At 62.9% G+C, this 42,398-nt stretch carries 34 protein-coding genes; 13 read left to right on the plus strand and 21 right to left on the minus strand.

Annotated elements, in window-relative coordinates; all coding sequences use genetic code 11:
• Positions 1-2: 2 nt before the first annotated feature.
• The 6 genes from LQ215_RS20810 to LQ215_RS20835 all read right to left on the minus strand — a co-directional run bounded on the left by LQ215_RS20810 (position 3) and on the right by LQ215_RS20835 (position 9,074).
• Positions 3-2,423 (minus strand): efflux RND transporter permease subunit, encoded by a 2,421-nt coding sequence (locus LQ215_RS20810; RefSeq protein WP_230152377.1) that lies wholly within the window; start codon positions 2,421-2,423, stop codon positions 3-5.
• Positions 2,424-2,475: 52 nt separating this feature from the next.
• Positions 2,476-3,579 carry a WD40/YVTN/BNR-like repeat-containing protein gene (locus LQ215_RS20815; RefSeq protein ID WP_230152378.1) on the minus strand — a complete coding sequence of 368 codons (1,104 nt, stop codon included), beginning with the start codon at positions 3,577-3,579 and terminating at the stop codon, positions 2,476-2,478.
• Between the two features lie 69 nt (positions 3,580-3,648).
• Entirely contained in the window at positions 3,649-5,010 is a 1,362-nt protein-coding gene (locus LQ215_RS20820) for a DUF1329 domain-containing protein (protein WP_230152379.1), read from the minus strand.
• 15 nt (positions 5,011-5,025) lie between these two features.
• Positions 5,026-6,675, minus strand: a complete 1,650-nt coding sequence (locus LQ215_RS20825; protein ID WP_230152380.1) for a DUF1302 domain-containing protein — start codon at positions 6,673-6,675, stop codon at positions 5,026-5,028.
• Between the two features lie 89 nt (positions 6,676-6,764).
• The gene (locus LQ215_RS20830) at positions 6,765-7,532 is read right to left on the minus strand and encodes a coniferyl-alcohol dehydrogenase (protein ID WP_230152381.1); all 768 of its coding nucleotides are present in this window, start codon (positions 7,530-7,532) and stop codon (positions 6,765-6,767) included.
• Between the two features lie 69 nt (positions 7,533-7,601).
• Positions 7,602-9,074: a benzaldehyde dehydrogenase gene (locus tag LQ215_RS20835; protein WP_230152382.1), complete on the minus strand. Its 1,473-nt coding sequence runs from the start codon at positions 9,072-9,074 to the stop codon at positions 7,602-7,604.
• Between the two features lie 284 nt (positions 9,075-9,358).
• Here LQ215_RS20835 and LQ215_RS20840 point away from each other — a divergent pair, with 284 nt between their 5' ends.
• Positions 9,359-11,134: a sigma-54-dependent Fis family transcriptional regulator gene (locus LQ215_RS20840; protein ID WP_230152383.1), complete on the plus strand. Its 1,776-nt coding sequence runs from the start codon at positions 9,359-9,361 to the stop codon at positions 11,132-11,134.
• A gap of 149 nt (positions 11,135-11,283) precedes the next feature.
• Here LQ215_RS20840 and LQ215_RS20845 read toward each other — a convergent pair whose 3' ends face one another.
• Positions 11,284-12,186, minus strand: coding sequence for a helix-turn-helix domain-containing protein (locus tag LQ215_RS20845; protein ID WP_230152384.1), 903 nt, complete (start codon positions 12,184-12,186; stop codon positions 11,284-11,286).
• Positions 12,187-12,459: 273 nt separating this feature from the next.
• Here LQ215_RS20845 and LQ215_RS20850 point away from each other — a divergent pair, with 273 nt between their 5' ends.
• The 3 genes from LQ215_RS20850 to LQ215_RS20860 all read left to right on the plus strand — a co-directional run bounded on the left by LQ215_RS20850 (position 12,460) and on the right by LQ215_RS20860 (position 15,761).
• Positions 12,460-13,770: an ABC transporter substrate-binding protein gene (locus tag LQ215_RS20850; protein WP_230152385.1), complete on the plus strand. Its 1,311-nt coding sequence runs from the start codon at positions 12,460-12,462 to the stop codon at positions 13,768-13,770.
• A 171-nt stretch (positions 13,771-13,941) separates the two neighbouring features.
• Positions 13,942-14,715 (plus strand): L-iditol 2-dehydrogenase, encoded by a 774-nt coding sequence (locus LQ215_RS20855; RefSeq protein WP_230152386.1) that lies wholly within the window; start codon positions 13,942-13,944, stop codon positions 14,713-14,715.
• Between the two features lie 194 nt (positions 14,716-14,909).
• Positions 14,910-15,761: a CAP domain-containing protein gene (locus tag LQ215_RS20860; protein ID WP_230152387.1), complete on the plus strand. Its 852-nt coding sequence runs from the start codon at positions 14,910-14,912 to the stop codon at positions 15,759-15,761.
• 117 nt (positions 15,762-15,878) lie between these two features.
• Here the strand turns inward: LQ215_RS20860 and LQ215_RS20865 are convergent, their stop codons facing one another.
• Positions 15,879-16,775, minus strand: coding sequence for a LysR family transcriptional regulator (locus tag LQ215_RS20865; protein ID WP_230152388.1), 897 nt, complete (start codon positions 16,773-16,775; stop codon positions 15,879-15,881).
• Between the two features lie 101 nt (positions 16,776-16,876).
• Between LQ215_RS20865 and LQ215_RS20870 the strand changes: the two genes are divergently transcribed.
• From LQ215_RS20870 to LQ215_RS20880, 3 genes are read left to right on the plus strand one after another with little or no spacing between them, the layout of a single operon-like run.
• Entirely contained in the window at positions 16,877-18,226 is a 1,350-nt protein-coding gene (locus LQ215_RS20870) for an acyclic terpene utilization AtuA family protein (protein ID WP_230152389.1), read from the plus strand.
• Positions 18,226-18,549 carry an AtuA-related protein gene (locus tag LQ215_RS20875; protein ID WP_230152390.1) on the plus strand — a complete coding sequence of 108 codons (324 nt, stop codon included), beginning with the start codon at positions 18,226-18,228 and terminating at the stop codon, positions 18,547-18,549. The genes LQ215_RS20870 and LQ215_RS20875 overlap by 1 nt, the downstream gene beginning before the upstream one ends.
• A gap of 52 nt (positions 18,550-18,601) precedes the next feature.
• A complete protein-coding gene (locus LQ215_RS20880) occupies positions 18,602-19,909 on the plus strand; it encodes a CitMHS family transporter (protein WP_230152391.1) in 1,308 nt (435 codons plus the stop codon).
• 923 nt (positions 19,910-20,832) lie between these two features.
• Here LQ215_RS20880 and LQ215_RS29535 read toward each other — a convergent pair.
• The 11 genes from LQ215_RS29535 to pedF form a co-directional block, all read right to left on the minus strand.
• The gene (locus LQ215_RS29535) at positions 20,833-20,967 is read right to left on the minus strand and encodes a hypothetical protein (protein WP_041475858.1); all 135 of its coding nucleotides are present in this window, start codon (positions 20,965-20,967) and stop codon (positions 20,833-20,835) included.
• Between the two features lie 337 nt (positions 20,968-21,304).
• Entirely contained in the window at positions 21,305-22,948 is a 1,644-nt protein-coding gene (gene mqo, locus LQ215_RS20885) for a malate dehydrogenase (quinone) (RefSeq protein WP_230152392.1), read from the minus strand.
• A 474-nt stretch (positions 22,949-23,422) separates the two neighbouring features.
• Positions 23,423-24,793 (minus strand): hybrid sensor histidine kinase/response regulator, encoded by a 1,371-nt coding sequence (locus tag LQ215_RS20890; RefSeq protein ID WP_230152393.1) that lies wholly within the window; start codon positions 24,791-24,793, stop codon positions 23,423-23,425.
• Positions 24,777-25,934: an alcohol dehydrogenase-like regulatory protein ErcA gene (gene ercA, locus LQ215_RS20895; protein ID WP_230152408.1), complete on the minus strand. Its 1,158-nt coding sequence runs from the start codon at positions 25,932-25,934 to the stop codon at positions 24,777-24,779. The genes LQ215_RS20890 and ercA overlap by 17 nt, the downstream gene beginning before the upstream one ends.
• A 132-nt stretch (positions 25,935-26,066) precedes the next feature.
• A complete protein-coding gene (gene pqqA, locus LQ215_RS20900) occupies positions 26,067-26,138 on the minus strand; it encodes a pyrroloquinoline quinone precursor peptide PqqA (RefSeq protein WP_003243383.1) in 72 nt (23 codons plus the stop codon).
• 269 nt (positions 26,139-26,407) lie between these two features.
• Complete coding sequence (exaC, locus tag LQ215_RS20905; protein ID WP_230152394.1) at positions 26,408-27,928, minus strand: acetaldehyde dehydrogenase ExaC; 1,521 nt, start codon at positions 27,926-27,928, stop codon at positions 26,408-26,410.
• Positions 27,929-28,197: 269 nt separating this feature from the next.
• Positions 28,198-29,973: a PQQ-dependent methanol/ethanol family dehydrogenase gene (locus tag LQ215_RS20910; protein WP_230152395.1), complete on the minus strand. Its 1,776-nt coding sequence runs from the start codon at positions 29,971-29,973 to the stop codon at positions 28,198-28,200.
• A gap of 210 nt (positions 29,974-30,183) precedes the next feature.
• Positions 30,184-31,122, minus strand: a complete 939-nt coding sequence (locus tag LQ215_RS20915; protein ID WP_230152396.1) for a quinoprotein relay system zinc metallohydrolase 1 — start codon at positions 31,120-31,122, stop codon at positions 30,184-30,186.
• Positions 31,123-31,140: 18 nt separating this feature from the next.
• Positions 31,141-31,896 (minus strand): quinoprotein dehydrogenase-associated SoxYZ-like carrier, encoded by a 756-nt coding sequence (locus tag LQ215_RS20920; RefSeq protein ID WP_230152397.1) that lies wholly within the window; start codon positions 31,894-31,896, stop codon positions 31,141-31,143.
• Between the two features lie 9 nt (positions 31,897-31,905).
• A complete protein-coding gene (locus tag LQ215_RS20925; RefSeq protein ID WP_230152398.1) occupies positions 31,906-32,781 on the minus strand; it encodes a substrate-binding periplasmic protein in 876 nt (291 codons plus the stop codon).
• Between the two features lie 5 nt (positions 32,782-32,786).
• The gene (gene pedF / locus LQ215_RS20930; RefSeq protein ID WP_230152399.1) at positions 32,787-33,248 is read right to left on the minus strand and encodes a cytochrome c-550 PedF; all 462 of its coding nucleotides are present in this window, start codon (positions 33,246-33,248) and stop codon (positions 32,787-32,789) included.
• 254 nt (positions 33,249-33,502) lie between these two features.
• Here pedF and exaA point away from each other — a divergent pair, with 254 nt between their 5' ends.
• Together exaA and LQ215_RS20940 are read left to right on the plus strand one after the other, a co-directional pair.
• Entirely contained in the window at positions 33,503-35,359 is a 1,857-nt protein-coding gene (exaA, locus tag LQ215_RS20935; protein ID WP_230152400.1) for a quinoprotein ethanol dehydrogenase, read from the plus strand.
• Between the two features lie 131 nt (positions 35,360-35,490).
• Positions 35,491-36,135: a pentapeptide repeat-containing protein gene (locus tag LQ215_RS20940; protein ID WP_230152401.1), complete on the plus strand. Its 645-nt coding sequence runs from the start codon at positions 35,491-35,493 to the stop codon at positions 36,133-36,135.
• Positions 36,136-36,317: 182 nt separating this feature from the next.
• Here the strand turns inward: LQ215_RS20940 and LQ215_RS20945 are convergent, their stop codons facing one another.
• Positions 36,318-36,956: a response regulator gene (locus tag LQ215_RS20945; protein WP_230152402.1), complete on the minus strand. Its 639-nt coding sequence runs from the start codon at positions 36,954-36,956 to the stop codon at positions 36,318-36,320.
• Positions 36,956-38,209: a HAMP domain-containing sensor histidine kinase gene (locus tag LQ215_RS20950; RefSeq protein ID WP_230152403.1), complete on the minus strand. Its 1,254-nt coding sequence runs from the start codon at positions 38,207-38,209 to the stop codon at positions 36,956-36,958. The genes LQ215_RS20945 and LQ215_RS20950 overlap by 1 nt, the downstream gene beginning before the upstream one ends.
• Positions 38,210-38,592: 383 nt before the next feature.
• Here LQ215_RS20950 and LQ215_RS20955 point away from each other — a divergent pair, with 383 nt between their 5' ends.
• The 4 genes from LQ215_RS20955 to LQ215_RS20970 are packed head-to-tail and all read left to right on the plus strand — an operon-like array spanning position 38,593 to position 42,307.
• Complete coding sequence (locus LQ215_RS20955) at positions 38,593-39,759, plus strand: ABC transporter substrate-binding protein (RefSeq protein ID WP_230152404.1); 1,167 nt, start codon at positions 38,593-38,595, stop codon at positions 39,757-39,759.
• 27 nt (positions 39,760-39,786) lie between these two features.
• Entirely contained in the window at positions 39,787-40,791 is a 1,005-nt protein-coding gene (locus LQ215_RS20960) for a YVTN family beta-propeller repeat protein (protein WP_230152405.1), read from the plus strand.
• The gene (locus LQ215_RS20965) at positions 40,788-41,519 is read left to right on the plus strand and encodes an ABC transporter ATP-binding protein (RefSeq protein ID WP_230152406.1); all 732 of its coding nucleotides are present in this window, start codon (positions 40,788-40,790) and stop codon (positions 41,517-41,519) included. Before LQ215_RS20960 ends, LQ215_RS20965 begins: the two co-directional genes overlap by 4 nt.
• Complete coding sequence (locus LQ215_RS20970) at positions 41,516-42,307, plus strand: ABC transporter permease (RefSeq protein WP_230152407.1); 792 nt, start codon at positions 41,516-41,518, stop codon at positions 42,305-42,307. The genes LQ215_RS20965 and LQ215_RS20970 overlap by 4 nt, the downstream gene beginning before the upstream one ends.
• Positions 42,308-42,398: the final 91 nt, after the last annotated feature.

The following is a 42,398-nucleotide window of genomic DNA, read 5'->3' on the forward strand; positions in this document are numbered from 1 at the left end:
CCTCACCCCCTAACCCACCGCTCCCGCCGACTCAACTCAGGCTTTTTTACAAACACCCTCTGCGGCAACAGCAACCAAGCCAACGCCGGCAGCAAGATCAAGGCTCCCAGCATGTTCACCAAAAACATGAAGGCCAGCAAAACCCCCATGTCAGCCTGAAACTTGATCGGCGAAAACGCCCAGGTCGACACCGCCACCGCCAATGTCATGCCCGTCAGCAACACCACTTTGCCGGTGAACAGCAGCGCCTGGTAATACGCCTGGGCCAGGGTGTCGCCGGCGCGCATCCGCGCCAGGATCACACTCAACACATAGAGCGCATAATCGACGCCAATACCCACACCCAATGCAATGACCGGCAGTGTCGCGACTTTCACCCCCATGCCCAACCCCACCATCAGCGCCTCGCACAGGATCGAGGTGAGCATCAGCGGCAGCATCGCGCACAGGGTTGCGCGCCAGCTGCGGAAGGTCACCAGACACAGCAGACTGACTGCGCCATAGACCCAGAACAGCATCTCGCGCATGGATTTTTTCACCACGATATTGGTCGCCGCTTCGATCCCCGCACTGCCGGCCGCGAGCATGAACTTGACCTCTGGCATCGGGTGCCCGGCGATAAATTGCTCACTGGCCTCCACCACCCGGCTCAGGGTGTCAGCCTTGTGATCGGCCAGGTAGACGTACAGCGACAGCATCGAGCAGCCCTGATTGAACAGCTCTCGCGGGGCGCGGGTTTGCACGGCACCCAGTGCACCGTCATTGGGGATCAGTTCATACCATTTGAAGTTGCCTTCGTTATAACCGGCCGTGGCGATCTTGCTCAGCGCGGCCATCGAGGTGGTCGATTCCACGCCGGGCAATTGCTCCAGTTGCCAGGCCAGCGCGTCTACCGCGGACAGGCTGGCGTAACGGGTGCATTGATCCTCCGGGGTCTTGATCATGACCACGAAAATATCCGAGCTGGCCGCATAGTTCTGGGTCATGAACAGCGCATCGCGGTTGTAGCGCGAGTCGGCACGCAACTCTGGAGCGCCAGGGTCCAGGTCGCCGATTTTCAGGTGCAGGCTCACGGCAAAACCAAACGCGGCCAACAGCAAACCCGTCAACATGGCGCCCATGGCCCAGCGCCGTTGGGTGAACAGATCAAGCACACGCCACAGCGGATGCTTGATCTGCGCCTGTTGCTCGGTGGTTTCCGCACTCAGGCTGCGTTGCGCCGCCGCCGGACTGACGCCGATATAGCTGAGCAGGATCGGCAGCAGGATCAGGTTGGTGAAAATCAGCACCGCAACCCCAAGACTGGCGGTGATTGCCAGGTCCTGGATTACCCGAATGTTGATCAACAGCAACACGGCGAAGCCCACCGCATCACAGAGCAAAGCGGTGATGCCGGCGGCAAACAGTCGGCGGAAGGTATAGCGCGCGGCAACCACCCGGTGCGTACCTCGGCCGATGTCCTGCATGATGCCGTTCATCTTCTGCGCGCCATGGCTCATGCCAATGGCGAACACCAGGAACGGCACCAAGGCCGAGTAAGGGTCCAGTTCATAACCGAGCAGGGCCAGCAGGCCCAGTTGCCAAAGCACCGCCGCCAGTGAACAGGTCACCACCACCAGAGTGCTGCGCGCGCAACGGGTGTAGCCAAACAGCACCAATACCGTCACCAGTACCGCCACCACGAAGAACAGCAGTACCTGGGTCATGCCCTCGATCAGGTCGCCGACGATCTTGGTAAAGCCGGTGATGTGAATTCGCAGGTCATCGGTCTGGTACTTGTCGCGCAGCGCCTCCAGTTGCCGGGAAAACTCGCCATAGTCGAGCGCCTTGCCCGTCTGCGGATTGATTTCCAGCAGCGGCACGAAGATCACACTGGACTTGAAGTTGCCGGCGACGAGTTGCCCGACTTCCCCGGAGCGGGCCACATTGGTCCGCACCTGCTCAATGCTGGTGGCCGAGCCATCGTAGTCGTCGGGGATCACCGTGCCGCCGTCGAGCCCGTCTTCGGTCACGGCGGTCCAGCGCGTGGTCGGGGTCCATAATGACTTCATGTAGGGTCGGTCGACACCCGGCAGCAGATACAGCTCATCGTTGAGCCTGGCCAGGGTGTCGAGGTAGTCCTTGGTGAAAATGCTCCCCTGCTTGACCTCTACGGCGACGCGCAACGAGTTGCCCAGGCCGCTCAACTCACTGCGGTTCTCGAGGAAATTGGCGACGTAGGGATGCCCGGTGGGAATGGTCTTCTCATAGCTGGCATTGATACCGATGCGCGTGGCTTGCCAACTCAGCACCAAGGTCACCAGCAGGCACAGCAGGATCACCAGCGGTCGGTGGTTGAAGATCGCTCGCTCAGCGAAGTTGCCCGACGCCCGGTCGAAGTCTTCCTGGCGGCCGATCACGGTTTGGATTCTGTCGTCTTTCAAGTTTGACTCCTGTTGCACGAGCCGTGGCCCGATAGCGCTACACCGTGAAGTTTCAAGGTTGACCTGCGGCCCGCGGATCCTGGTCAGCGGCCACGCCGCTCAAGCCGACGCTGGCCAGGCTGCCGTCGACCGCCTGTTGCACGGCAGCGAGCGTTCCGCCGCTGCGGCTCTGACGCTTGTCAAAGCTGCGACCCTGGTCATGACTGAAAAGAAGCTCACCGCTCTGGCTGGCCAATAACAGGCCGCCGTCGCGCAGTTCGAGGGCGCTTGCCAGTGTCGATTCGATACCGGTGTCAAGGCGTCGCCAACTGTTGCCACGATCCCCGGACCACCAGGCGTTGCCGCGCAAGCCATAGACCACCAAGGCGCCATCGCGGGTGCCGAGCAGACCGAAGAAGCTGCCCTCATACGGTGACTTCAAGGCCTGGAATGACTGTCCGGCATCGGTCGAGCGCAACAGCAAACCGCGCTCCCCCACCAGCCACAGATCGTTGCCCAAGGCGCGGATGCCATACAGGTTCAAGCCCTGCGGATTGTCCAGATGCTGCATCCACGGCTGCCAGCTTCGCCCGCCGTCATCGGTGCGGTAGATCTGGTTGTAGGCGCCCACGACGTAGCCGTGCAGGCGGTCACTGAAGTACAGGTCGAGGAACGGTTTATCCGGTCCGTCATCGAGCATGTGCCGTGCCTGCACCAAGTGGCTGTCGCCGCCGGGTTGATTGGCATCGCGCTCAGCGACCTGCACTGCCAGGGCGATGGCGCGCTCACCGTCGAGTTGCTTTTGCCAGGTTTCCCCGCCGTCCTGGGTATGCAGCACCACGCCCAAATGACCGACCGCCCAGCCCTGCTCGGCATCGACGAATTGCACCGCCGTCAGGCTGACGCTGACCGGCACCTTGGCCTGGCGCCAACTCACGCCAGCGTCATCCGAAAGCAGCACGATCCCGCGCTCGCCCACCGCCACCAGACGCTCGCCGGCCCGGGCCAGCCCGAGCAACACCGAGCGCTGGGCCTTGGCGGTCGGCAATGCCGGCTGTTGCAGCACTGCCAATGTCGTGGCCTGTGCGACCCAGGGCACGCTTGCCAACAGACACCCCAGCAAGGCGCAAACACCCCATCGCGGACTGCGGCGCGCAAAGTTCTTTTCAACGTTCATATCGTTATTCCGCCTGGAAAATCGTAAGCGACCGCGGCGAACCTCCTCCTCGCCACGGCCGCCACAGGTTCAACGCATGTTTTCGTTGGCCATGGCATCCGGCGTGAAATAGGACGCCGAAGGTTTCGCAACTTTCTGGTACTGGACCGCCAGGTCGTTGCTCGATGAGTTGAGGAAGTAGGCCCCGGTGTCGAGGTTGTAGCTGCCCCACATGACCTGCGCGGTGAGGACCGGAAGATCCGGCGCCAAAAGCGTCAGCGAATACATTTGCCGGCCGAGTTTGCCCTGGGCGTCATAACCGTCGGCCATCAGGATCTGCCAGGAGTCTTCGTCGACGTAGTAAGTCCGGCGCGGCACGACATGGCGCTTGCCGGATTTGAGCGTGGCCTCGACCACCCAGACCCGATGTTTCTCCCAACGCACCAGGTCAGGGTTGAGGAAGTTCGCCTTGACCAGGTCGTCGCTCTTGGCCAGGGCGGCGCGGTTATTGTTGTAGGCGACGATCAGCTCTTTCTTGCCCATCAGCTTGAGGTCGTAGCGATCGGTCGGCCCAAACAGCATGAACGCTTCGTCGAACAGGCCGACGCCGGAGGTCACGAAGTCTGGCGTGTCATAGGCAATGTTCGGCGCCCGGCGAACCCGACGCTGGCCGACCAGATATTGCCAGGCCGCACGATTGGCCGGGTCCAGGTCCCAATGGGTCATCAGGCCTTCGCCAGCCTTGGACGACGGCAACTCAGTGAACAGCTTGCCCAACAGGTACTTGCCCGAATAGGTTTCCAGGCTGCCGCCTTCGACGTAGTAGGGAAACTGGTAGGTGTACTGGGCCCGGGTCGCCTGGACTTTCTTGCCACCGGCCGTCATCAGCCAGGTATCGAAAGGCGAGCTGATGGTGTCGCCGCCCTGCCAGGACAGCCGATAATTCCACAGCACTTGCGCGCCGTTTTCCGGGATCGGGAACGGGATACCGCCGTAGGCGTTGGAAACCTTCTCGCTGTCCACATCCAGTGTGGCGCGGGTGGCGTTCTTGCTGGTGTTGTCATACACCCATTGCGGCGCGGCGGCCGAACGGTGGGTCGGGTACACGTCCAGGCGATAGTCCGGGTATTTCTTGAGCAGCAGCTTGGTGCCCTCGGCCAATTCGTTGGCGTACTGCTCCATGTTCGCGGCTTTGATCGAATACAGCGGCTTCTCGCCGGCGAATGGATCGGGACGCTTGTCACCCGGTTTGTAGCCAGGGGTGACCTGGGTATAACCGCCCTGCCACGCCGGGATGCTGCCATCGGCGTTGCCGGCACGTTCGCCACCCAAGGGGGTCAGATCGGTTTTCAAGCGCGCGGCCTGCTCAGGCGACACCGCCGCCTGCGCCAGCCCCATGCCGGCCAGGGCCAGGGTCAGGACGCAGGTGTTCAGGAATGTTGTGTTCTGCATGGCGAATCCACCTTATTAGAATGAGGTTTTCACGTAGAGCGAGACGAAGTCGCGGTCGGCCAACGACTGTCCGTAACTGAAATTGCCGTCCTCGCGCAGCCCGGCTTTCGGTGCGCCGAAGAAGTTCACGTAGTTGAGGCCGACATCCCAACGTTGCAGGTAGGTGGCTTTGAGCCGGACGCTCCAGTCGCCGGAATGGGTATTGCCGAAACCGGATTTATTGACCGCCGATGAGCGCCCATCGAGCACCACACCCATGCCGATCGGCACGGTGAGGTCGATTCCGTCGACAATCTGGAAGTACGCCGGCTCGATCAGCACCCGCAGCGCCGTGGCATCGCGGGTGGTGTTGGAATCCAGCGCGGCAGCGTTCTTGGTCACGCTCAGGGTGCGGTTCCAGGCCAGTTCGGCCAGGGCCGAGCCGCCGTCCCAGAACGCGGTGGGTGACAACAGGTAGATCGCCGACAGGTTGGCGTGGGCGGTCTTGCCCCTGGCGAACAACTCATTGTCGCCACCATCGGCCGCCATGCCGGGGGTCACCACTTGCAGGTTGCTCACCAGCGGCGCGTTCCAGCGCACCGAGGTTTCACCGGCGAAGTTGAACGGGCCGTAGGCGGTGGAGAAGCTGACGCCGGCGGTCTTGATGTCTTCGGCGTAGACCTGCCGATAGGAACCCAGGATAGGCAACCCGGTGGCCGCTGCCGCCGGACCGTCCAGGTAGGCGTACAACCCGATCGGCGCCTTATCGTGATACTGGGCTGCGTAGAACCCCAATTCCAGCTCAGTGCCGCTCGGCTTGTAGCGGATCTGCATGCCGCCCTGCCCCGAATTGCGCGGTTTCAAATCGCCGCCATTGACCGTGTCGTTGCCAAACACTTCACGCAGGGGGCCACTGCCGTAGCCGATGGCATCGACATCGCTCAGGTAGCTGCCAGCGCCAGGCAGGTTGGAGCGTTCCCACTCAAACTGATAGTAAGCGCCCACCGACAGCTGCGGGTTGATCTGCAATTGCCCGGAGATCTGATTGACCGGGCGCAGGATCTCCTTGAACTGAGTCCCCGGCACGCTGAGCAACTTGACGACATCGGTCGGGCCCTGGGCATTGGCAATGCCGTTGCCACCGTAGAACAGGCTTTCCCCATAGATCAGGCTGTGTCGGCCCAGGCGCGCCACGCCCTGGGAGTCTTCACCCAGATCCCCGCGCAAGAACACGAAGGCATCGAGAATTTCCGCGTCGCGCCCATGGAGCTTGCGGGTTTCACTGAGGAAATGCGGTTGCTCGCTGCTGTCGGTGTCCTGGTTGTAGATATCGTCGTACCAGGCTGCACCGCTCACGCGCAGCCCATAGTTTTGCCGGCTCAAGTCCATTTCGGAAAACAGGTCCAGGCGATTGGAGACCAGGCCGCTGCTGAAATTCTTATCGCCCTGGCTCTGGATCGAGGGGTACAGGCCGTTGGCGGTTGGCGCGTTGACCAAGCGGCTGTCCTGTCCCTGCAAGCGCCAGGCTTGGCTGTATTTGAGGGTGTTGTCCCAGCGCAGCTTCCAGTCGGAGTCACCCAGGTCCATTTGCATGGCCTGGACCCGTTCGACCATCACACCTGTGCTGCATAACGCCAGGAACAGGGCGCAATGCTTGAAACCAAGGCAATCTTTGAGGTTATCCATGGACGTTTCTCATTATTGTTATTTTTTGGCATGGCTTTGCAGCCAACACGCTCGGGTAGCGGCTTGCGCCGCGTTCTACGGATGCGCATTCAGATGTAGGTAGAGGCCAATCCCCCGTCGACGGGCAGGTTGACGCCGTTGATCCAGCGCGACTCGTCGGCACACAGGAAAGCGATCACCGCCGCCACCTCATCGGCGTAAGCGGGACGTTTCATGCGATGGGCATCGGCCTGGGTCCGGGCCTCGCCGAGCATGCTCACGAAGTCGTCGAGGATGGGCGTGAACACCGGGCCAGGCGCGACACTGTTCATGCGCACCGAATGCTCAAGGAACCAGGGTTGGGCCTGCAGATAGGTCCAGACGATCAAGGCTTCCTTGAAGTACTGGTAGCAGGTCTGGTCCGGCACCGGGTGGTTGGCCAGCCAGGCTTGCGCGGCGGCAAAATCTTCGATGCGCGCCAGCGCCTTGTGCTGCTCCAGGCGTAACGGCCATTCGGCGCCGAGGATCGAGGCGATATTGACGATGCTGCCGCCCGCGTTGATGCGCGGCAGCAGCGCACGGCTGAAGTGGCGCAATCCAAGGTAGTTGACCCGGGCCAGCAGTTGCGGGTTTGCAGTGCCCGGCACCCCGGCGATGTTGCACAGGCTGTCGAACCGTGCGGGGAGCTGCGGCAGCAGCCGTTCGATGTTTTCGGCGCTGCTCAAGTCGCCCTGCACGAAACCGTCCAGGGTCATGTGCGGCGCCTTGAGGTCCACGCCAATCACCTGGGCGCCATGGGCGCGCAGCAGGCTCGCCGTGGCGGCACCAATGCCCGACGAGACACCGGTTACCAGCACGATCTTGTTGTCGAGTTTCATGTTGAGTCCTCTTATTATTTTTGTGCACTCGCAGGGCCCTCAGCTCATCGGCCCCTGTAAACCTGCCGGTCAGAAGGGATAGACCGGCGCCTTGTCCTTGACCGTGACCCACTGCCATTGGGTGTATTCATCCCAGTCCGCCGGGCCACCGACGCTGCCGCCATTGCCCGAGGCGCCGCGCCCGCCGAACGGGTTGATGCATTCATCGGCGACGGTCTGGTCATTGATGTGCAACATGCCGCACTGCAACCGCTCACCAATGGCCATGGCCCGGCCTACCGACGGCGAAATGATCGCTGCCGCCAAACCGTACTCGGTGCGGTTGGCCAGCTCGACGGCTTGATCATCGGTGGCGAAGCTGACCACCGTTGCCACGGGACCGAAGATCTCCTCGTCGAAGGCCCGCATGCCCGGTTTCACGCCGCTGAGCACGGTGGCCTGGTAGAACAGCCGATCGTGCTCGCCACCTGCCTCCAGCCGGGCGCCGGCGCGCACGGAGTCGCTGACAATGTCGTGCACCCGTTTCAGCTGCCGCTGGTTGATCAGCGGCCCCAACGCGGCTTCGCCCTGGGCAGCGTTGCCCACGGTCAAGGCCTGGGCCTTTTCCACCAGTTTGCGGGTCAGTTCTTCGGCGATGGATTCATGGGCGAGGATCAACCCGGTGGCCATGCAAATCTGCCCTTGATGCAGCCAGGCGCCCCAAGCCGCGTTGCGAGCGGCGAGGTCGAGGTCGGCGTCTTCAAGAATGATCAGCGGGTTCTTGCCGCCCAACTCCAGCGCGACCTTCTTCAGGTTGCGCCCGGCCACTTCCGCAACCTTGCGCCCGGCGCCGGTGGAACCGGTAAAGGCGATCATGCGCACGTTAGGGTCGCGGCACAGCGCCTCACCGGCATCCGCCGCACCGGGCAACACTTGCAGCAAGCCCTTGGGCAGCCCCGCTTCCTCGAACAACCGGGCGATAAGAAAACCGCCGCTCACCGGGGTCTGTGGATCCGGCTTGAGCACCACGGCGTTGCCCGCCGCCAGGGCTGGCGCAACAGAGCGCATGGACAGCACCAGGGGAAAGTTGAAGGGCGAAATCACCCCGACCACGCCATGGGGCTGGCGCCGCGCATAAGACAGACGCCCCGCCTCGCTGGGCAGGACCACCCCATGGGCCTGGGACAGCAGGCCGGCGGCCTGATGCAACAGCACGATGGCTTCGCGCACTTCGTGTTGGCCCTTGAACAACGCGGCGCCGGTCTCCCGGGCCACGTACAGCGCCAGCTCGTCGAAAGACTGCTCGGCGACGTCGGCAGCCTTGCGCAAGATCGCCGCCCGTTGCCGTGGGCCCAGTGCCGCCCATCCCGGCTGCGCCAGGGCGGCGTCGCGGCTGGCCTTGGCGATGTCGGCGGAGTCGGCCGTGGCACAGCGCATCAGCCGCTCACCGGTGGCCGGCTCGATGATCGATTGCAGCGGGCCCGACGCAGGCACCCAGTCACCGTTGAAGACACATTCCGACTCGATCACCTGGGACAACAGGTGGCTTTTGGATGCAGACATTTAACACTCCCGGCTCTTTGTTGTTGTCATCGTTTGCCGCACCTGGAAGGTATCGACGCAAACGCCGTGCAAGTGCTTGAGCAAGCGCTGTGCCGGTTTGGTCTGAGGACCTTGATAAACCTGGCGCAGGGCTCTGGATCAATGCTCTACGCCGAGTACAAGGTTCATGGGGCCTTCGCCGATGTGGCCGCTGGCCAGCCGCCACTTGTTCATTTGATAAAGTTATGCTTAATAACTATCTTGCCAGATGATCATTTCGATCACCCGCCATCAGGGGCATAACAATGAATAATCCCCACTGTCAGTTGCCGGATCACCGGATCGCCACCGAGCACTTCCGTCCACGGGGTGACAGCAACGAGCTGAGCGACAACAGCTCGCCCACGACGGCAGAGCTCACCGCGTGTCTGTTTTTTTCCCCCGACGATGGCCGTATCTGGCTCAACGACCAGCGCATGTTGCTGCTGCACAGTTCATCCTTTGGTGCGTTGCGCCGGGAAATCATCGAACGCCAGGGGCTGGAACAGGCCCGTGGGATGCTCACCCGCACCGGCTATTCCTCCGGCGCCCGGGACGCCCGGCTGATACGTGAACGCTGGCCCCATGCCGACGCCGCGGCGGTGTTTCGCGCCGGCACGCATCTGCACACCCTTGAAGGCATGACCAAGGTCGAGCCATTGCATTTCAAGTTCGATGCCGATTCGGGGTTCTATGAAGGGGAGTTTCTCTGGCACCACTCCTGTGAAGCCGACGAGCATGTCGCCGCCTATGGCACCGGGCAGGATCCGGTGTGCTGGACCGAACTGGGCTATGCCATCGGTTTCGTCAGCGGGCTGTTCGGGCAACTGGTGATCTTCCGCGAAGTGGAATGCCGAGGCATGGGGCACGAACGCTGCCGAGTCGTCGGCAAGACCGCCGAGCAATGGGGTGATGTCGAGCAGGACCTCAATTACCTCAACGCGTCACCGCCAGTGGTCGTCGCGCGCACCGACAGCCAGTGCGACAGTGTCGCCGGAACCGCCCCGCTGCCGGACAGCGAACAGCCGCTGATCGGTGCCAGCGCCGCCTTCAACGCCGCGACCCAAGCCTTGCAACGAGTGGCCTTGACCCCCGCCACCGTGCTGGTCAGCGGCGAATCCGGCGTCGGCAAGGAGATGTTCGCCCGCCAGTTGCACCAGCTGAGTCGCCGCCGCGAAGGTCCGTTCATCGCCCTTAACTGTGCGGCCATCCCCGACAACCTGATCGAGGCCGAACTGTTTGGCGTCGAACGCGGTGCCTATACCGGGGCCACCCATTCACGCCCCGGTCGTTTCGAGCGCGCCCATGGCGGCACGTTGTTCCTGGATGAGATCACCTGCCTGAGCCTGGCCGGGCAAAGCAAATTGCTGCGCGCCTTGCAGGAGCGGGAAATCGAACGGGTCGGTGGTGGCCACGGCATCAAGGTCGATGTGCGGGTCGTGGCGGCCACCAACATCGACCTGCGCAAGGCCGTGGCCGACGGTGCATTCCGTGAAGACCTGTTCTACCGGCTCAACGTCTACCCCATCGCCTTGCCGCCCTTGCGCGAGCGTCGCGATGACATCCCGTTGCTGATCAATGCCTTTCTCAAGCGCTTTTGCCAGGAGTACGGCCGCACCCCGATGGGCCTGACCATGCGCGCCTTGAAGGTGCTGTTGCGCTATGACTTCCCGGGCAACGTGCGGGAATTGCAGAACCTCATCGAGCGCGGCCTGATCGCCAGCGAAGAAGGCCAGGCGATTGACCTGGTCCATCTGTTTCGCAATGAGCAACTGCCGGTGGACGCGTATTCCGTGGACCTGCACGGCGGTCTCTCGCCGATGGGCCTGGCCGCCAACGACACCGTGGAAAAACCGGCACTGCTCCAGTCCCTCAGCCAACTGGACTCGGACTTCTCCATTGACGGCCTGGAGTCCCGGCTGATCAACGAAGCCCTGCAACTGAGCAGCGGCAACCTGGCAGCGGCCGCACGCTCATTGGGGCTGAGCCGGGCCCAGTTCGCCTATCGGTTGAAGAAGCATCAACGGGGTGTCCCGGACTAAACCCCGAACCTGGGATCACCATAATTCCCCTGTGGGAGCGAGCTTGCTCGCGATGCCGGTGGGTCAGCTGACATTGATGCTGGCTGGGTTGACGCCATCGCGAGCAAGCTCGCTCCCACATTGGTTTCTGGGTGACTGAAAAGTCTGTGTCAAGCTGGCGAAAAAGCACCCCGCCGGTACTCACTGGGGGTCTGGTTCATCTCTATCCGAAAATGCCGGTTGAAGTTGGACAGGTTGTTGTAGCCCACTTCAAAACAAATATCAGTCACGGGCATTTCGCTCTGCAACAGCAAGCGACAGGCACGCTGGACCCGCAGCTTGCGCATCAGGTCGATGAAGCCGTGCCCGGTGATGCGCTTGAAGAACCGCGAGAAGCCTGGCTCGCTCATGTCCAACTGGCGGGCGATCACCGACAGGCGCAGGTCACCGGTGAGTTCGGCTTGCAGGTATTCGAAGGCTTTATGGATGCGCTCGGAACTGCGCGCATCGAGGGTCGGCGCGTAGCAAGGGCTCGCCAGGCTCAAGGCCTCGTCGCCAGGGGCTTGGTTGAGGGTGTGCAGCAGTTCCAGGAACAGCGTCAATCGCGCCAGCCCCTGGGCCGGGCCGATGGCTTCCAGCAGGTGCGCGGCCTGCCGCGCGGTGTTGCCGTCGAAGGCCAGGCCACGGCGGGCGCGTTCGAACAGGCCCTGCAGATCCCCCAGTTCGGGCAGGGTTCGGCGCAAGGTCAGCAGCGTGGCTCCGTCGAACTGCAAGACCACGTCACGCCCGGGCAGGTGCTCGCCCGGTGCCAGGTCGCCCATCCAGTCGTGGGGCAAGTCCGGGCCAATCATCGCCACATGGCCGGGACCAAACGGGCCGATGTAGTCGCCCGCCAGCAGTTTGCCGCTGCCCTGGCGGATCAGGTGGATTTCAAATTCAGGGTGATGGTTCCAACGCGCCATCGGGTACGGGTAGTCATGCTCATACCAGCGAAAACTGTGTTCGGGCTCAGGCAGGATGACTTCCAGTTCGGCGGGGCGCTGCTCGAACAGGGGCGTGCGGTGATCAGGCATGTCGCGCCTCTTTTATCGTTATAGCGGGCACCTTACGCCGAGTGCGCGACGGTTCGCCAGCCTCGGCCTGACCGCCCACTGATACTTTTTTAACCGGGCACTGTCGCGCTCAAGGGCGTTAAAAAAGTATCAGCGCACGATCCTCCCTGCGTTTGTCGGCCTCCACGGGCGCTGCTGTAATCGGCTTGCCATTGGCGACGAACCGCTCAACCCGACGCCACGGCCCCCACAACAATAATAATCCTGCGCCCAGGCGCAGCTCTGGAGAAGCTCATGAAAACAGTGCCCAAGGCGCTTGTCATGTTCGCGGGGTTGTCTTTTGCCCTGGCCGGACAGGCCGCCGAGACCCTCACCATCGCTACGGTGAACAACGCCGACATGATCCGCATGCAAAAACTCTCGAAGACCTTTGAGAGCGAGCACCCGGACATCAAGTTGAACTGGGTGGTACTCGAAGAAAATGTCCTGCGCCAGCGCCTGACCACCGACATCGCAACCCAGGGCGGGCAGTTCGACGTGCTGACCATCGGCACCTACGAAACCCCGCTGTGGGGGGCCAAGCACTGGCTCGAACCGATGACCAACCTGCCCGCCGAGTATGACCTGGAGGATATTTTCCCTGCCGTTCGCCAAGGCCTTTCGGTCAACGACACGCTCTACGCCCTGCCCTTTTACGGCGAAAGCACCGTCACCTATTACCGCACGGACCTGTTCAAACAGGCCGGCCTGAGCATGCCCGAGCAACCGACCTGGAGCCAGCTCGGTGAGTTCGCGGCCAAATTGCACCAACCTGACCAGGGCCAGTACGGCCTGTGCCTGCGGGGCAAGGCCGGTTGGGGCGAGAACATGGCGCTGCTCAGCACCCTGGCCAACACCTTCGGCGCCCGTTGGTTCGATGAGCAATGGAAACCGCAGTTCGACAGCCCGCAATGGAAGGCCGCCGCGCAGTTCTACGTCGATACGCTGAAAAAATATGGCCCGCCGGGCCTGACCAGCAATGGGTTCAACGAAACCCTGGCGCTGTTCAACAGTGGTAAATGTGCGATCTGGGTCGATGCCAGCGTCGCCGGTTCCTTCATCACCGACACCAGCCAAAGCAAGGTCGCCGACCGCGTGGGCTTCGCTGCCGCCCCCATCGAAGTGACCCACAGAGGTGCTTCCTGGCTGTACGCCTGGTCACTGGCGATTCCCACCAGCTCCCGGCACAAGGACGCCGCCAAGTCGTTCGTTGCCTGGGCCACGTCCAAGGACTACATCCAGTTGGTCGCCAAGCAGGACGGCATCAGCAACGTCCCGCCCGGCACGCGCATGTCCACCTACAGCGACGCCTACCTCAACGCCGCACCGTTCGCCCGGATCACCTTGAAAATGATGCAGAACGCCGACCCGGCCCACCCCACCGCCGAACCGGTGCCGTACGTGGGCATCCAGTACGTGACGATTCCGGAGTTCCAGGCCATCGGCACCTCCGTCGGCAAGCTGTTCACCGCCGCCCTCACCGGGCAGATCACCGTAGAACAGGCACTGGCCTCGGCGCAATCGAGTACCGAGCGGGAGATGAAGCGGGCTGGGTATCCAAAATAATAATCAGCACCGCGCCCCGTGTCCCCTCTGTGGGAGCAAAGCTTGCTCGCGATACAGGCACCTCGATTTCTGAGAGACCGCATGTGCTTCATCGCGGGCAAGCCTTGCTCCCACAGAAGGATACCTACGCTCCCCGTTATTGATTTTTTTACTTCTAAAAGGACAACCCCCATGAAACGACTGCAAGGAAAAAGCGCCCTGGTGACCGGTGCCGCCCGCGGTATCGGCAGGGCATTCGCCCAGGCCTATATCAACGAGGGCGCCACGGTGGCGATCGCCGATATCGACCTGCTGCGGGCCCAGGACACCGCCGCCGAACTGGGCGATAGCGCCTACGCGGTCAAAATGGACGTGACGGACCAGGCGTCGATCGACCAGGCCATCGAGGCCGTGGTGGCCCGGGTGGGCAAGCTGGATATCCTGATCAACAACGCCGCGCTGTTCGACCTGGCGCCCATCGTGGAAATCACCAGACAGAGCTATGAGCGGCTGTTTTCCATCAACGTCGCCGGCACGCTGTTCACCCTGCAAGCGGCGGCGCGGCAGATGATCCGCCAGGGCCATGGCGGCCGAATCATCAACATGGCCAGCCAGGCCGGTCGGCGTGGCGAAGCGCTGGTAGGTGTCTATTGCGCCACCAAGGCAGCGGTGATCAGCCTGACCCAGTCCGCCGGGCTGGATTTGATCAAGTATCGGATCAACGTCAACGCCATCGCCCCTGGTGTGGTGGATGGCGAGCATTGGGATGGCGTGGATGCGCTGTTCGCCCGCCACGAAAACCTGCCGCTGGGAGAAAAGAAGCGCCAGGTCGGGCAACAGGTGCCCTATGGCCGGATGGGGACCGCGGACGACCTCACCGGGATGGCGATTTTCCTCGCTTCGGCAGAGAGCGAGTACGTGGTGGCGCAGACCTATAATGTCGATGGCGGGAACTGGATGAGCTGAAGATCTGCGATTTTATGGCCTTGAAACGACGGAAATGGACTTATTCGCCTGAAAGTTGATCCCACTATTTGAGGATCATCCCGAACGCTACCCAACGGTGCCGTTCCAAGGGATTTCAAGAGAGCGTGAATACCGTTGCCCCAGCGGGGCAAAAATTGCGCATCATAGGCGCCGTCCGCTCAAGGGAGATTTACATGCGTGCCATTTCATCCGCCATGGGTCTTGTCGTGCTGTCGCTGGGCCTGGTGTTCACCACCAGCGCCACGGCCACGGAAGAGACGCAACTGGTCGAGTCCATCAACCTTTACCGCAGCCAGTCCCAAAGCTGTGCCGGCCAGGCCTCGCTGGAGTTGCCACCGCTGGCGATGGATTCCCGGCTGATCCTGTCAGCCAATGGCATCGGCGACCTGCAGCAGGCACTGGCGCGGACCGCCTATCCAATGGTCAACGTGCAGGCCATCAGCCTGTCCGGGCCGCGGGATGCGCAATCGGCCATGAAAGCTGTCCAGGAAAGCTTTTGCCAGGTCGTACTCGACCCGCAGTTCGTCGACATAGGCGTCAGCCGCCTGGATCGCGAATGGCGCATCGTGCTGGCGCGCCCACTGTTGTCGGCGCGCCTGGGTGACTGGCAAGCCGAGGGCCAGAAACTGCTGAAGCTGATCAACAGCGCCCGCACCCAGCCGCGTCGCTGTGGCACCGAAACCTTCGCCGCCACCACGCCGCTGGCCTGGAACGCCACCTTGGCCCTGGCCGCCGTGACCCACACCCGAGCCATGGCCAACAACAATTTCTTCGACCACAAGGACCGTGACAACCGCATGCCGGGCGACCGCGCCGAACTGGCCGGCTACCTGGGCCAGTTGATCGGAGAGAACATTGCCGCCGGACAGGACACCGCGCTCAAGGTGGTGGACGGCTGGCTCGCCAGCCCGGGGCACTGCGCCAACCTGATGAACCCGCAATTCCGCGAATTGGGCGCCGGGTATGCGACCGATCCGAAAAGCGATGCAGGGATCTATTGGACGGCGATGTTCGGCACTCAATAGCGCGCTTTCGCAAGCAGGCTCGCTCCCACAGGGGATGTGTGGCGTTCATGAATAGTGTGTCCAACGCGCTACCTTGTGGGAGCGAGCCTGCTCGCGATAGCCATTGCTCGACCAGCCTCAGTGCCCGTGGCTGACATCGTCCTGGCGCAGCACCTGCCGTACATGCCGCATGAACTGGCTCAACGAAGGTGACTGGGCCACCGGCTTGCGTTGCAACAGGCCGATCGAGCGCTTCGCCGGCTGGTCGATGGCGGTGACAGCACACTGCTCACCGATGTTGAATACCGCCGTGCAGCTGGCGGGCAACAGGGAGAATCCCAATCCCTCGCGCACCAGGGCTGTGGCCGTGCTCATGTGCGCCACTTCCCAGGCCGGCACAGGATCGACGTTCAAATAGCGCAACGCAGCGTCAGCCAGGGGCCGGATGCTGGTGTCGGGGGTGAGGGCAATGTAGGGTTGCCGCTTCCAGTCGTCCTGGCTGTCACGCTGCGGGTCCTTGTGGCTCAGCAACACCAGATTGTCATCCAACAGGCGCACAAAGCTCAGTCCAGACAGATCGTCAGGCAACGAACTGATGCCGGCGTCCACCTCTGCGCGCTGCACCCAGCCCATGATTTCCCCGGCGCGGCCGTCCAGCAAGCTCACCGTCACACCAGGGTTTTCATGCTGGAAAGAAGCAATGGCGATCGGCAGGAATGATGCCGCAGCGGTGGGCAAGGCGGCCAGCCGGAGCGTGCCACGGCTCAGGTTCAGGGTGTCGCGCGCATCGCGCACAGCGTCGTTCATGTCCCGGAGCATACGCCGGGCCTGGGGCAGAAAATGCTCACCGGCCGGGGTCAGCTCGACGCTGCGGGTGTTACGCGCGAGCAACTGCAACCCCATGCTCTCTTCCAGTTTGCGGATGCTATAGCTCAGCGCCGGCTGGGACAGGTGCAACTGTTCTGCCGTGCGGGTAAAGCTCGAGGTCTCGGCGATAAGGATAAAGGCACGAAGCTGTCTGAAAGAAACGTTCATGGCCGCACTTATAAAATTAATGAATCAATTTATTCTACCTTTAAAATTCACAGAACAATCCTCGCCAGCCACTATGGGCTATCCCCACAGTGGAAACGGACATGACAGAATCAATCCTTGTCGGCTGCGGCGCCGGTTTCGCCAATGATCGACCCGACGCCGCCCTGCGCCTGGCCCAGGACCTGGCACAACGCGACGGCCAGCGCTACATCATGCTGGAACTGCTGGCTGAACGGACCCTGGCCGAGGCGCAGCTACGCAAGCGCCTGGATCCACAAGCAGGCTACTCCGCGCGTCTGTTCGATTTCCTCGAGCCCATGCTGGACCTGTGCATCGAGGCCGGCATCCCGATCATCACCAACGGCGGCGCCGCCAACCCCAGGGCCGCCGCGCAACGGCTGCGCCAGACGCTGGCGGGTCGTTTCCCTGCACTGAAAATAGCCTGTGTGCTGGGTGATGACCTGCTGGAAGAAACACCGCCCCGCTACGAACGATGGCTGTCCTCGGCTGCCTTGGAGCACCCCGTCTCGGTGAACGTCTATACCGGAGCCGACGGTATCGCCCAGGCATTGGCCGAGGGCGCTGGCATCGTGCTGTGTGGCCGGGTCGCGGATCCGTCGTTGGCCGTGGGGGCGGTCCGCCATGGGTTGGGTTGGCCGGCTGACGATTGGCAGAAAATGGCCATCGCCACCACGGCCGGCCATCTGCTGGAATGCTGCACCCAGGTCACCGGCGGCTATTTCGCGCATCCTGGGATGAAAGACATTCCGGACCTGGCCAATCTTGGCTGTCCCATCGCGGAAATCCATCAGGATGGCCGCCTGATCATTGGCAAAACCCGCCACTGCGGCGGACGGGTCAGCGCACAGACCGTCAAGGAACAACTCCTCTACGAAGTACACGACCCTCGCCGCTATCTGACGCCGGACGTGGTGCTGGACCTGGGCCAAGCCCGTGTACAGGACTTGGGCAATGACCGTGTTGAAATCAGTGGCCTGCTGGGTCATCGGCGTCCCGACACGCTCAAGGGCTTGGCGGGTGTGCGCGGCCTCTGGTTCGGCGAGGCGGAAATATCCTACGCAGGCCCCGGCGCCGTGGCACGAGCCGCGCTGGCGCGGGAGATCCTGCTGCAACGTTTTGACCAGTTGGCACCAGGGATACAGCCCTGGATCGATCTGTCGGGGATCGCCAGCCTTTTCAACGACCAGGGCGGTCGTTATCTGCAACAACAACTGGCCCAGGCGCCCGCCCTGGAGGATGTGCGTGTGCGGATCGGCCTGACTCACACCGACCGACGACTGGTGGAGGCGCTGCTGGCAGAGGTCGAGTCGCTCTACACCAATGGGCCGGCCGGCGGCGGTGGCGTCCGGCGACACCTCGCCGAAACCGTTACCACCCGCAGTTTCCTGCTGCCGCGAAATGAAATCCATACAACCCTGGAGTGGTACTGATGAACCTGGTCACCCTCGCTGACTATGCCCATGCCCGTGCAGGCGACAAAGGCAATATTCTCAGCATCGCCCTGTTCCCCCACGATCCGGCCCACTATCGGTGGCTGCTACGGGAATTGACCTGCGCCCGCGTGGCCGAGCAATTCGCGACGCGACAGCCCTCCAAGGTGCATCGCTATGAACTGCCGAACCTGAATGCGCTGAACTTCGTGCTCGAGGACGCCCTGGAGGGCGGCGTGAACCGCAGCTGCGGTCTTGATCGTCACGGCAAGAGCCTGAGTTACCTGCTTCTGGCCTTGCGCCTGCCCGGCCCGCAAGGCTGATCGACTCACCGTCCGCGAACCTTCGACAACAATAAAAAAGAGAGACTGCAACATGATTACAACCCTGGGTTTCCTGATGATGCTCGCCATCATCGGATTGATATTGCTGCGCAGGATCAGCCCGGTGGTGGCGTTCACCACCCTTCCCGTTATCGTTTGCCTGCTGGCCGGCTTCAATCCTGGGCAGATCGGCGAATTCATCAAGGCCGGCCTGATCACGGTGGCCCCGACCGCCGCCCTGTTTCTGTTTGCCATCCTGTTTTTCGGCATCATGCGTGACCGGGGCTTGTTCGATCCCTTGGTCAACCTGCTGATCCGCAGCACGGGCGGCAAGCCGTTGGCCGTGGCACTGGTGACGGTTCTGGTGACGTCGGCGGTTCATCTCGACGGTGTCGGTGCCGCCACGTTCCTACTGACCATCCCAGCGCTGCTGCCCTTGTATAAACGCCTGAACATGAGCCCGGCGATGCTGTTGTGCCTGGTCGGCACCACGGCCGGCGTGATCAACATGGTCCCTTGGGGCGGCACGACCGCACGCGCCGCCGCGGTGTCGGGACTGGATGCCACCCAACTGTGGCTAGGCTTGCTGCCGGTGCAGATGGTGGGCCTGGCGTGCATGCTCATTGTCGCGACCGTATTGGGCTTGCGCGCCCAGCGTCGCCAACCGGTGTCGCTGGGGGCGGCTGCAACGTGTGACATGGACGGCCTGCAACCCCAAGACCGTGAATTCGCGCTCTCGCCCCGGGAGCTGCGCTACTGGCTGAACGTGGCGCTGACCGGTGGGATCCTGGTGTGCCTGTTCACCGGCATTTTTCCCTTGTATGCCTGTTTCATGGTGGGACTGGGCATCGCCCTGCCCTTGAACTTCCCGTCCCTGGACGCCCAGGCCGAACGCCTCAAGGCCCATGCGGCCGATGCGCTGCAAATGGTCCTGGTGATGATGGCCGCCGCCGTCCTGCTGGGCGTGCTTTCCGGGGCGAAGATGTCCGACGGCATGGCCTTGGCACTGATCGATATCATGCCAGCTGGTTCTGCCCAATATCTGCATGTGATTGTCGGCTTCTTCGGCGTCCCCCTGGGGATGATCTTCTCACCGGACGCCTACTATTTCGCCCTACTACCGGTGATCAGGGACGTGGCTGCGGCCGCGGGTGTCCCCCTTGAGGCCGTGGCTCGGGCCATGTTGATCGGTGAGAACACCGGGTTCTCCATCAGCCCGGTGGTGCCCAGTGTGTACCTGGCGCTGGCGTTGTCCGGCGTAGAGCTGCGCAAGCACATCTCCTATACGTTCTTCTGGGCCTGGGGCGTCAGCCTGGTGATGCTCGCCTTTTCCGTGATGACGGGAGCGGTACAGGTGTGAGCGAGCGTTGAATGCGGTGCTGATGGATGCGTTTGATGAGGACCAGGTATTGCTGCCTCAAGCGTTTGGAGGCGATTGTCCTTGGGGTCGGTGTGTATATCCGTTGTTGCGGTCATGGCGGCTTAGGGTTCCGCCCTTACGGCGGGTCACTTTCGAAAAGCCCGGAAGCCGGCCCAGTCAAAAGTAACCAAAGCGCTCATGCCCCACCACTTGGTGCCTCGCTTAGGCTCGGCATGCCCTCTCTCCGGCATTGCTCCGTGGGCCCGCCGCGAAGGGCCATCCATGGCCCAGCGCGGCTATCCCGGCATCCATGCCGGGATGCCCACTGCGCAATGCCTGCGTTCGGCCAGCGTGGTTAACGGGGCGCCCCAGATCAACATCCACCGCGAGGCGGCCTGGTAGCCGACCTGGTTCTGGGTGGGACCGCGTTCTCCCTGTGGGAGCGGGCTTGCTCGCGAAGAGGTCGGAACATTCAACATCTTCAACGACTGTGCCTTCGCCTTCGCGAGCAAGCTCGCTCCCACAGTTGGATTGAAGTACTGCCGCCAGAGACAGGTCGGCTGTCGGGCCGCCTTCGCGAGCAGGCTCGCTCCCACAGTTGGATTGAAGTACTGCCGCCAGAGACAGGTCGGCTGTCAGGCCGCCTTCGCGAACAAGCCCGCTCCCAAGTTGGATTGAAGTACTGCCGCGAGAGACAGGTCGGTTGTAAGGCCGCCTCGCGAGCAAGCTTTGCTCCCACAGGTCTGACGGGTGTACGGCTGGGAGAACCAGGCCGGCTGTTAGGCCGCCTTCGCGAGCAAGCCCGCTCCCAAGTTGGATTGAAGTACTGCCGCGAGAGACAGGTCGGTTGTAAGGCCGCCTCCCGAGCAAGCTTTGCTCCCACAGGTCTGACGGGTGTACGGCTGGGAGAACCAGGCCGGCTGTTAGGCCGCCTCGCTTTTGATCTTGATCTTGATCTTGATCTTGATCTGGGGCGCCCCATTAACCACGATGGCCGAACGCAGGCATTGCGCAGTGGGCACCTCGGCATGGATGCCGAGGTAGCCGCGCTGGGCCATGGATGGCCCTTCGCGGCGGGCCCACGGAGCAATGCCGGAGTGAGGGCACACCGAGCCTAAGCGAGGTGCCGAGTGGTGGGGCAAAGCGCTTTTGGTTACTTTTGGCGCTCTTCCAAAAGTGACCCGCTGTAAGAGCGGAACCCTAAGTGGCCGTGACCGCAGCAAAGGATATGTACCCAATCCAATCCAACACCAACACCAACACCAACACCAACACCAACACCAACACCAAAAAAAACGGCGCCTTCCCCTCCCTCGGAAAAAGCGCCGTTTCCTTAAGTGAACAGCATTACGCTCAACGCGCAGCGTTCTTGCACCTCACCAGACAGCGTCCAGTTTACAGCGCCATGTCAGCCGCTGGGTTGGCCTCAGGCGCAGCGCCCGGCTTGGCCGGTGCTGCGGTGGCGCCTGGCTTGCCGATCACCGGTGGCGGGTCCAGTTGCAGGACCTCGCTGGTGTAAGCCCATTCTTGCGCGACACGCTCAGGGCTTTCGTTGAGCTTGGTGCCATAGCTCGGCACGATCTGGTGCAGTTTATCCTGCCAGGCCGGGCTCGCGACCTTGTCCTTGAAGACCTTCTCCAGCACGGTCAGCATGATCGGTGCAGCAGTCGAGGCGCCTGGCGAGGCACCCAGCAGGCCGGCGATGCTGCCGTCCTGGGACGCGACCACTTCGGTGCCGAGTTTCAACACGCCGCCCTTCTCTTCGTCACGCTTGATGATCTGCACGCGCTGGCCGGCCTGCCACAGGCGCCAGTCTTCCTGCTTGGCCTCCGGGAAGTACTCTTTCAGGGCGTTGAAGCGATCTTCATCCGACAGCATCAGTTGACCGGCCAGGTACTCGACCAGTGGGTACTGTTCGATACCGACCTTGGTCATCGGCCACACGTTGTGCGTGGTGGTGCTGGTCAGCAGGTCGAAGTACGAACCGTTCTTCAGGAACTTGGTGGAGAAGGTTGCGAATGGGCCAAACAGGATCACGCGCTTGCCATCGAGCACGCGGGTGTCCAGGTGCGGAACCGACATTGGCGGTGCGCCCACCGAAGCCTTGCCGTAGGCCTTGGCCAGGTGCAGCTGGGCGACAGTCGGGTTTTCGGTGACCAGGAACGAACCACCCACCGGGAAACCTGCGTATTCACGCGCTTCCGGGATGTCGGACTTCTGCAGCAAGTGCAAGGCACCACCGCCGGCGCCGATGAACACGAACTTGGCGTCGGTCTCGGTTTCGGTACCGTCTTTCAGGTTTTTGTACGAAACGCGCCAGGTGCCGTCTTCGTTGCGGGTGATGTCTTCCACTTCGCTGGACAGCTTGAGGGAGAAGTTCGGCTTGGCTTGCAGATAAGCCGCGAACTGGCGTGTGATTTCGCCGAAGTTCACGTCGGTGCCCAGGGGACTCCAGGTGGCCGCGACTTTCTGGCTCGGGTCACGCCCTTGCATCATCAGCGGTACCCACTTGCTGATCTGCTCGCGATCTTCGGAATACTGCATGCCGGCGAACAACGGGCTGGCCTGCAGGGCTTCGTAGCGCTTCTTCAGGAACGCGATGTTCTCGTCGCCCCACAAAAAGCTCATGTGCGGCGTGGAGTTGATGAACGAACGCGGGTTCTTCAACACGCCGTTCTTGACCTGCCAGGACCAGAACTGACGGGAGATCTGGAAGGCTTCGTTGATTTCGATGGCCTTGGCGATATCGACCTTGCCGTTCTTGTCTTCCGGTGTGTAGTTCAGCTCGGCCAGTGCAGAGTGACCGGTACCGGCATTGTTCCAGCCGTTGGAGCTCTCTTCGGCAACACCGTCCAGGCGCTCGACCATTTCCATGGTCCAGCCCGGCTCCAGCTCATTGAGCCAGACGCCGAGTGTCGAGCTCATGATGCCCCCACCAATGAGCAAGACATCCACTTTTTTTGGCTCGGCGGCGTGCGTGGTCGCAAGACCCATCGCCATCGCCAGGCCCAGTAGCGCCGTATGTGTTTTCTTCAACATGTGTGTATCCCTAGGATGAACGCCATTCCGTCCACCTGTCCTGATCAAGGATAAACCACGTCCATGGCCGGCAACGCCAGCAGGACGGGTATCAAGAAGGACCGGAGGATGGACCTACAGGGCCGAGCAATACGTCGGCCTCTCGTTTATGTCTCTCCGGCGCTGACTTCTTGTAGGTCTTGGCTTCAGCTGGGGTGAGGGACGCTGCAAACGGTGTTCATCGGGCCAGACATGGCCGTGCCCGATTGTCGCAGCGGGGGGAGTTTACATAAGGAAATAAACAGACCGAAGCGTCTTTTTACATTCCTGGCAAAAACGCCGACCAAATGACGGCATTTTAATGGCCCTGTGGGAGCGAGCTTGCTCGCGATGGCGGTGGGTCAGTTTGCGATGATGCTGGCTGTACCGGCCCCCTCGCGAGCAAGCTCGCTCCCACAGGGGTTCAGGGTTGATGCGATTTTTCCGGGAATAGCGCTAACCAAGCATCTGGCTCAACACCGCCCGCAACTTGCCAGGCTTGACCGGCTTGTTGAGCAGCGGTGCATCCAGCTTGCGCAAGGCGCGGCGGCACTGGTCGCTGCGGTCGGCGGTGATGATCACCGCCGGGATCGCTTGGTGGAAATGCTCGCGCAGATGCTTGACCACCTCACACCCCACAACCCCGTGATCCAAGTGTAAATCCGCCAGGATCAGCTCCGGCGCACGGCCTTGCAGCACATCAAGGGCGCCCGCTTCGTCGGTAGCGGTCAAGACTTCGCAGCCCCACTGCCCCAACAACGCCGCCATGCTTTGCAAAATGCTCAATTCATTGTCGATCACCAACAAACGCCGCCCCGGCAGCGGGTTGCCGGCGACCGCCTGTGCCGGAACCTGCGACACGGGCAGGGGTTTTTCGGCGGACAGCGGCACCTCGATACTGAACACCGAGCCGCGTCCTGGCCGAGAACGCACCTGGACCCGGTAACCGAGGATGTGGGCGATGCGTTCGACAATCGCCAACCCCAGGCCCACGCCTTTGCGATCCGCCGCCCGACCGACGTCGAGCTGGTTGAACTCGAGGAAAATCGACTCCAGGCAATCGGCCGCAATGCCACGCCCCGTGTCCCAGACTTCAATGCTCAAGCGCCCTCCCCGACGCCGGGCCGCCAGGAGAATGCCGCCCTGAGCGGTGTAGCGGCAGGCATTGCTCAGCAGGTTGCGCAGGATCCGGCTGATCAATCGCAGGTCGGTCAGCACGGCTTCGTCGCCAAACCGTACCCGCAGCTCCAACCCCGCGGCACCGGCCACCGATTGAAACTCTGAAACCAGCGGCCCCAACAACTCGTCCAGCCGATACGGCGCCAGGTCGGGCTTGACGGCGGCCTGGTCCAGCCGGGAAATGTCCAGCAGGTCGGTGAGCAGGTCTTCGGCGCCTTCGAGTGCCTGGTGAGTGCGTTCGACCAGCACATGCTCGGCGGTAGGCAACTGGCGTTCACGCAACGTGGCGATCAGCAGGCGGGCCGCGTTGAGTGGCTGCAACAGGTCATGGCTGGCAGCGGCCAGGTATTTGTCCTTGCTGCGGTTGGCGGCCTGGGCGACGTCCCGGGCATCGCGCAATTGCTGTTCGACCAGCTCGCGCTGGGCAATCTGCTGCTGCAGGTTGTGGTTGGCCTCCAGCAACGCGTCGGTGCGCTCGGCCACTCGCTGCTCCAGTCGATCATTGAGCTGTTGCAGGTGCTGCCGGGCCTGTTCCAACTCGTCGAGGCGCGCCGCCAGTTCCGGGTAGTGGCTCTTGCGCGTCGAGTGATTGCCCAGCCCCAGCAGCCCGGCCAGGGCTTTTTGCTGCTCGTCAGAGGGCTTCGCCATAGACGACCTCGACATCCCGCTGGCTCGACTCCCGAGGGTTGGTAAGGATGCACGGGTCGTCCATCGCATGCTGCGACAGGAACGGAATGTCCGAAGTGCTCACGCCATGCAGGCCCAGGGTCTCGTGGAAACCGATGGTACGCTTGAGAGCAATCAGGTGCTCCACCAGCCGGGTGCGGATCTGCCGGTGGTTGAGCCCGCGGCAGTCGATGCCCAGCGTCTCGGCAATCACCTTGAAACGGTCCGGTGCCGAGTTGTAGTTGAACGCCACCACGTGTTCCACCAGTACCGCGTTGCACAAGCCATGGGGCAGATCGAGGAAACCGCCCAGGCTGTGGGACATCGCATGCACCGCGCCGAGGATTGCGTTGGAAAACGCCAGCCCGGCCTGCATGCTGCCCAGCATGATTTTTTCCCGCAGGGCGATGTCCGCCGGGTTGGCGATCATTTGCACCAGGTTGCCGTTGATCAGGCGCATCGCTTCCAGCGCATGGGGGTCGGTCAACGGGCCATGGCCGGTGGACACGAACGCCTCGATGGCATGCACCAGGGCGTCGATGCCGGTACAGGCGGACAGGAACGGGTCCATGCTCAGGGTGGTTTCCGGATCGATCAACGATACGTCCGGCACCGCCGCCTTGCTGACAATGGAAAACTTCATCCGCTCTTGCTGGTTGGAAATGATCACGAATTGCGACACGTCCGCCGACGTCCCCGCCGTGGTGGGAATCAGGATCAGCGGCGGGCTGGGTACGTGCAGGGTATCGACGCCTTCGAACTCGAGGATGCTGCGGCCGTGGGCCACGACAATGCCGATGCCTTTGCCGCAATCCATGGGGCTGCCACCGCCCACCGCGACGATGACATCGCAATGGTTTTCCCGGTAAAGGTCGGCACCGAGCATCACTTCTTCGACCCGCGGATTGGGCGAGACCGCGCTGTAGACGCAGTAGTCGATGCCTTGGGCCTGGAGACTGGCTTCGACGTCAGCCACCCAACCGGCGGCGATGACCCCGGGGTCGGTGACGATCAGCACTTTGCGTGCACCGAAGGTCTTGGCGTAATTGCCGACATTGTGCCGACAACCGGCACCGAACATGATTTCAGGGGAAACGAACTTGCGCAGCGGGCTGAGGCTCATCTTTTCAGGTACGTGGCTCATCGGTAAGCCTGTTGTTATTGTCTTGGGATACCTTGAGCCTAAAGCATCCCACCGTGATTGCAATCAGACGATTGGGTAGCCCGGCCTGAACGCGTCAGGCCGGGCCGGTACTCATCGGTTGGCGAAGTACATCGTCACTTCAAAGCCAATACGCAGGTCGGTGTACGCGGGTTTAGTCCACATGGGTCTTTCCTCTTCTTGTACCGGGCGATTCCGGCAAGGTCATTAATGCACGCCACGCCTGGGGCTCGAATGCTACTTTCGAAGCGGTGGGTGGGGTGCGTTGGTATCAATTCAGGGGCATACATATTCAAATGTGGGGCCTGCTGTGGGAGCAAAGCTTGCTCGCGATGAATCGCCCTCGGCCTGACCGGCTGACCGAGTCGCCTGTATCGCGGGCAAGCCTTGCTCCCACAGCTCGCTCCCACAGGGTGTCGTGCTGCGCTATCGGGTTAGAAGAACCCCAACGGATTGATGTCGTAGCTCACCAGCAGGTTCTTGGTCTGCTGGTAGTGGTCGAGCATCATCTTATGGGTTTCACGACCCACGCCGGACTTCTTGTAGCCACCGAACGCGGCGTGGGCCGGGTACAGGTGGTAGCAGTTGGTCCACACGCGACCGGCCTTGATCGCCCGGCCCATGCGGTAGGCGCGGTTGATGTCGCGGGTCCACAGGCCGGCGCCGAGGCCGAACTCGGTGTCGTTGGCGATCGCCAGGGCTTCGGCTTCGTCCTTGAAAGTGGTCACACCCACTACCGGGCCGAAGATCTCTTCCTGGAACACGCGCATTTTGTTGTGGCCCTTGAGCAGGGTCGGCTGGATGTAATAACCGCTCGACAAATCCCCCTCGAGGCGCTCGGCCGCACCGCCGGTGAGCAGCTCGGCGCCCTCTTGCTGGGCAATTTCAAGGTACGACAGGATCTTGTCGAACTGCTGCTCGGACGCTTGGGCGCCGACCATGGTCTCGGTGTCCAGCGGGTTGCCGCGCTTGATCTTGGCGATCTTTTTCATCACCTCGGCCATGAACGGCACGTAGATCGACTCCTGCACCAGGGCGCGGGATGGGCAGGTGCAGACTTCGCCCTGGTTGAAGAACGCCAGCACCAGGCCTTCGGCGGCTTTCTCGATGAAGGCCGGCTCGGCCTGCATGATGTCTTCGAAGAAGATGTTCGGCGACTTGCCGCCCAGTTCCACGGTGGACGGGATGATGTTCTCGGCGGCGCATTTCATGATGTGCGAGCCCACCGGGGTAGAACCGGTGAAGGCGATCTTGGCGATGCGCTTGCTGGTGGCCAGGGCTTCACCGGCTTCGCGACCGAAGCCATGAACGATATTCAGCACGCCGGGCGGTAGCAGGTCGGCGACCAGCTCGATGAAGACCATGATCGACAGCGGCGTCTGTTCGGCTGGCTTGAGCACGACGCAGTTACCGGCAGCCAGGGCCGGGGCGAGTTTCCAGGCGGCCATCAGCAACGGGAAGTTCCACGGGATAATCTGCCCGACCACGCCCAGCGGTTCGTGGAAATGATAGGCCGTGGTCAGTTCGTTGATCTCGGCCGCCCCACCCTCTTGGGCGCGGATGCAGCCAGCGAAATAACGGAAATGGTCGGCCGCCAGCGGCACGTCGGCGTTGAGGGTTTCGCGTACGGCCTTGCCGTTGTCCCAGGTTTCGCTGACAGCGAGGATTTCCAGGTTCTGCTCGATACGGTCGGCGATTTTCAACAGCACCAGGGAACGGTCCTGTACCGAGGTCTTGCCCCAGGCATCGGCCGCGGCGTGGGCGGCGTCCAGTGCCTTGTCGATGTCGGCGGCGTTGGAACGCGGGAACTCGGCAATGACTTCGCCATTGACCGGGGACGTGTTGGTGAAGTATTCGCCGTTGACCGGCGCGACGAATTCGCCGCCGATGAAATTGCCATAGCGCGGTTTGAAGGAAACGACGGCGCCTGGGGTTCCGGGTTGTGCATAGATCATGATGGGGCCTCTGCCTGGTCGATGCCTGTCACAGGACAGGCGATAGGCCGATGGTAGAGAGCCCCGCGTGCCGGACGAATGCGTCGTTGGCAGGGGGGCTCTCGTTATTTGGTCGTAGGTTTTGCCGCGATCTGAGGTTGACCCGGGCTTTTTTTGTGGGAGCGAGCTTGCTCGCGATGAGGTCGGCACATCCAGCATGGAGGGTGACTGATCGACCGCTATCGCGAGCAAGCTCGCTCCCACAGGTTCTGCATTTGCCAGAGTTTGGCTCAGCGCTTGACCACCAAGTCCTTCGGCAACTTGAAGGTCCAGAGCATGCCGCCCTGGTTGAAGTCCTTCACGCGCTTGGCCACCTCGCCGCCCCACAGCGGCACCGCGCCGCCCCAGCCGGAGACCACGGAGACGTATTGCTCGCCGTCCATTTCCCAGGTGATGGGCGAGCCGAGCACGCCGGAGCCGGTCTGGAATTCCCAGACCTTTTCCCCGGTCTTGGCGTTGAACGCCTGCAGGAACCCTTCAGGCGTGCCGGTAAACACCAGGTTGCCCTTGGTGGTCAGGACGCCGCCCCACAGCGGCGCGTAGTTCTTGTGGCGCCAGACTTCCTTGCCAGTCTTGGGGTCGATGGCCCGCAGCACGCCGATGTAATCCTCGTTCAGCGGCTTGATGGTGAAACCGGCTCCGAGGAACGCCGCGCCTTTCTTGTAGGCGATGCCTTCGTTCCAGATGTCCATGCCCCACTCGTTCGACGGCACGTAGAACAACCCGGTGTCCTGGTTGTAGGCCATCGGCATCCAGTTTTTCGCGCCGAGGAAGGCTGGTGCAACGAACACCGAACTGCCCTTGGCTTCGCTGCCCGGCGCGCCCGGACGGCTGGCCTCGTTGTAGATCGGCCGTCCGTCCTTGTCCAGGCCAGTGGCCCAGGTGATCTTGTCGACAAACGGGAAGCCGCGGATGAACTTGCCGTTGGTGCGGTCGAGCACGTAGAAGAAGCCGTTACGGTCCGCGGTCGCCGCCGCCTTGATGTCCTTGCCGCCTTCCTTGTAGTTGAACGAGATCAGTTCATTGACGCCGTCATAGTCCCAGCCGTCGTGTGGCGTGCTCTGGAAGTGCCACTTGATGGTGCCGTCGTCCGGGTTCAGTGCCAGGCGCGACGACGAATAGAGATTGTCGCCAGGGCGCAGGTGGGAGTTCCACGGGGCCGGGTTGCCGGTGCCGAACAGCAGCAGGTTGGTTTCCGGGTCGTAGTAGCCGCCCAGCCAAGGTGCGGCGCCGCCGGTTTTCCAGAGATCGCCCGGCCAGGTCTTGCCCGCTTCGCCGCCGGAGATGCCGTTCTCGACCGCCTTGCCGTCCTTGTAGACGTAGCCCATGTGGCCTTCCACGGTCGGACGGGTCCACAGCAGTTCGCCGTTCTTCGGGTCGTAGGCGCTGATCTGGCCCACCACGCCGAACTCGCCCCCGGCCACGCCAGTGATGAGCTTGCCATTCACCACCATGGGCGCGGCGCTGATGGAATAACCTTCCTTGTGGTCGGCCACCTTCTTGCTCCACACCACTTTGCCGGTGTCCTTGTTCAGGGCTACCAGCTTGGCATCGAGGGTGCCGAAAAATACCAGGTCGCCATACAAGGCCACGCCGCGGTTGATCACGTCGCAGCAAGGACGGATGTCATCGGGCAGGCGCGCATCGTATTGCCACAGCTTCTTGCCGGTGCGCGCATCCACTGCGAATACCCGCGAATAGGAACCGGTGAGGTACATCACCCCGTCCTTGATCATCGGCTGGGCTTGCTGGCCGCGTTGCTTTTCGCCGCCGAAGGAGAACGCCCAGACCGGTCGCAGGTCCTTGACGTTATCGACATTGAGGGTATCGAGCGGGCTGTAGCGCTGGCCCTGGACACCCAGGCCGTTGGTCACGATCTGTTGCGGGTTTTTCGGATCCTGGAGAATTTCCTGATCGGTCACGGCTGCAAGGGCCGAACCGGACAGCAGCATGGCACTGAGCAGCAGGCTCACGGCGAAGGGTTGGCGACGTGCGGGATGACTCATGACGGCTACCTCTGCGGTTATTGTTATACCCGGGAATTTTTCCCGGTCTGCCACAGATTCTTGGCCTCGGGGCCGCTGCCAACAATTGCCCGCTGTGTTGAGTTTTCTAGTTCCTTGGTACACATGAGGAGTCGTCGCATCCAGCTTCGTTGCTGGTGACACCACCCCCTGTGGCGAGGGAGCTTGCTCCCTCGCCACAGAGATGTGTGCTCAGTCAGCGGCGTGGGCATCCACCCGTTTCATCCCCGCCCGCTCATAGCGCGGATAGAGATGACTGACGCTACGAATCAACTCATAACGACTCAGGCTGATCCCGGCAAAGCGTTCGGGGATGGGGCTGCGGATCATCTCGGCCATGTCGTCGCCCCGGGCCGCGCCGTCGCGCATCAGTTGGTCGAGCCAGCCCAGGTAGTCGCGCATCTGCGCAAAGGGCCGGGCGTCGCTCGCGACCGGGCCGTGGCCGGGCACGATCTGCTTCCAGGGCAAGGCCTGCAAGGTGTCCAGGTCCCTGAGCCAGACCTCCAGCCCCGGGCTGTTGGGGGTGGTCAGGGCGCGTTCGTAAAACACCAGGTCGCCGGCAAACAGCACGCCGGTGGTTTCGTCCAGAATCGCCAGGTCGGCCCCGGTGTGCCCGGCCAGTTGCAGCAGGCGCAGCGAGTGATCGCCCACCTGCAGCGTACCGGGGCTCAGCACCTGGGTCGGCAACACCACCTCGGTGCCGCGCATCCAGTCGCCCACCAACCGGTACATGTTTTCCGCCAGTGCATCGCCCTGTTGCCGCAGCAAGTCGGTGGTGCCCGCCAAGGCGCCAATGGGCACGTCGCTGAAGGCCTGGTTGCCCAATACGTGGTCGGGGTGATGATGGGTCAGCAGGACCTGGATCACCGGTTTATCGGTGGTCGCGGCAATGGCCTGGCGCAGCGCCTCGCCGTAGCGCTTCGACGGCCCGGTGTCGATCACCACCACGCCGGCATCGGTGACGATGAACGCGGTGTTGACGATGTTGCCGCCGTTGGCCTTGGCAAAATTCTCGGTGCTGCCTTCCAGCAGCCAGGTGCCTTCGGCGATCTGCCGGGGCTTGAGTGAATAATCGGTGGCGGACCATGCCGGCAGGCAGAGGCCAAGACAGATCAGTAACAGCCAGCGCATGATGCGCTCCTTTTGTGGTCAGGGAATGGCCGCCTCGAACTCGTTGCCACTGTTGTCGCGCAGCACCAGGCGGGTCTGGCCCGGGCCTCGGATGTCGAAGCCCAGGTTGGGGTTTTCGCTGACCGCCGGGAACAGCTCCAGGCGCGCCAGCACCTGGCCGTCGGCGTCCAGCAGTTGCGCCTGGTTGAGGAAAAATTCCGGGATGCCGCTCACCAGGCCGTTATCCATCGGATGAGCCACCTGCAGGCGCAGGCGGCTCGAATCACCCCGGGGATAGCGAGCGCCCAGCACCTCGCCCAAGTGTTCCTCCCAACCTGGCTGGGTGCGCACCACACTGGGCGCGGTGCAGCCGCCACCGGCCGCATCGACCAGGGTCGAGCCGACGTGCCACAGGCCATCGCGGGTCTGCACGGCGGCGCGCAACGGCGTGGCTTGCTCGATGCGAATGCGGATCGACAGCCAGGGCAGCACCCGCTCCCCTGGCTGAAAGTCGACGATTTTCGGCAACGGGTTCAGTTCGGCCCAGGCCAACACCCGCACGACGTCGCCGGTGAAGGCCCGGGCATCGATTTCCAGTGGCACCTGGCGTGCGTCTTCGGCAAAGGGCGGCGCCAACAGGCGCACCCGGTCGTCGAACACGAACGGCGCATCCCCCAGCAATTGCTTGTGATAAAAGGCCCACATCACCGACGGCACCGGGTCCTTCCCTGGCTCGACCGCCATCGCCAGCCACGGCAGGCACCACAACAGCAGGCCATACGCTCGCCAGTTCATCCTGCGCTCCTATTGGTACATTTCGGGTACTTCGTAGCGCAGGCCATAGCGGGCATACACCGCTTTGACGCTGCCGTCGCGGATCAAGCCTTCCAGCGCCTCTTCCACCGCATAGGCCAGCTGACGGTTGCTTTCATGCACGGCCATGCCGATTTCCCAACGTTGTTTGCCCATGTTCGGGTAGGCATTCTCCGCCAGCGCCAGTTGCGGATCGGCCGCCTCGTGTACCTGCCAATCGACCTCACCGCGCATGGCCATGACGGCGTCCACCTCCCCGGCCTGCATGGCCTTGAAGGCCTGGCTGACGCCGGGGTAGTGGTGGGTCTTGCCGCTGAGCATGCCGTTGAACACCGACGTCAGGTAGAACGACGGCACGCTGTCGACTTCAACGCCAATGGGGTGCTGCTGGAACACCGCGACACTGCCCACCGAATCCAGTCGGCGACGGTCAAATGCCACCTGCCAGCATTCCTGCTGATAAGGGCCGAACATCACCACCTGGGCGTTCGCCAGTTCGCCGATGTCGTTGCGCCTTTGCGCATAGTCGTGATCGTAAGGCACGCGCATCATCAAGTCGGCCAATTGCCGCTCGTGCAACGGGCTGCTGCGCCAGATGTAGTCGCGCAGGTCGTCATCGAGCTTCTCGCCGGGCGGTGCCCACATCAGTTTCAGCCGCACGCCCATGGCCTGGGCCAATGCCTGGGCCAGTTCCACGTCTACACCCCTGGGTTGGCCGTGATCTTCGAAACTGTAAGGAGCAAAATCCTTGTAGACCGCCACCTTCAACTCCCCGGCGGCGATCATCTGGTCGTAGCTGCGCACCTGCGCCTGCGCCGCCTGGCCACACAGGAGCAGGCTGCACATTACCCACGCGAACAGGCGCATGGCGATCACTCCTCGACGTGCACGCTGTCGAGATAGGTGCGCACCGCCCACAAGGCTTCCTGGCTCAGGTAGTCGGCCATTTTCGGCATGTAGACCCGGCCGTCGCGCACCGCACCGTGACGTACGCGCTCGACAAACCACTCATCACCGGCGTCGGCGGCGTCGAGCATGCGCAGGTCCGGGGCGATGCCGCCCGACTTGGCTTCCAGGCCATGGCAGGCCGCGCAGTTCTGGTTGTAGGCCGATGAGCCGATTTCCAGTGCCCGGTCGTGTTCAGGTGAGCCGCGATAAGGGTTCACCGTGGCCCAGCCGTCACCGTCCAGTGCGACACCGGTGTCCTTGATCGGGGTCAGACCCTTGGTTTCCACTGCCTGGGGCACTACGTTGCCATGGGCCCATGCGGAGCCTGCGCCGGTCAGCCCCATCAGTAATGCGGTAGCGATGATGGCGTTGCGTTTTGTTGTCATTGTTATGCCCTCTGGATTGCACGCAAGACCTCTGTGAAGAAGCCGTGCCGTCATCTTAGGAACCCCCTTGCCCCAGCCGAATGCTGCTTTGGTGGCCGGGGTCTAGTTCCTTGGTAGCAGGCCATCCGACGCAGGTCGTAAAGACAGGCGCCTCGGGAAGTCTTCCCGGCAAGGGCGGGACTTTTTCCGTATCGGCAACGTCGTGGCGCGACTCACCCTAGTCAGGCCAAAACCTTTCACTGGGAACTGCCACCATGAGAATAAAAACGCTACCCGCCCTTTCCTCCCTGACCATTGCCTTGCTGCTGGCCGGCAGTCTGTCGTCGAGTCCCTCGGCGCGCGCTGCCGTCAGCTGGGAAGACATCGCCAACGACCACCTGACCACCCAGGACGTGCTGCAATACGGCATGGGCACCAACGCCCAGCGCTGGAGCCCGCTGGCCCAGGTCAACGACAAGAACGTGTTCAAGCTGACCCCGGCCTGGTCCTACTCATTCGGTGACGAGAAGCAGCGCGGCCAGGAATCACAGGCCATCGTCAGCGACGGCGTGGTGTACGTCACCGGCTCGTACTCGCGGGTATTCGCCCTCGACGCCAAGACCGGCAAGCGCCTGTGGACCTACAACCACCGACTGCCGGACAACATTCGCCCGTGCTGCGACGTGGTCAACCGCGGCGCGGCCATCTACGGCGACAAGATCTACTTCGGCACCCTGGACGCGCGACTCGTCGCCCTGGATAAAAACACCGGCAAAGTGGTGTGGAACAAGAAGTTCGGCGACCATGCCGGCGGCTACACCATGACCGGCGCCCCGGTGCTGATCAAGGACAAGAGCAGTGGCAAGGTCCTGCTGATCCATGGCAGTTCCGGCGACGAGTTCGGTGTGGTCGGGCAGCTGTTCGCCCGCGACCCGGACACCGGCGAAGAAGTGTGGATGCGTCCGTTCGTCGAAGGCCACATGGGTCGTCTCAACGGCAAGGACAGCACGCCGACCGGCGACGTCAAGGCGCCCTCCTGGCCCGACGACAAGACCACTGAAACCGGCAAGGTCGAAGCCTGGAGCCACGGCGGCGGCGCACCTTGGCAGAGCGCCAGTTTCGACGCCGAGACCAACACCATCATCGTCGGCGCGGGCAACCCCGGCCCGTGGAACACCTGGGCGCGCACGGCCAAGGACGGCAACCCTCACGATTACGACAGCCTCTACACTTCCGGCCAGGTCGGGGTCGACCCGAGCACTGGCGAAGTGAAGTGGTTCTACCAACACACGCCCAACGACGCCTGGGACTTTTCCGGCAACAACGAGCTGGTGCTGTTCGACTACAAGGACAAGGACGGCAAGGTGGTCAAGGCCACCGCCCACGCCGACCGCAACGGGTTCTTCTATGTGGTGGACCGCAACAACGGCAAGCTGCAGAACGCCTTTCCTTTCGTCGACAACATCACCTGGGCCAGCCACATCGACCTCAAGACCGGTCGCCCGGTGGAAAACCCCGGCCAGCGTCCGGCCAAGCCATTGCCGGGTGAAACCAAGGGCAAGCCGGTGGAAGTCTCGCCGCCCTTCCTCGGTGGCAAGAACTGGAACCCCATGGCCTACAGCCAGGACACCGGCCTGTTCTACGTCCCCGGCAACCAGTGGAAAGAGGAATACTGGACCGAGGAAGTCAACTACAAGAAGGGCTCGGCCTATCTGGGCATGGGCTTTCGCATCAAGCGCATGTACGACGATCACGTCGGCAGCCTGCGGGCGATGAACCCCACCACCGGCAAGGTGGTCTGGGAGCACAAGGAACCGCTGCCGCTGTGGGCCGGCGTGCTGGCGACCAAGGGCAACCTGGTGTTCACCGGCACCGGCGACGGTTTCTTCAAGGCCTTCGACGCCAAGACCGGCAAGGAGCTGTGGAAATTCCAGACCGGCAGCGGCATCGTCTCCCCACCCATCACGTGGGAGCAGGACGGCGAGCAGTACATCGGCGTGACCGTCGGCTACGGCGGCGCCGTGCCGTTGTGGGGCGGCGACATGGCCGAACTGACCAAGCCGGTGGCCCAGGGTGGGTCGTTCTGGGTGTTCAAGATTCCGAGCTGGGATAAGGCGACGGCGCAGAAATAACCCCTGACCTCTACCCCATCCCCTGTGGGAGCGAGCTTGCTCGCGATAGCGCAGTATCCGTCAACATGAATGCCGGCTGAACCACCGCCATCGCGAGCAAGCTCGCTCCCACAATTGCTCGAGTTCATTCCATGAAACTATTGCCATTGCTGCTTCTGTTCATCGGCGCCGTTGCCCATGCCGACGACCCTGACACCCCTCTGACGATCAACGGCTGCCTCATCGCCGAATCCAGCCAATGCCCCGGCGCCGACCTGCGCGGTGCAAAACTGGCGAACCAGGACCTGCGCAAGATGAACCTCAGCGGTGCCAACCTGCGCGATGCCGACCTGCGGCACGCGCGGCTGGACCTGGCCAACCTTGAGAAAGCCCAGCTACAGGGCGCCAACCTGACCCGCGCCAGCCTGCAACAAAGCAACCTGCGCCTGGCGGACTTCAGCGGCGCCACACTCAAGGCGATCCAGGGTTGGGGCCTGTTCGCCCAGGGCGCGCAGTTCCAGGGCGCCGACCTGACGGCGGCCTACCTGCAATTCGCCCGCCTGTCCGGCGCCCACTTGCACGAGGCGAACTTGCAGGCCGCGGACCTGGAAATGGCCTGGCTGAGCAAGGCCGACCTCAAGGGCGCCGACCTGCGCGACGCCAACCTGCAGGAAGCCAAGCTCGGCGAAAGCAACCTGGAACAGGCCAACCTGAGCGGTTCTCGCCAGCATTACGGGAATTTCCAGGATGCGAACATGCAGGGCTGTACCGGCTGCCCGATGTCGTGGGATCAGTGAAGACCCCGAATCACACAAGCCCTTGTGGCGAGGGAGCTTGCTCCCGCTGGGCTGCGAAGCGGCCCCAATAGGGTCAACTCAATGCACCTGACATACCGAGGTGCCGGGTTTTAGGGGCTGCTCCGCACCCCAGCGGGAGCAAGCTCCCTCGCCACAAGTGGTCGGCATTGCAAATCAGAACTTCACCCCGCCACCCGCACCACCCCCATATCGATCCCCAGATGCACCAGCTCGGCATGGGAGCTGACCTGCAACTTGCTCTTGAGCAGCGTCAGGTGGTTGGACACGGTCTTGGCGCTGATGCACAACTGTTCGGCAATGGTGCGCACGGGGGTGCCCTTGGCGAGCATGACGAAAATCTCCAACTCCCGTTGGGTCATGGATTGCAGGCGCGGGTCGGCATCCTGGCGCGAACTGGCGCAGGCCAGTTGCGTAGCCAGGGATTGCTCGATGTAGACCTGCCCGGCCAGCACCCGGCGTACCGCCTCCACCAGCACCTGGGGTGCCGAATTCTTGGTCAGGTAGCCCGCCGCGCCGGCGTCCAATGCCTGGCGTACCAAGGGCAACTCATCGTGCATGCTGAAGAACAACACTCGCAGTTGCGGCAAGCGCTGGCGCAGCCGGCGGGTGGTTTCCAAGCCACTGATACCGGGCAGGCCGAAGTCCATGATCACCAGATGCGGTACCTGCTCCTGCACCAGGCTCAACGCCTCCTCACCGGTGGCCGCTTCGCGCACTTGCAAGTCCGGCATCAACACCCGCAACAGGCTGGCATAGCCCTGCCGAACCACCGCATGGTCGTCCACCAACAAAATGTTCATCACGCCTCCAGGGCAATATTCAAGGCCAGCGCCCAACCGGCGCCAGGCTGGCTGATGATGCGCAGCTCACCGCCCAGGCTGCGCGCCCGCTCGGACATCGAGTGCAAGCCAACACCGGCGCGCGATGGTTGCGGCGCTCCGCAACCGTTGTCGCGCACCAGCAAGCGCAGGCGCCCGGCGCGGTGTTGCAGGCGAATCCGCACCTGCGTGGCACCGGCATGCCGGGCCACGTTGGTCAACGCTTCCTGCAACAAACGATACAGGTGGGTCTTGTCCGCCCCGGACATAGGCGGCAGCGCTTCGTCGATTCGCAGCCGACAGGCGATGCCCTGGTTGGCCTGCCATTGCCCGGCCAACAGCCTGATGGCCTCGCACAACGGCAGGTGCTGCAACACCACCGGGTACAAGTCATGCACCAGTGCCCGGAAACCGAACTGCAAATGCTCGCAATGCTCTTCGAGCTGGTCGACGGTCTGCTCCAGCGCCGACGGTTGATCCATCACCAGCCGCAGCAGGCAGGCGCGGGCACGAATGCCGGCCACGTATTGGCCCAGGTCGTCGTGCAGGGTCTGGGCCAACCGGGTGCGCTCCTGTTCCTGCACGGCCAGTAAGGCCTGGGTAAGCCGGGCGTTATCAGCCTGGGCCTCGGCCAGGGCGGCGGTCATGCGATTGAAATGCCCCGCCAGCTGCTGCGCCTCCGGGACACCTTCCGTGCCCAGGCGCACCTGCAGGTTCCCGGCAGACACCTGACGCAATGCATGCAGCAACTCATCGAGCAAACGCATGCCCCGGTGTACCCCCCAGCGAATCACCAACAGGCTGAGCGACAGCGCCAGGGCGCAGACGTACAACAGTTGCACCAAGGAATCGAGAATCTCGTCGATTTCATCGCGCGGATCGACGGCAATCCAGGCCCGCCGACCGTCCGGCAAATCCACCACTTGGGCCGCTGGGCCGTCATCGAGTAACCGGCGGCCGAGCCAGGCCTTCATCCCGTCTTCATCCGCCGGGAACAGTTCCCCAGGGGCCAGCCAACGGACCCGCACATGCCGCAGGCTGCCGGTCAGCCGCGGCTGGAGACTGGCCGGATCGCGCTCGGCGGTTTCGCGCAGGTAATGCACCACCGACTCGGCCGATTGCAGCTCGCGTTTCACATCGGCCGTGGCCTGGTGCAACAACAGGACTGCACAGGCCAGGGTGACCAGGGCGAAGAAAGTGCAAACCCAGAGGTTGATGCGCCAGAGGGCGGACATGGTTAGCGCTCCAACCTTGAATTGACATCGACACCCACCCCCTGTGGGAGCGAGCTTGCTCGCGATGACGGCGGCACATCCGGTACTGAAGTTGACTGAACCACCGCTATCGCGAGCAAGCTCGCTCCCACAGAGGGGCTTGGAGGTTTCCAGGTTTTGGGACGATCAACCCCGATCAAACTCAGGATCAGCAGAACCGGCAGCAGCAACGCTTTGAGAATCCGCATGGTCTGTCCCCTCCTGGTCAATGACGATGCCTTGCATGCTAAAACCCCGGCCTCCAAGCCGAGTTACTACCTTGGTACTGCACCGGCGGTACTTTCTGCATATTTCCCCAAGACCCTGGGCTTCCTATGCTGGCGCTACCTGCAATGGAGGATGTCATGCGCCGGCTCGTCAGTTACGCCCTGGTTTCTCTGCTGGCAGCGGCAACCGCTCACGCGGGCGATGTCACGCCGCTGCAAGTGCGCATCGGCTACCTGGGTTATCGTCCCGATCCGGGCCCGCTGCTGTCCAACGTCATTGCCGAACCGGCCGATGCCGGGTTGCGTGGCGCTGAACTGGCGATCGTCGACAGCAACAGCACCGGGCGTTTTCTCCAGCACGACTACCGCCTGGAAAGCGCCAGCGTCGACACCCCCGAAGCGCTGCTCGAGGCCGCCCGGGCCCAACACGACCAGGGCCTGCGGCTGTTCGTGGTCAACGCCCCGGCCGCCAGCCTGCGCCAACTCAGCGCCGCCCTGCCCGACAGCCTGCTGTTCAACGCCGGTAGCCCCGACGACAGCCTGCGCACCACCGACTGCCTGGGCAACGTGCTGCACAGCCTGCCCGACCGCGCCATGCTCGCCGACGCCCTGGTGCAGTTCAGCGTCGTGCGCAAATGGCAGCGGGCCTTGCTGATCGTCGGCCAGACGCCCGAGGACCAGGCCTATGCCGCCGCATTGCGGCGGGCCATGAAACGCTTCGGCATGAAGATCGTCGCCGAGAAGGCCTGGCAGTTCGACAACGACCAGCGCCGCAGCGCCCAGGCCGACATGCCGCTGTTCACCCAGACCGCCGAGTACGACGTGGTGCTGGTGGCCGACGAGCGCGGCGACTTCGGTGAATACCTGCCCTACCAGACCTGGTACCCGCGCCCGGTAGCCGGCACCCAAGGACTGACCCCCACCGGCTGGCACAAGACCGTGGAAACCTACGGCGCGGCACAGCTGCAAAAACGCTTCGAAGCCCTGGCCGGGCGCTGGATGAACGACCGCGATTTCGCCGCCTGGATCGCCGTGCGCAGCATCGCCGCCGCCGTGAGCAAACTGCGCCAGGACGACCCGCTCGCCATCCGCCACCTGGCCCTCAGCAACCAGCTGCCCCTGGACGGTTTCAAGGGCCGCAAACTCAGCTACCGGCCCTGGAACGGCCAGCTGCGCCAACCGATTCCACTGGTCCAACCACGGGCGTTGGTGAGCACCTCGCCCCAGGACGGTTTTCTCCATCCTTCCAATGAAATGGACAGCCTGGGCTATGACCAGCCCGAAGTGAGCTGCCGTTACCCCTGATCGATAACAACAATAAGGACAACCGCCATGCGCCGCTCCCTGATTTACCCGGCCCGGCTCTGCCCGACCCGGCTATGCAAAGCCCTCGCCCTGGGCGCGGCGTTGCTTGCCGCCGGCCCCGCCGCCGCCAGCATCGCCTGGGTTTCCAACGAGAAAGACAACAGCCTGAGCCTGATCGACATGCAGCGCCTGGAAGTCATCGACACCCTGCCGGTGGGCCAGCGCCCCCGAGGCCTGCTGCTGTCCCATGACAATCGCCTGCTGTACATCTGCGCCAGCGACTCGGACCGGGTCCAGGTGATGGACGTCGCCACCCGCAAGATCATCAAGGAACTGCCCTCCGGCAAGGACCCGGAGCAATTCGCCCTGCACCCCAACGACCGCTGGCTGTATGTCTCCAACGAAGACGACGCCCTGGTCACGGTGATCGACACCCAGACCTCCGAAGTGCTCGGCCAGATCGGCGTCGGTGTCGAGCCCGAAGGCATGGCCGTCAGCCCCGACGGCAAGTGGGCGGTCAACACCAGTGAAACCACGAACATGCTGCACTGGATCGATACCAGCACCCAGACCCTGGCCGACAACACCCTGGTGGACCAGCGGCCACGTTTCGTCGAGTTCAATCGCGACGGCACACAGCTCTGGGCCTCGGCGGAGATCGGCGGCACGTTGACCGTACTCGACGTGGCGACGCGCAAGATCCTCAAGACCCTGACGTTCCAGATCAAGGGCGTGCACCCGGACAAAGTGCAGCCGGTGGGTATCAAGCTCAGCGCCGACGGCAAGCTGGCGTTCGTCGCCCTGGGCCCGGCCAACCATGTGGCGGTGATCGACGCCACGACCTTCGAAGTGCTGGATTACCTGCTAGTGGGCCGACGGGTCTGGCAACTGGCGTTCACCCCGGACCAGAAGCAACTGCTGGCGACCAACGGCGTCAGCGGCGATGTCTCGGTGATCGATGTAGAGAGCCGCAAGGTCCTGAAGTCGGTGAAAGTCGGGCGCTACCCTTGGGGCGTGGTGGTCACGCCATGAACGCCCTGGAGGTCAGCGACTTGAGCTTTGCTTATGGCGCGCGCGAAGCCCTCAAGCAGATGAATTTCAGCCTGCCCGCCGGGCGTTTCGCCGCGCTGCTGGGGCCCAACGGTGCCGGCAAGTCGACGCTGATCGCCCTGCTCACGCGTTTGTACGACCTGCAACGTGGCGAGATCCGCATTGGCGGTCATTCCCTGCAAAAATCACCGCGACCGGCCTTGCGCCAGTTGGGTGTGGTGTTCCAGCAAAGCACCCTGGACCTGGACCTGAGCATTGAACAGAACCTGCGTTATCACCTGGCGTTGCACGGGTTTTCGCGGCGCCAGGGCAGCGCCCGCATCGACGCTGAACTGAGCCGCCAGCACCTGACGGAGCGCCGCCACGAGCGGGTACGCGACCTCAACGGTGGCCATCGGCGCCGGGTGGAAATCGCCCGCGCCCTGCTCCACGAACCGCGCCTGTTGCTGCTCGACGAACCCAGCGTCGGCCTCGACCCGGCCAGCCGCCTCGCCTTGGGCCTGCACATCCGACAACTGTGCAGCGAGCAAGGCATCAGCGTGCTCTGGACCACTCACTTGCTCGACGAAGTGCAGCCCAGCGACGACCTGTTGATCGTGCACCAGGGCCGCCTGGTCGCCAGCGGACAGGCCGACGCGGTGAGCCTGGAACACGGCGGCACCCTCGGCTCGGCCTTCACCCGCTTGACCGCCTCGGGAGTCCGGCCATGAATGCTTACTGGCAATGTTTCAGCGGCATCGTGACGCGCGAATGGCTGCGCTTCGTGCTGCAACGCACACGCTTGCTCAGCGCCCTGGTCCGGCCCCTGCTGTGGCTGCTGGTGTTCGCCGCCGGTTTTCGCGCGGCACTGGGCATCGCCATTATCGCCCCTTACGACACCTACATCCCCTATGAGGTGTACATCGTGCCCGGGCTGGCCTGCATGATCCTGTTGTTCAACGGCATGCAGGGCTCGCTGTCGATGGTCTACGACCGGGAAATGGGCAGCATGCGCGTGTTGCTCACCAGTCCCCTGCCCCGGGCGTTCCTGCTGGCGAGCAAGTTGTTGGCGACGTCGCTGATCTCACTGTTGCAGGTCTACGCCTTCCTCGCTATCGCCTGGCTGTACGGCATCCAGCCACCGGCCATGGGCCTGCTGCTGGCCCTGCCGGCCCTGTTGCTGGTGGCCCTGATGCTCAGCGCCTTGGGCTTGCTGCTGTCCAATGCCATCCGACAACTGGAGAACTTCGCCGGGGTGATGAATTTCGTGATCTTCCCGATGTTCTTCCTGTCTTCGGCGCTGTACCCGTTGTGGAAAATGCAGGAAGCCAGCCCTTGGCTGTACTGGCTCTGCTCGGTCAGCCCGTTCACCCACGGCGTGGAGCTGGTGCGTTTTGCGCTGTACGAGCAATTCAACCTGCTGGCGATGGCGGTGTGCGTGGGCTTGACCCTGGTGTTCGCGCTGTTGGCGGTGTGGACGTTCAATCCGCAGCATGCGGCGTTGCGCAAGGCCAATTGATCCTGCCCCATGCCAATATTCCTGTGGGTAGAGACCTGTGGGAGCGAGCTTGCTCGCGATAGCGGTGTATCAGTCAACATCATTGCTGAGT

The sequence above is a fragment of the Pseudomonas brassicacearum genome, assembly GCF_918698105.1.
Taxonomy (GTDB): Bacteria; Pseudomonadota; Gammaproteobacteria; order Pseudomonadales; family Pseudomonadaceae; genus Aquipseudomonas; species Aquipseudomonas brassicacearum_F.

Bases quoted from the DNA above. Each gene is read 5' to 3' on its own strand.
- LQ215_RS20970 (WP_230152407.1), top strand. From the start codon at position 41,516: ATGAATGCTTACTGGCAATGTTTCAGCGGCATCGTGACGCGCGAATGG.
- LQ215_RS20860 (WP_230152387.1), top strand. From the start codon at position 14,910: ATGCGTGCCATTTCATCCGCCATGGGTCTTGTCGTGCTGTCGCTGGGC.
- LQ215_RS20835 (WP_230152382.1), bottom strand. From the start codon at position 9,074: ATGTCTGCATCCAAAAGCCACCTGTTGTCCCAGGTGATCGAGTCGGAA.
- LQ215_RS20855 (WP_230152386.1), top strand. From the start codon at position 13,942: ATGAAACGACTGCAAGGAAAAAGCGCCCTGGTGACCGGTGCCGCCCGC.
- LQ215_RS20890 (WP_230152393.1), bottom strand. From the start codon at position 24,793: ATGGCGAAGCCCTCTGACGAGCAGCAAAAAGCCCTGGCCGGGCTGCTG.
- ercA (WP_230152408.1), bottom strand. From the start codon at position 25,934: ATGAGCCTCAGCCCGCTGCGCAAGTTCGTTTCCCCTGAAATCATGTTC.
- exaA (WP_230152400.1), top strand. From the start codon at position 33,503: ATGAGAATAAAAACGCTACCCGCCCTTTCCTCCCTGACCATTGCCTTG.
- LQ215_RS20870 (WP_230152389.1), top strand. From the start codon at position 16,877: ATGACAGAATCAATCCTTGTCGGCTGCGGCGCCGGTTTCGCCAATGAT.
- LQ215_RS20925 (WP_230152398.1), bottom strand. From the start codon at position 32,781: ATGCGCCTGTTCGCGTGGGTAATGTGCAGCCTGCTCCTGTGTGGCCAG.
- LQ215_RS20830 (WP_230152381.1), bottom strand. From the start codon at position 7,532: ATGAAACTCGACAACAAGATCGTGCTGGTAACCGGTGTCTCGTCGGGC.
- LQ215_RS20825 (WP_230152380.1), bottom strand. From the start codon at position 6,675: ATGGATAACCTCAAAGATTGCCTTGGTTTCAAGCATTGCGCCCTGTTC.
- LQ215_RS20845 (WP_230152384.1), bottom strand. From the start codon at position 12,186: ATGCCTGATCACCGCACGCCCCTGTTCGAGCAGCGCCCCGCCGAACTG.
- LQ215_RS20820 (WP_230152379.1), bottom strand. From the start codon at position 5,010: ATGCAGAACACAACATTCCTGAACACCTGCGTCCTGACCCTGGCCCTG.
- LQ215_RS20910 (WP_230152395.1), bottom strand. From the start codon at position 29,973: ATGAGTCATCCCGCACGTCGCCAACCCTTCGCCGTGAGCCTGCTGCTC.
- LQ215_RS20945 (WP_230152402.1), bottom strand. From the start codon at position 36,956: ATGAACATTTTGTTGGTGGACGACCATGCGGTGGTTCGGCAGGGCTAT.
- LQ215_RS20865 (WP_230152388.1), bottom strand. From the start codon at position 16,775: ATGAACGTTTCTTTCAGACAGCTTCGTGCCTTTATCCTTATCGCCGAG.
- LQ215_RS20850 (WP_230152385.1), top strand. From the start codon at position 12,460: ATGAAAACAGTGCCCAAGGCGCTTGTCATGTTCGCGGGGTTGTCTTTT.
- LQ215_RS20875 (WP_230152390.1), top strand. From the start codon at position 18,226: ATGAACCTGGTCACCCTCGCTGACTATGCCCATGCCCGTGCAGGCGAC.
- pedF (WP_230152399.1), bottom strand. From the start codon at position 33,248: ATGACAACAAAACGCAACGCCATCATCGCTACCGCATTACTGATGGGG.
- LQ215_RS20940 (WP_230152401.1), top strand. From the start codon at position 35,491: ATGAAACTATTGCCATTGCTGCTTCTGTTCATCGGCGCCGTTGCCCAT.
- LQ215_RS20955 (WP_230152404.1), top strand. From the start codon at position 38,593: ATGCGCCGGCTCGTCAGTTACGCCCTGGTTTCTCTGCTGGCAGCGGCA.
- exaC (WP_230152394.1), bottom strand. From the start codon at position 27,928: ATGATCTATGCACAACCCGGAACCCCAGGCGCCGTCGTTTCCTTCAAA.
- LQ215_RS20960 (WP_230152405.1), top strand. From the start codon at position 39,787: ATGCGCCGCTCCCTGATTTACCCGGCCCGGCTCTGCCCGACCCGGCTA.
- mqo (WP_230152392.1), bottom strand. From the start codon at position 22,948: ATGTTGAAGAAAACACATACGGCGCTACTGGGCCTGGCGATGGCGATG.
- LQ215_RS20915 (WP_230152396.1), bottom strand. From the start codon at position 31,122: ATGCGCTGGCTGTTACTGATCTGTCTTGGCCTCTGCCTGCCGGCATGG.
- LQ215_RS20920 (WP_230152397.1), bottom strand. From the start codon at position 31,896: ATGAACTGGCGAGCGTATGGCCTGCTGTTGTGGTGCCTGCCGTGGCTG.
- LQ215_RS20815 (WP_230152378.1), bottom strand. From the start codon at position 3,579: ATGAACGTTGAAAAGAACTTTGCGCGCCGCAGTCCGCGATGGGGTGTT.
- LQ215_RS20950 (WP_230152403.1), bottom strand. From the start codon at position 38,209: ATGTCCGCCCTCTGGCGCATCAACCTCTGGGTTTGCACTTTCTTCGCC.
- LQ215_RS20840 (WP_230152383.1), top strand. From the start codon at position 9,359: ATGAATAATCCCCACTGTCAGTTGCCGGATCACCGGATCGCCACCGAG.
- LQ215_RS29535 (WP_041475858.1), bottom strand. From the start codon at position 20,967: ATGGCCCAGCGCGGCTACCTCGGCATCCATGCCGAGGTGCCCACTGCG.
- LQ215_RS20965 (WP_230152406.1), top strand. From the start codon at position 40,788: ATGAACGCCCTGGAGGTCAGCGACTTGAGCTTTGCTTATGGCGCGCGC.
- LQ215_RS20880 (WP_230152391.1), top strand. From the start codon at position 18,602: ATGATTACAACCCTGGGTTTCCTGATGATGCTCGCCATCATCGGATTG.